Origin of the sequence: Thalassococcus lentus, assembly GCF_028023555.1 — a bacterium.
Classification (GTDB): domain Bacteria; phylum Pseudomonadota; class Alphaproteobacteria; order Rhodobacterales; family Rhodobacteraceae; genus Thalassococcus_A; species Thalassococcus_A lentus.
Window position 1 is genome coordinate 628228 of sequence record NZ_JAQIOY010000002.1, and the last position, 56156, is coordinate 684383.

The window sequence follows — 56156 nt, forward strand, 5'->3', positions numbered from 1 at the left end:
GCGCGTAAAAGACAAAGATCGAGCGCCACCCAAATTGCACATCCAGAAATCCGCCCAGGACGGGCGCCATCATGGGCACAATGGCCATGGCCGAGGATATGGTGGCCAGCTTGGCAGCCGCCATCGGCCCGTCAAACAGATCGCGCACCATGGCAGCCACCAGAATACCGGCCGTCATGGCAACCGCCTGAACCGTGCGCGCCGCCAGAAAAACAACGATATCCTGCGCGAAGACACAGACCAGGGACGACGCCGCATAGATTGACAGAACCGACACGATCACAGGCCTGCGCCCAACCCTGTCGGACAGCGGCCCCAGCAGCAGCTGCAATCCGGCGGCCGCGATCATGTAGGCTGTCACCGACAGGCCGATCGTGGCTTCGTTGACGCCGAATTCGGACTGCATGGCCGGCAGCGCGGGCAGAAACATCGTGGTGCTGATGACCGTCAGCGCCGTCAGCAACACGAAGGTTATCAGATGGGGCGCAGGCTTGGTCATGACCCCGGCTAGCATAGCCCCCGGTCCTCTGCTAGAGCGCGTCCTATGTTGCGCATTGAATCCATAAACTACTCGGTCGAAGGCCGCCCTTTGTTCGAAGAGGCCTCTGCCACCATCCCGGATGGTCACAAGGTCGGGCTCGTCGGGCCCAATGGCGCGGGGAAAACCACGCTGTTCCGTCTGATCAAGGGCGACCTGACACTGGACGGCGGCAGCATCACCCTGCCCTCCCGCGCGAGAATCGGCGGGGTCGCTCAGGAAGTGGCCGCTTCGGACACCTCGCTGATCGATACGGTGCTTGAGGCCGATGTGGAACGCGATGCGCTGATGCGCGAATCCGAAACCGCCACGGGCGAACGCATGGCCGAGGTGCAAACCCGGCTTGCCGATATCGACGCCTGGAGCGCCGAAGCCCGCGCGGCTACGATTCTCAAGGGTTTGGGGTTTGACGACGCCGAACAGCGCATGCCCTGCTCTGCCTTTTCCGGAGGTTGGCGGATGCGCGTGGCGCTGGCCGGGGTGCTTTTTGCTCAGCCTGATCTGCTGCTGCTGGACGAGCCGACCAACTATCTCGATCTCGAAGGCGCGCTCTGGCTGGAAAGCTATCTGGCCAGATACCCGCACACCGTGATCGTGATCAGCCACGACCGCGGCCTGCTCAACCGCGCAGTTGGCAGCATTCTGCATCTCGAGGACCGCAAGCTGACCTACTACGGCGTGCCCTACGACGGCTTTGCCAAACAGCGTGCGGAACGCCGCGCGCAGCTGACCGCCACCGCTCGAAAGCAACAAGAGCGGCGCGCGCACCTGCAAGGCTTTGTCGATCGGTTCCGCGCCAAGGCCAGCAAGGCCAAGCAGGCGCAGGCGCGTCTGAAGATGATCGAACGCATGGATATGGTCACACCTCCGGAAGAGGCGGCCAAACGGGTGTTCAAATTTCCACAACCGGATGAGCTGTCACCGCCCATCATCAATATCGAGGGTGGCTCAACCGGCTATGGCGAAACCGTCATTCTGAACCGGCTTAACCTGCGGATCGATCAGGATGATCGCATCGCGCTGCTTGGCAAGAACGGTCAGGGCAAATCGACTCTGTCCAAGTTGCTCTCGGACCGCCTGCCCCTGATCGAAGGGCGTATGGGGCGCTCTTCGAAACTGCGGATCGGCTATTTCGCACAGCATCAGGTGGATGAGCTTTATCTGGACGAAACGCCTTTGCAGCATCTTCAGCGGGAACGGCCGGACACGCCGCCTGCCAAACTGCGCGCCACATTGGCGGGCTTTGGCCTGCAAGCAGCACAAAGCGACACCGAAGTTGCACGGCTCTCGGGCGGACAAAAAGCGCGTCTTTCCCTGTTGCTCGCTACATTGGACGCGCCGCATCTGCTGATCCTTGACGAGCCGACGAACCACCTCGACATCGAATCCCGCGAAGCACTGGTCGAAGCGCTGACCGCCTATTCCGGCGCTGTGATCCTCGTCAGTCACGACATGCACCTGCTGTCGATGGTGGCTGATCGGCTTTGGCTGGTCTCGGGCGGCACCGTGCGCCCCTACGAAGAAGATCTGGATGCCTATCGCAGTATGCTGCTGACCCCGGACAAGCCGGTGAAACCAGCAAAAGCGGACAAACCCAAACCGGCCCGGCCATCGCGCGATCAGATTCTCGAAATGCGTAGCGAGGTTCGCAAATGCGAGGCGCGCGTGGAAAAGATCGAAGAAATGCGCGACAAACTGGCCAAGAAACTGGCTGACCCTGCTCTTTACGAAGACACGCGCGTGGGTGAGTTGGCAACCTGGAACCGCAAATACGCCGAAGTGATGGAAGGGCTGGGCAAAGCCGAAAGCCTCTGGGAAGCCGCCGTAGAGCGGCTGGAGAAGGCAGAAGGATGATGCATCAGCCCGATCTGGACAGCCGGCATTCGAGTCGATAGCCCTGCCCTATGGACGCAGCATTTTTCATAACGGCCTTTGCAACGCTCTTTGTTGTCATTGACCCCATCGGCCTGACGCCGATGTTCATCGCATTGACGCAAGGCAGTGATGCGGCACACCGGCGTGCGGTTGCCATTCGTGCCTGCGTGATTTCCTTTATCGTCCTGACACTGTTTGCATTTTTCGGCGAGGCCGTTCTCGGCTTTATCGGGATCGGCATGCCTGCGTTCCGGATTGCAGGCGGCATTTTGTTGTTCCTGACCGCGCTCGACATGCTGTTTGAACGGCGCACCAAACGGCGCGAAGACCAAAGTGAAGCCGAAGAATTCCCCGACCCATCCGTATTTCCTATGGCTATCCCGCTGATCGCGGGTCCCGGCGCGATTGCGTCGATCATCCTTTTGGCTGGCGACGCACAGGATATCACACAGCAACTGGGTGTGCTGGCGGTCATGGGCTTTGTTGTGCTGATCGCGCTGTTGCTGTTCCTGACGGCCGGACCCATCGAACGCGGGCTTGGACGAACGGGCATCACCGTGGTCACCCGCCTGCTGGGCATGTTGCTGGCGGCGCTTTCGGTCCAGTTTGTGCTGGACGGTCTGCGCGACTTTGGTCTGTCCGCACTGGGCTGAGCCTTGCACCAAGGGCTGGCAATCGCGCGCCCGGTTCATACATTGAGCACAGGACAACACAGGATCACCCATGGACTCTTTCGAAGTTGGAAACCTGATTTATCTGGTGCTCTTGGCATCGGTGCTGGGGTTTTGGTTCTTTGTTCAGAACCGCGACAGCCTGTCCACCAAAGTCAAACAGGCCGCCGCCTGGGGTTTTATCATTCTGGGAACCATCGCGGTGGTCGGACTGTGGGAGGACATTTCGCGCACCGTCACCCAAAGACAGGTCGCCTTTGTCGAGGATGGGCGGATCGAACTGCCCCGGAACCCGGACGGACATTATTATGCGACCGTCGATCTGAACGGCGCGCCCGTACGCTTTGTGGTCGACACTGGCGCAACCTCGGTGGTTCTGACCCGTCAGGATGCGGAACGGGCCGGTCTGGACGAAGCCAGCTTGGTGTTCTTCTCCGAAGCCATGACAGCCAACGGGATCGTCCGCACCGCGCCGGTGACCCTGAAAGAGGTCGGCTTTGGCCCGTTCACCGATCAGGGCGTTCGCGCCTATGTGAACGAAGGACGCATGGATCAATCGTTGCTCGGGATGTCTTATTTGCAGCGCTTCGACCGGATCGAGATATCCGGCGACCGGTTGGTTCTGGAGCGCTAAGACCGGTTCCGCGTTCTTCCGCTCTTGGCCATGTGTACTCCAAGAACCCAAGAAAAAATGGGCCGACGCTCAGCCGCTGGCTGCATCGGATTCGGCTTTCTTTTCCCATCGTCCGGATTCCTCTGACCAATATTGCGCGGCGCAGCCCGCGGTGGTCAGGGCTTTCCACTGGCCGCGCGCACGATCCAGAGCCTCTGGATCATGACCGTCAAACAGCACACAAACCCGCTCCATCGCGTTGACGTCCTCGGCCGAAATATCGGCACCGTCCACGCTCATCAGGCAGGACGGATCATTGGCCGCGGCCCCTGTTGTCAACAGGATCGGCTGGTCCGCGTCATGCGGACCCCCGGCCAGACCGTGGGGCAAGAACCCATCCTCCGGCGACAGCCACAACTGCTGATCCAGCCATTCCAGTCGTGCAGCTTCCGTGCCGCGCACTGCCACCCGCCACCCTGCCGCCAGCGATTTTTCCAGCAGCAGGGGCAATGTGACTTCGAGCGGTGCTCGCGTCAGGTGGTAGAAATACGCCGCGCCCAAAGGTTATTCGCCCTCGAACTTGTCGCGAACCAAACGATCAAGCGCCATAACCCCCCAGCCGGTGGCGCCCTTGGGCGCCAGATCCGTTGGTTTGGTCACTTGGGCCACGCCGGCAATATCGAGGTGAATCCACGGCATGCCATCCTGAACAAACCGCTGCAGGAACTGCGCAGCGGTAATCGATCCGGCAGGCCGTCCGCCCACATTCTTCATGTCGGCCTTCTGGCTCTTGAGCATATCGTCATAAGCTTTGCCCAATGGCAGGCGCCAGGCGCCTTCGCCTTCGGCATTGGCCGCCTTTAGGAAGTCGCCTGCAAAACCATCGTCATTGGCAAAGACGGCTGCGTTTTCATGGCCCAGCGCGATGATGCAAGCCCCGGTCAGGGTCGCCAGATCGACCATGGCGGCAGGTTTTTCGTTTTCCTGCGCGTGCCACATTACATCGGCCAGAACCAACCGGCCTTCGGCGTCGGTGTTGATCACTTCGATCGTGTCACCCTTCATGGACGTGACGATGTCACCGGGGCGCGTTGCATTGCCCGATGGCATGTTCTCAACGAGACCGACAAGACCCACCACATTGGCCTTGGCCTTGCGCATTGCCAGCGTCTTCATCACGCCAGAGACCACGCCTGCGCCGCCCATATCCATGGTCATGTCTTCCATGCCGCCCGCCGGTTTCAGGCTGATGCCGCCAGTATCAAAGACAACCCCCTTGCCAATCAGAGCCAAAGGCGCGCCCGTACCGCCGTTCCAGCGCATGATCACAACCTTGGACGGGCTGTCGGACCCCTGCCCGACACACAACAGCGACCCCATACCCAGCTTTTCCAGCTCCGGCTCGTCCAGCACTTCGACTTCGACACCCAGATCACGCAGCGCTTCGAGGCGCGTGGCAAATTCGGTGGTGGTCAGCACGTTGGCCGGCTCGGACACCAGATCGCGGGTAAAGAAGACCCCTTCAGCCACCGCGCGCCCGGCGACAAAAGCCTGCGTGGCTTCATCAGGTTTCGCACAAGCAAACAAGGCAGCCCCCGAAGAATCCGCCTGCTTGCTCTTGCGCGCGTCAAATCCATAACCGCGCAGGGCCAGCCCCAGAGCAACTTCGTCGGCGCGTGTGGTATTGCCCTGAGCGATCAGGACTTTGCGCGATCCGGATTGAATCGCAATCGTGGCACCTGCCTTGCGGGCATCCTGAACAGCCGGGCGGCGTTCCAGTTTCACAAGGCAGAGTTTGTCCGCCGCCATACCAACCGGATAGTCCAGCACCACGGCTTCGGACTGGCTCAAATCCTCCCAAGCCTTGGAATCGAGCGCGCGCTGTACTGCCCCCTTGGTCAAACGATTCAGCCTGCGCGCAGCTGGGCTCATGGTTTTTTCGGCGTTGATCGGAATGGCCACGCAGCCTTCGGCTGTCGCCAGTGAATCCAGATCCAATTCGGCAAATGTAATGTCGCGCAGGTCGGTCATGCGTAATCCTCTAAGCTGATCCTTGCCAAGAGTTAGTCCGACCCGCCCCCAATGACCAGAGCCGCCTTTCCCCGCCGGTCGTGATCGGCTAGTGTTCAGGCACAACATCTGGTTCTGGGGGGACCGTCACAGTGCAACGATTCGACAGATATATGCTGTCGCAACTCATGGTATTGTTCGGGTTCTTTGCCCTCGTTCTGGTGTCCGTCTATTGGGTCAACCGGGCTGTGGTGCTGTTTGATCGTTTAATCGCGGATGGCCACACCGCAGGTGTGTTTCTGGAATTCACCGCGCTGTCCCTGCCTTCGGTTATCGCCTTGGTCCTGCCCATGGCCGCCTTTGCCGCAGCGGTCTATGTCACGCACCGGCTGTCAGGCGATTCAGAACTGACCGTGGTGCGATCCGTTGGCTATTCACCCTGGCGTCTGGCGCGACCGATCCTTGCCTTCGGAATATTGATCAGTCTGATGGGCAGCATTCTGGCCCATGTGCTGGTGCCCGCATCGCTGGAACAGCTGCGTCTGCGCGAACAGGAAATCTCCAGCTCGGTCAGTGCCCGGTTGTTGCGCGAAGGCGCGTTCCTACACCCGGCCAAGGGCATTACCTTCTACATCCGGGAAATCACCGAGACCGGCGAATTGCGGGATGTTCTGTTGTCGGACCGGCGGCAGGAAAAGCGCGAGGTCATCTACACCGCCGACCGGGCCTTTCTGCTGCGTGACGATGAAGGCCCGAAACTGGTCATGCTGACCGGAATGGCGCAGACGCTGGAAATCGAATCCCAGCGTTTGTCGACCACGAATTTCTCGGATCTCAGCTACGATATTTCCGCACTGGTGCAGCCTGGCAAACCAAAACGGCGCAAGCTCGAGTATATCCCCACGCTTGAGTTGCTGGGTCAGACAGATGCCATCGCACAGGAGAGCAAGAAAGACCCAGGCGAAGTGCTGCAGGAAGCGCATGAACGGTTCCAGTTGCCTTTGCTCAGCATTGTTGCAGCGCTGATCGGGTTTTCGGCCCTCATCAGCGGCAGCTATTCACGGCTGGGCGCGACCCGGCAGATCGTCGGTGCGATTTTTCTTTTGGTGCTTATCAAACTCGTGGAAAGCGCTGTTTCTGATCCGGTCAGAGGCAACCCGGCGCTTTGGCCGCTGGTTTATCTGCCCAGCGTCGTGGGGCTGTCGATTGTCTGGGTTCTGCTGATGCGGGCGGCCCGGCCTTTCCGCCCGCGCAAGTCCAAGCCGGACCTGTCCGAGCAGGAGGCGCCTGCATGATCCTGCATTTCTATTTTGCGCGCCGGTTCCTTTGGCTCTTTCTGGGGCTCTTTGCCGTCTTTGGCATTTTTCAGGGTCTGCTCGATCTGGTCGAGGAATTGCGCAGCCTGCCCGATGGCGTCAGCTTTGCGCAGGTCCTGCAGCTTGTCGGGTTGAAGCTTCCCGAAGGACTCTATCAGATTTTGCCGCTGGTTATGATCCTGTCCACCATTGCGTTGTTTTTGGGTCTTGCCCGGTCGTCCGAGCTGGTCGTGGCGCGGGCGTCGGGCCGATCAGGGCTGGCGGTGCTTGTGGCCCCTGTGATGGTTGCTGCGTTGATCGGGGCGATGGCAGTGGCCGTGATGAACCCCATCGTGGCCGCAACCTCCAAACGCTATGCTGATCTGCGCGAAAGCTATCGCTCGGGCGAAGCATCGGTCCTGTCCATCGGAGCCGAAGGTCTGTGGCTTAGACAAGGCGGCCCCGAGGGGCAAAGCGTGATCCACGCCCAGCGCGCCAGTACAGACGCGACCGTTCTGTTTGATGTCAGCTTTGTCACCTATGCGCCCAACGGCGGCCCCGCGCAGCGTATCACCGCACGCGAAGCCAGACTGGAAGACGGCGCATGGCTGCTGCACCAAGCCAAAGCCTGGCCATTGGCTGCCGGGTTGAACCCCGAAGTTGGGGCCAAAAACCATGCGTCACTGCGATTGCCCTCGACGCTGACCCAAGACAGCATTCGCGACCGTTTCGGACGTCCCTCGGCGATAGCCATCTGGGATCTGCCGGCCTTTATCAATGAGCTGTCCGACGCCGGCTTTTCCGCCCGGCGCCACGTTGTCTGGTATCAGATGGAGCTGGCGCGTCCGGTCTTTTTGATGGCCATGGTTCTGATTGGTGCGGGTTTCACGATGCGGCCCACCCGGTTGGGCCGAACCGGTCTGGCGGTTTTGTCTGCGGTGCTGCTCGGCTTTGGGCTCTACTATGTGCGGAATTTCGCTCAAATCCTTGGGGAAAACGGGCAATTGGCACCGTTTATCGCCGCTTGGGTCCCGCCGCTTGCATCGGTGCTCTTGGCCTTGGGGCTTGTGCTGCATATGGAGGATGGATGATGTCTGCTGCTGTCCTTTTGCGTTTTTGTGTTTTGGTTCTGACGGCCGCTTTGATTGGCACCGTTTCGGTGCAACCTGCCTTCGCACAGGACAGTACGGCAGAACAAACGCAGGATGATCCCGCGCTGCTTGTGGCCGACGAAGTCTTTGTCGAAAACGAAGAACGCCTCGTGGCCTCGGGCAATGTCGAGGCGCTTCAGGGTGGAATCCGGCTCAGCGCAACGCGCATCATCTATGACCGCAGCACCGACACCCTGATTATCGAAGGTCCGATCCGGATCACGGATGCAGATGGCAATGTCATCCTAGCCGATGAAGCCACGCTGGATCAGGGGTTCCGTAACGGGTTGCTGAAAGGCGCGCGTCTGGTTCTGGATCAGCAGTTGCAGCTGGCGTCGGTCGAGGCGCGCCGCGTCGATGGCCGCTACACCCAACTGAGCCGCGTGGCCGTCACGTCCTGTCAGGTCTGCGGGCACAACGCCACACCGCTGTGGCAGATCCGCGCCAAGCGCGTTGTTCACGATCAGGTGGAACGGCAACTCTATTTTGACGAAGCGCAGTTCCGGGTTCTCGACGTGCCCGTTTTCTACCTGCCCCACCTGCGCCTGCCCGATCCGACGCTCAAGCGCGCACGCGGTTTCCTGATCCCCACGTTCCACAGCTCGACCCTGCTCGGCTTTGGGATCAAGGTGCCCTACTTCATTCCGATTGGCCGCCATCAGGATCTGACGCTGACCCCGCATCTTTCGACCAAGGCGCGGTCCCTCGGCTATCGCTACCGCAGGGCCTTTGCCTATGGTGATCTGGAAATAAACGGCGCGATCAGCAGCGATACGCTGAAACCCGGCGAAGCGCGCGGCTATCTTTTTGCCGAAGGCGCGTTTCGTCTGCCCCGCGATTTCAAGCTGGACTTCGATCTGAAGCTGACCTCCGACGCCTCATATCTGAACGACTACGACATTACCGGCGCTGACCGCCTGAGCAGCACCGTCGATTTGCGGCGTGTGCGCCGCGATGAGCTGATTACCGCAAGCCTGGTGCATTATGAGTCGCTTCGGGATTTTGAAGACAACGACACGCAACCAACCATCATTGGCGATGCCGCGATCGAGCGGCGGTTTTTCCCGGCTGCGCTGGGCGGCGAACTGCGCCTGTCAGCAGCTGTGCATGGGCACTACCGGTATTCCTCTATCCCCTTTGACAGCGCGGATGCTGATCTGGATGTGGACGGCCGCGACGTCGGGCGCATCAGTGCCGAAGCATCATGGCGCAAACGCTGGACATTGGCAGGCGGTATCCGCGCGGGCGTGACCACGAACCTCTGGCTCGACCGGCACATGACCTTTCAGGACAACACCTCGGTGCGCGATGTGGCGCGGGCCACCCACGGCGTGGCTGTAGAACTGCGCTGGCCATGGGAACGCACCGGACCACGCGGCCAGCGCACCGTGATCGAACCGCTGCTGCAACTGGGCTATGTCAGCGGACAGCGTCCGGGCAATCCCAACGACGAAAGCACCCGGGTCGAATTTGACGAAGGCAACTTGCTCAGCCTGTCCCGTTTCCCCGCTGCCGACAGACGCGAACACGGAGGCACCGTTGCTGCTGGCCTGCGCTGGATGCACCAAGCCCCCGACGGCTGGAGCGCCGCATTGACGATCGGACGGATCTGGCGGGAGACGGCCGATACAGAATTCACCCGCTCGTCCGGGCTACAGGGCACGGCGTCTGACTGGCTTGTGGCCGGACGCTTCGCGCATCAGAACGGTCTGACCCTTTCGGCGCGCGGCCTTCTGGACGATCAGGCCCGGTTTTCCAAGGCCGAGGCCCGTGCCGGTTGGTCTAACAATCGCATGGATCTGGGCGCATCCTACGTTCTGCTTGTGACTGATCCGGACGAAGACCGGCTTGAGGCACAGTCGGAATGGTCCTTTGACGGCGAATACCGCATCAGTCAGCATTGGAGCACTTCGACCTCGTGGCGCTACGATCTGGTCGACAGGCGGCTTGACCGCGTAGGCTTGGGCCTGCAATACCAAAACGAATGCGTTCAGGTTGATTTCGGCGCGACCCGCAAGTTTGCGTCGTCCAGCAATCTAGAGCCATCCACCGATTTCGACCTGACTGTCGCATTGAAAGGTTTTTCGACCGGCGGCAGCGCCAAGGAGTTTCGACGCACATGCCAGCATTGAGTTTTTCACCGATCCGCCGGGCGATGGCCCGCATCGCACCATTGGCGGTAGTTGCCATGCTTGGCCTTGCGCAGCCTTTGGCCGCACAGGGGCAATTCTCGCCAGCGATCACTGTGAACGATCTGGTGATCACAGGCTTTGAGATCGAGCAGCGTACGCGGATGCTCGAACTGCTGAAAGCACCGGGCGATCCGGCAAAACTGGCGCGCGAGCAGCTGATCGATGACCGGTTGCGCCTGCAGGCCGCCAAGGATGCCGGTATCCGCCCCAGCCGAGAGGAAGTGCTGGACGGTATGGAAGAATTTGCCGGACGCGCAAATCTCAGCCGCAGTGAATTCGTCAAGGTTCTGGAATCGAACGGTGTCGCCGAACAAACCTTCCGGGACTTTGTGAATGCAGGCATGGCCTGGAGACAGGTGGTGCGCCAGCGTTTCGCCGGTCGGGTCGGTGTCAGCGAAGCCGAAGTAGATCGCGCGCTCAGCAACCGCGGCAGCGGCGGCAGCATCCGGGTTCTGGTGTCTGAGCTCATCATGCCGATGCCACCACGTCAGGAAAGCGCAGTCCGGGCTCGGGCCAATCGTATCTCGCAGCTGACCTCGACCTCGGCCTTTTCGGCCGAAGCACGCCGCTATTCCGCAACGGCTACACGCCGCAATGGTGGCCGCCTGCCCTGGCGTTCCCTGAACGAACTGCCGCCCGTTCTTCAGCCGCTTATGCTGAAACTCAAACCCGGTCAGGTGACAGACCCGATCGAAATCCCCGGTGCGATTGCGCTGTTCCAGCTTCGTGACATCGAAGAAACCGGATACAGCGCCCCCGAAGTCGCCGCTGTTGAATACGCCGCCTACTACATGCCCGGTGGACGGTCTGATGAAACACTGGCCAAGGCCCGTGTTCTCAAGGGGCGCGTTGACCGCTGTGATGACCTTTACGGCGTGGCCAAAGGGCAGCCTGCCGAAGTTCTGGAGCGCGGCACTAAGGCGCCGGGCGAGATTCCGACCGACATCGCATATGAATTGTCCAAGCTGGACGCCGGTGAAGTTTCCACGGCGCTGACACGGGCCAATGGACAGACCTTGGTTTTCCTGATGCTTTGCGGCCGCACCACCAAGGTCAACGAAGACGTGGACCGCGAAGAGTTCACCATCGGTCTTCGGAACCAGCGCATTGCCCAGCTTGCAGACGGGTATCTGGCACAGCTTCGGGCCAGCGCACGGATCATCGAACGCTAAGCGGCCGTGCGACCTGCACCCATTGCCGTCAGCTGTGGCGAGCCTGCTGGTATCGGCCCTGAACTGGCCGAAGCCGCTTGGCAGGCACTTGGCGCGGATTTGCCGTTCTTCTGGATCGGAGATCCGGCGCATTTGCCGGGCACAGTTCCGCACCAGTTGATCGTGGCGCCAGATGAGGCGCCCGGCGTTGCAACCCGAGCCTTGCCGGTTCTGCGAATCGACATGGCAGGCCCGCGCATACCCGGCAAGCCACAGCCCGACCATGCCGCCGGGGTGGTTCAGTCGATTGAACGTGGCGTGGCGCTGTCCCAGTCGGGCAAGGCTTCGGCTCTGTGTACCCTGCCCATCCACAAACAAGCGCTTCAGGATGGGGCCGGATTTGCCTTTCCAGGACATACGGAATTCCTTTGCCACCTGGCCGGGGCCGAAGACGTGGTCATGATGCTGGCCTCCGAGCAGCTGCGCGTTGTTCCGGCCACGATTCATATAGCGCTTGCCGATGTGCCGCAGGCGTTGACCGCGCCCGTGTTGGAGCGGCGTATTCGCATCACGCACGCTGGCTTGATCGAGCAGTTCGGACTGCCTGCGCCGCGGCTGGCCGTGGCCGGTCTCAATCCGCATGCAGGCGAAGGCGGCAAGATGGGCCGCGAAGAAATTGATCTGATCGCACCGGTTCTGGACAGACTGCGCAGCGACGGGATGGACATCGTCGGCCCGCTTTCCGCCGACACCATGTTTCATGCTGCCGCGCGGGCGCGCTATGACGCCGCGATCTGCATGTACCACGATCAGGCACTGATCCCGATCAAGACGCTGGATTTTGATCGCGGAGTGAATGTCACACTGGGCCTGCCATTTGTGCGCACATCGCCGGATCACGGAACGGCTTTCGATATCGCAGGCAAGGGTCTGGCCAATCCCAGTTCGACCATTGAAGCCCTGCGCATGGCCTGGCGTATGGCCGGAGGCGCCGCATGAGGCGCGAGTCCAGTCAGCCGGACAAGAGTGGGGGCCAGCCCCGACACCCCCGGGATATTTTCGGCACAAAGAAACCAGGAGCACGGCTATGAGCCAAATAGATGGTCTGCCGCCCCTGCGCGATGTGATTGCGACACATGGGCTGTCCGCGCGCAAGGCGCTGGGGCAGAACTTTCTGTTGGATCTCAACCTGACGGCCCGCATTGCCCGGATTGCCGGGGACCTGAGCGCCACAGATGTTCTGGAGGTCGGGCCGGGCCCGGGCGGTTTGACACGCGGGCTTCTGGCTGAAGGAGCCCGCCGGGTGCTGGCCGTGGAAAAGGATGCGCGCTGTCTGCCCGCACTGGTCGACATTGCACAGGCCTATCCCGGGCAACTGCAGGTTATTGAGGGAGATGCCCTGGAGGTCGACCCGCTTGCCCACCTGACACCGCCCATCGCTGTTTGTGCCAATCTGCCTTACAACGTGGGCACGGAGCTGTTGATCCGCTGGCTGACCCCGCCACAATGGCCGCCGGTCTGGCGCTCTTTGACACTGATGTTCCAGAAAGAAGTGGCCGAGCGCATCGTGGCGCAGCCCGGATCAAAGGCCTATGGACGGCTTGCCATACTCGCGCAGTGGCGGTGCGATGCGCGGATCGCCCTGACGCTGCCACCCGAGGCTTTCACGCCGCCGCCCAAGGTCAGCTCGGCCGTCGTGCATCTGACCGCCCTGCCCGCGCCGCGCTTCGACGCTCAGCCTGCGGTTCTGGAACGCATTGTGGCCGCTGCCTTCAACCAACGGCGCAAGATGCTGCGCAGTGGTTTGAAAGCGCTGGCGCCAGACATCGAAGACCGGTTGCTTGCTGCCGGTATCAAACCCACCGAGCGCGCCGAGCAGGTTCCGCTGGAGGCGTTCTGCGCGCTGGCCCGTCAGTTCGAGACCTGAGCCAAACACCCCCCGGCCAAAACAAAAAAGCCGCCCCGAAACCTCGGAGCGGCCTTTTGTTTCATGTCCATCACAGCGGGATGCTATTCGGCAGCATCCGGCGTTTCGGCGCTGGCCTCGGGCTCAGGGGCTGGTGCCTCATCCGCACTCTCGGCCGGCTTCTTGCGCGGCTTGCGTGGCGCACGCGGCTTTTTGGGTTTGGCGTCTGCCTTGGGCTGCTCTTCGACACGCGCCTCGGGGGTTTCGACCAGACCGGGCCCATCGTCATCGCCGCTCATGTCCAGCACATCGGGCTGATCCGCTTTGCCCGGATCAGGCTGCGCGTCCGGCTGCGGTTTTTGATCCGGCTGAGCATCGTTGTCGGCGCGGTTCGCATCACGTTCGGCGCGTTCGCGATCGCGTTGCGCCTGACGTTCGCGGTTCTCGCGGTCCTGCTGTTCGCGGCGCGCTTCTTGTTCGCGCTGCGCTGCGGATAGCAGACGCAGGTAATGTTCCGCATGCTGCTGGAAGTTTTCCATGGCAACACGGTCATTGGCCAGCGAGGCATCCCGAGCGAGCTGATTGTACTTGTCGATGATCTGCTGCGGTGTTCCGCGCACCTTGCCTTCCGGCCCGGAGCTGTCGAAGACGCGGTTCACCACATTGCCCAACGAATTGTTATTGCGGTTGCGGTTGTTCTTGTTCCGCGAGCGGGATTTGGAAGATCGCATGAGTTTCGAATTCCAGTCTGTTTTGCGACTGTGGGTGACCTGATTGGCGCGTCTGGCGTCGATCTGCAGTGGTCACATATGTGTGTGCTTGGCATCAGGCGGGACAAGCGGCAGCACATCCGGCGCTCTGATAAGGATGAATATGCACACCGCCTTGCCCCTGACAAGGCAAAAGGCGCATTTTCGACCTATTTCTTAGGATTTACGCCGAAAATCCCACGCCAGTTGGTGGAATCCCGCGGATCAGCCCCGCCTGTTGGCCCGCGTGCCGACGACAACCCGGTCGCGACCGTCCATATCAGGGATCACCTGCACATTGCGCAGCCCGGCCCCGGCAAAGAGTTTGGACACCGCACCGCCCTGGCTGGCGCCGATTTCCACCACCAGACGCCCCCCCGGTTCGAGATACTGGCCAAAGCCTGCCAGAATGGCGTGATAAGCGCTCAGGCCATCGGCTTCGTCGGTCAGGGCAAGACGAGGCTCGTGATCGCGCACTTCGGGCGACAGAAACGGCAATTCATGCAACGCGATGTAAGGCGGATTGGAAACGATGAGGTCGAAGGTTTCCGACTTGCCCTGCAAGGGGGCAAACCAGCTGCCCTCTTCCAGTGTAGCGCGGGTTTCAAGTTTGAGCGCGTTGCGGTTCCAGAATGCGACGTTGAGCGCCGCAGGGCTGATGTCAAAGCCCATCCCAACGGCGGTTTCGCGTTCGGCCAGCAACGTCAGCAGGATGCACCCCGACCCCGTGCCCAGATCGAGTAAAGATGCAAAGGGCTCTGACAGCGCGACTTCGATCAAAGTCTCGGTTTCCGGGCGCGGGTCGAGCACTTCGGGTGTGACCAGAAACTCACGGCCATAGAACAGCCGGCGCCCGGTCAGATGGCTGACCGGCACACGTTCCGCGCGGCGTTCGATCATCACTTTGAACACGACGGCCAGTTCTTCGTCGACCTCTTCAGGCAAAAACAGGGTCAAACGACCGGGCGGCACCTTGAGCACATGGGCCAAGAGCCGCCGTGCATCGCGGCCTGCGTCGGGAATATCGGCGGCGACGAGCGTGCGCGTGCCTTCTGCAACCAAATCTGCGGCGCGCATCAGTTTTGACCCATCTCAGCCAATTGTGCGGCCTGATGTTCTGCGGTCAGGGCATCGATGATTTCATCCAGATCGCCCTGCATGATCTGATCCAGCCTGTAGAGGGTCAGACCGATGCGATGGTCTGTCATGCGCCCCTGCGGGAAATTATAGGTACGGATGCGTTCGGACCGATCGCCGCTGCCAACCTGCGCCTTGCGATCCGCCGAGCGTTCGGCATCCACCGCGCTGCGTTGCGCATCAAACAGACGGGCCCTGAGAACCTGCATGGCGATTTCGCGGTTCCGGTGCTGCGACTTTTCCGAGCTGGTCACGACAATGCCTGTGGGCAGGTGTGTGATCCGCACCGCACTGTCGGTGGTGTTCACGTGCTGACCGCCCGCCCCGGAACTGCGCATGGTATCAATGCGTATATCGCCCGGCTCGATCTGGATATCGACCTCTTGGGCCTCGGGCAGCACAGCGACCGTGGCCGCCGATGTATGGATGCGCCCGCCACTTTCCGTTTCGGGAACACGCTGGACCCGGTGCACGCCGGATTCAAACTTCAGCCGGGCAAAGACACCGCTTCCGGCAACGCGAACGACCAGTTCCCGCAAACCGCCCAGATCGGACATTTGTTCTTCGATCACTTCCCAGGCCCAGCCCTGCGTTTCGGCAAAACGCTGGTACATGCGGGCCAGATCACCGGCAAACAGCGCCGCTTCATCACCGCCGGTGCCCGGTCGGATTTCCAGAACCGCGGGCCGCGCATCCGCCGCGTCACGCGGCAGCAGGGCCAGCTGCACGGCCTGCTCCACTTCGGGCAGGCGTTCACGCAGCGCAGGCAATTCTTCTTCGGCCAGATCCTTCATCTCAGGATCGTTCAGCATTTCCTCGGCTTCGGCGATATCGGCGCGGATTTGTTCCAGCTCTTCGATCTGGGTCACCACCGGGCGCAATTCGGCATATTCGCGGCCAAGGTCAGCAATATCCCCCTCTCCGGCGGACATGCTGGCTTCGACGAACTCAAGTCGTTGCTTGATCTGGATAAGTCGGTCGGTCGGGATCATTCGAACTGCATCGCCCAAGGCAAGGCCGCGGTCAATCCCCCAGCAGCATCAACAGGCGCGCAAACTATTGCAAGCGGGCAGCAAGCTGGGTCAGCCAGCCGTCAACCTTGGCCTTATTGGTCCCCAGATCGGCCTTGCCGAAGCGCAGTCGGGACCAGACCTCAAGATGTGTGCCTGCGTCCTGAACAGTGGCGTAGTCAGGGAAACCCATCCACTGAGACCGGGTCACATAGGTTACGCGGCCCTCTTCGGGGCTGCCTGCCAGCACCTCTGTGCGCGGCGTTTCAAGGATGATGGCATGCAGTGATTTCAACATTTGTTGCGAATCTCCGCCCGCATCCACCCGGCGGCGAACCCCATCGGACAGGTCCTGATCAGAAGTTACCTTGGGATCAACGTGCCAAACGTCCGGATCGGACGGCGCAAAACGCACCCAGGCAAGGCCCGCAATGGCAAGAATGAGAATAGAGTAAAATACCATCCGCACGGTGTCCCCCGGCCTTTTCTGCTCTCCTTTGAGATGCACGTTCGGACGCGATTCTGAAAGGGTTCAATCCGGTCAAATGAATGAGATCGGCCAAAAGGTGCCTTGGGTGCCTCCCTTGGCAGCCTTTTGGGCGTTTTCTCAAACATGCGCGCTGCGTTTGAAATCAGCGCTGCGCCGTTTCCCAGTTTGGGTGGAACCAGGGTTCGGCATTGTCCGGTGGCAGCTGACGCCCCAGCACGTGATCGGCGATTTTTTCACCGACCATGATCGAAGGGGCATTCAGGTTTCCGTTGGGAATTCGCGGAAAGATCGAACTGTCGGCGACACGCAGGCCTTCGACCCCGATGACACGCCCCTGCGGATCAACCACGGCATCGGGATCATCCGCGCGGCCCATCTTGCAGGTGCCGCAGGGATGATAGGCGCTCTCGGCGTGTTCTCGGATCACCGCATCCAGCGCTTCGTCGCTTTGAACATCGTCACCCGGTTGGATTTCCTCTCCGCGGAACGGGTCAAAGGCGGGCTGCGCCAGAATTTCCCGTGTCAGCCGGATACACTGACGGAAATCTCGCCAGTCTTCTTCGGTGCTCATGTAGTTGAACAGGATCTTTGGCGCGTCCTCGGCCCGGTTCGAACGCAAAGAGACAGACCCGCGTGATGGCGACCGCATCGGCCCCACATGCGCCTGATATCCCTCGGATGCGCCTTTGCCGTCGTAGCGAACCGCCAACGGCAAAAAATGGAACTGAACGTCAGGATAGTCCACGCCAGCGCGCGACCGGATAAAGCCGCAGCTTTCGAATTGATTGGTTGCACCGGGACCAGACCGGCCAAACAGCCAGCGGGCACCCACATAGGCCTTCCCCAGCAAGGACCAGTATTTATACAGGCTGACTGGCTTGATCGATGCCTGCTGAACGTAAAGCTCAAGATGATCCTGCAGGTTCTGGCCAACCCCGCGCCGATCCGCAATCACATCAATGCCGTGTTCCTGCAAATGCGCACCGGGACCGATCCCGGACATCAACAGAAGCTTGGGCGCATTGATTGCACCGGCGGCCACGATTACTTCGCGTGCGGCCCGAATGGTCTGAACACCCTTGCCGTTCTCGATTTCGACGGCAACGGCACGGCCCTCTTCGACAACCACGCGCCGGGCCATACCCGACACCACCTGAGCGCCTTTCTTTTGCGCCGGGCGCAGATAGGCCTTGGCGGCGGACCAGCGCTCGCCCTTCCACACGGTCATGTCGAAGGGGCCAAAACCTTCCTGGCGCTGGCCATTGTAGTCGTCAGTCGCGCCATAGCCCGCCTGCACACCGGCCTGCACAAAGGCCTGTACCAGCGGGTTTAGGCGCGCACCGCGCGTGACATGCAGCGGGCCACCCTGCCCGCGCCAATCCGGATCACCGCCATGCCCGCCCGCATGCCAGTCTTCCTGACGTTTGTAATAAGGCAAAACATCAGCATAACCCCAACCGTCGGCCCCGCTGTCGCGCCAATGATCAAAGTCACCAGCGTGTCCGCGCACGTAGATCATGCCGTTGATGCTGGATGATCCGCCAATCACCTTGCCCCTTGGGCAGGCCATGCGGCGCCCGTTCATATGGGGCTCCGGCTCGGTATGGTAGCCCCAGTCATAGCGGCGCATGTTCATGGGATAGGACAATGCCGCGGGCATGTTGATGAACGGGCCCCAATCCGAGCCGCCAAATTCAATTACAATGACACTGTGGCCAGCTTCGGTCAGGCGATACGCCATAGCGCACCCGGCACTGCCCGCCCCCACAACGACGTAGTCAGCCTGCATCAAAATGGCGCCTCCACATCGCCCATCCGCACGTAGACGGATTTGAGCTGGGAATAATGCTCGATCGCAGTCTTGGAGTTTTCGCGTCCCACACCCGAAAGCTTTGATCCACCAAAGGGCAATTCCACAGGGGCGTCATTATACGAGTTGATGAAGCAGGATCCGGCCTGCAACTGGCCAATCACGCGATGCGCGCGTGATATGTCGCGGGTAAAGACACCCGCAGACAGGCCGTATTCCGTATTATTCGCGCGAGCGATAACATCTGCCTCATCTTCGAAATCCAGCACGGCCATAACCGGCCCAAAGATTTCTTCGCGGGCAATCACCATGTCATCGGTAACATCGGCAAAGACGGTCGGTTGGATGTAAAAACCATCCCCCGCAATCACAGAGCCACCACACACAAGGCGCGCGCCTTCGGCCTTGCCCTTGGCGATGTAGTCCAGAACGATGTCACGCTGCGAGGACGAAACCATCGGGCCGAAGTTCACAGTTTCGTCCAGCGGATCGCCAATCTTGGCCGAGCCAAGCCGTTCGGCCAGACGCTTCAGGAAGGCTTCCTTGATGGACTTGTGCACAAACACACGCGTGCCATTGCTGCAAACCTGCCCGGTGCTGTAGAAATTGCCCAGGATTGCGCCGCCCACCGCATTGTCCAGATCCGCATCCTCAAAGACGACCAAGGGGCTTTTGCCGCCCAGCTCCATGGTCACATGCTTCATGCCTTCTGCAGCGCTGGCATAGACCCGTTTCCCGGTCGGCACAGAGCCGGTCAATGACACCTTGTCGACCCGTTCATCCCCCACCAATGCACGGCCCACATCGCCTGCGCCTTGAATGACATTGTAAAGCCCGGCAGGCAGGCCTGCCTCATGCAGGATTTCCGCAACCTTCAACGCACAGAGCGGCGTTGTTTCCGAAGGCTTGAAGATCATCGCATTGCCGCAAGCCAGCGCCGGGGCGCCCTTCCAGCAGGCAATCTGGGTCGGATAGTTCCAAGCCCCCAAACCGACGCAGAGACCAAGGGGTTCACGCACAGTGTATCCCCAGTCACCACCGAGCGGTACATGTTCGCCGGTCAGGCTGCCCGCCAATCCACCGAAATACTCCAAAGCATCCGCCCCCGAGGTTGCATCCACATAGAGCGTTTCCGACATGGGTTTGCCGGTGTCATGCGTTTCCAGAACCGACAGATCATAGTTGCGTTCCCGCATGATATCGGCAGCACGACGCAGGATACGGCCGCGTTCCACACCCATCATCCCGGCCCATTCGGCCTGAGCCCGCCGGCCGCTGGTGATCGCTTTTTCAATGATGGCCGGCGTCGCCTCGTGCAGCCGGGCGATCACGGCACCAGTGGCGGGATAAACCACCTCCATCACGGCCCCGGATGTGTCCTCGATATACTGCCCATCCACGAAGTGACTGGCTTTGGGTTGGGTGTCATAGCCCATGATCGTCTCTCCTGTTCGCCTGCCTGCTTTTCAGACGTGGCGTTGCTTGTTCTCTTGCAATGCAGCACTCACCAGACCGCGCGCGTTGCGCGTCTGGCCGGTTGCAGATCACTCATTCCCCACGCGGGAACCGCTGGTTTTCCTCCAGCACGTTCAGATCCATATGATTGCGCATGTATTGTTCCGAGGCCGCCTGCAGCGGCTGAAAATCCCACGGATAATATCCACCCTGGCGCAGCGCCTCGTAGACCACCCAGCGGCGTGCCTGACTGTGGCGAACGTCGGCGTCAAACTGGCCCAGATCCCAACGCTCAGCCGCCATAGTCCGAAACCGCTCCAAAACCTCGGCATGTTCCGGATTGCTAGCCAGATTGGTCAACTCATGTGGGTCCGTTTCCAGATCGAACAACTGTTCAGGATCAAGCGCGCAGGCGGTGTACTTCCAGCGGTCCTGACGCAGTGCAATCAGGGGCGCGTAGGACGCTTCAGCCGCATATTCCATTGCGACCGGCGTTTTGCGCGCCTCACCCTTCATCAGGGGAACAAGGCTTTCCCCAGTGGTCCAGGGGGCAACCTCTTGCATGGAAACACCCGCCAGATCGCAAAGCGTGGGGCAAAGATCGATCGTGCTGACCGAGTGGGCAACGGAACTGCCCGACCCGTCCGGCAGGGCGATCATCAGCGGCACACGCGCCGATCCCTCAAAGAACGACATCTTGAACCAAAGCCCGCGCTCTCCGAGCATGTCACCGTGATCCGAGACAAATACCACGATCGCCTCTTGCCGTGTGTCATCCAGCACCTGCAACAAACCGGCAATCTTGTCATCCAGATACGAGATGTTGGCAAAATAGGCCTGACGGGCGCGGCAGATGTGATCGTCGGTTATGTCGAAAGACCGCCAGTCATTCGCATCAAAAATCCGTTGGGAATGTGGGTCATGATCATCATAATCCAAAGCTGAAACTTCAGGCTTCAAATATTTGCAATCGTTGTATAAATTCCAATATTTCTTGCGCGCAACATAGGGGTCATGCGGATGTGTAAAGCTGACGGTCAGACACCAGGGCCGCTCGTCTTTGCCGCGCGCCAGATCATAGAGTTTGCGGGTCGCGTGATGGGCAACCTCATCGTCATATTCCATCTGGTTGGAAATCTCAGCGACGCCAGCACCGGTGACACTGCCCATGTTGTGATACCACCAGTCGATACGCTCGCCGGGCTTGCGATAATCCGGCGTCCAGCCGAAATCAGCCGGATAGATGTCAGTGGTCAGACGCTCTTCGAAACCGTGTAGCTGGTCGGGGCCAACAAAGTGCATCTTGCCCGAAAGGCAGGTCTGGTATCCGGCTCGGCGCAAGTGGTGCGCATAGGTTGGTATGCTCGAGGCAAATTCCGCCGCATTGTCATAGACGCCGGTCTTACTGGGCAACTGCCCCGACATGAAGCTGGCCCGCCCCGGTGCGCACAGCGGGCTGGCAGTGTATGCGTTCTGAAACCGCACAGATCGTTCCGCCAGCGCCCGCAGCGCCGGGGTATGCAGCCATTCGGCAGGCCCGTCCGGAAAAAACGTGCCATTCAACTGGTCGACCATCACTATGAGGATATTCGGCTTCACGACGTCTCCATCAGTGCTTTGGCAGCCAGCAATACAGCCTCTTCTGCCCCGTTGATCGACTCGCCCGCCAGTGCCGCCCGCAGGTAGGTTCCATCAATCTGTGCGGCCAGCACCTCGGCAACCTGTTCGGGCGCCGCGCAGCGACCGCGCAGTGCATGCACCAGATTGCTGTGGAGCCGTTTCTGGTAGATCTGCAAAAGCCGGGCCGCGTCCTTGTCGCTTTGGGCAAGAACATAGAAATTCAGCCAGGCCGATACCGTCGCCGGGGCAAAGCAGATCGGCGCAAAGTTCGCCGATATGAGCGCCTCAAGCCGCTTGCCCGGTTCGGCCTGCTGGAGGCAACGACGCACCTCTGCGGCATATTCCGACTGAATGTGACGCATCGCTGCGAGAAATATCTGCGCTTTGCCGCCGAAATAATGATGCGCAAGCGCGCTGGACATGCCTGCCCGTCGGGCAATCTGCCCAACGGTCACATCCAACGTGCCCGCTTCGCCGATCTCTTCGACGGTGGCAGCAACGAGCGCAGCACGGCGCATGGGTTCTTGTCCGATCCTTGGCATACTAAATGCGTGCCTTTAATTGACTGATCAGTCAATAAAAAAATGATCGGATCTTCGGCTACTCTACCCGCGCATAAACCAGCTGATTGCCGCGCAAAGGATTTGTGAAGATCAGGCTGTCCTGCGACACGCGCCCGATCAGCAGGCACCATGGATCGCGTTGCTCCAGTTCAGTGCGCCAGAAGCCCTGCCCAAGCCCCTCGAAGCCTTCGCAGTTGGACTGAAGTTGCATCAATTGCTGGCTCACCAGATCACCGTCGTAAAATTCGTAAACGTCCGAGCCCAGAATGCGCATGTCAGCGCGCGGGTCTTCCTGACTACGCCAAAGCCCCTGCATCATCATGCGTTGCGCGGCAAAGGCATCGCCGCCCGGCTGCTCCAACACCATGGCAAGCGCCACCTCGGCCGTTATGTCGCCGTAGCCGATCAGATCACCGCTGAACTCGACCGCAGTATTGAGGGGCCAGTTCTGCAATTCGTTCAGAATCTCGTCGCCGCTGCCCCCACCGTAGTAGGCGTGATAGCGCCAGCCCTCCGCGATGAAGGAACAAAACTCGAGCCCATCCTCGATCGTGCATCCGTTGAACAGACCGACTTGGCTCAAGGGTTCGCCCAAAGTGCCCCGCTGCAAGGTGCTGAAAGCCTGCAACGGGGCGTCGCTGTAATCAATGTCTTCTTCGGGGTCGCGCGGCCCGAGCAGCGCGCCATTTGCCCCCAGAACCAGCCGATAGCTGCGCGCGCCATCTGTATCGATCTTGGCAAACCGCTCTCTGCGGTATCCCCGCTCGGAACAATCCTTGTCGCCCAGAATCGTAAACGCCTCGCTGGCGGTGCAAAACGCAAAAGGCGCATCAAATGCGCCGCCAGACGTCGTCGCCCGGTAGAAAAAGTCGGGTTTGTCCAAAGCGCGCGACCGCACGGTTTTGCAAGCACCGGGGTCGATCCCCCACCAGCCTTCCGAAGTCCAGACACCGCCCAAGGCTTCGTAGCCGATGGCAAGGCTCTGCCGGTCCGGGCCCTCATTGCAGATCGTCAATTCGGCCGTGGCCGCTGTCCCGCAAAGGGCCAGCAGCAGAGTCAGGCCTGCTTTGGTGTTGAATATGGCCATATGCGTTCTCTCCCGATTTCAGGAAAGATCAGACAACAGCCATACCAGTCTGTCCAGAATCCTTTCGCACAGCACGCGCTTGCCTGGCGCAGGATACGCCCGCGCTCAGTCACCGCGACGCGATGCGATCAGATGCTGAGTGTTCCAAGCACTGTGTTCTGCGGCAGCCGAGCCACCTCAACACCAGTGTCCGTTCTACGAAGGTTGTAGCCATAGCCACGCATCCGGAAACGCCATTCGGCCTCGGACAAAACCTTGCCTCGCTCTGCGCGCAGAAACGCTTCGATTTCTGCCATATCGTAGGTCATTTTGCTCTCAGTAAACATCTTACTCTCCATAAACTTTATCCGCTCACAGATGAGAGACTGGTTAACAAAAGAGGCAGCTTTTTGATCGAAACAGGGAGTTTTCGCGATCTGGGGACAATCCCCGCCACATTCAGGTCTTTGTTTCGGAAACGACCGGCGTTACGGCCTTTTTCAGCACTGCTTCGCGCCAAGTGATGAACACCACGGCACCCAGAATCAGTGTACCCCCGGCGATTACCCACGGGTCGGCAGGCTCTGCAAAGAACATGGCCCCGAGCGCAACAGACCAGACAAGCTGCAAAAACGTGACCGGTTGTGTGACCGTTATGGGCGCTGCGGCAAAGGCCAAGGTCATGGTGTAGTGTCCAGCCGTTGCGAAACAGGCGACCGCAAACAAAATCGCCAGTTCCATCGGCTGCGGCCAAACCCAGACCGCAAGTGCTAATGGCGCCAGACCGATGGTCACGGTCACCGAAAGCATGGAAACAACCACTGCCGCTGACACTTCGCCCGAAAAGATTTTGGCCAGCAAGTAAGACATCGCAAAGCAGAAGGCCGTGGCCAGCATCGCCACGTGACCGGGATCCAGTTCGCGAAAGCCGGGCCTCAGGATCAACAATGCGCCGACAAAAGCGGCCGCGATTGCGAGGATCCGGCGCGCCGCCAGCCGTTCACCCAGAAACAACACGGCCAGAATGGTGACATAGACCGGGTTCAGGTAGTTCATTGCCGTGACTTCTGCGATCGGAATGCGTGTCATCGCGTAGAACCACAGGGCTACGCCGCCAGTGTGAACAAGCCCTCTCAGCCAGAACAGTTTCCATAGCCGCGGTGTCAGTACAGTTTGGCGCATCGCACCCCACATGGGGATCAGGAAGACCAACCCCATCAAATAGCGTAGGAACGCCTGCTCTGCCGCCGGGATTCTGGGACCAAGAAATTTCACCAGTGCCGTGACGGCGACAAAACACAATCCGGTCACGGCCATCCAAAAGATGCCGCGTCCCGGGTTCAGGCCGGGGGTATGGGCTGCGTTTGTCATGGTCCAAGGCTTAGAGGTTTTCAGCGCGGCGACAAGACACAGTACGCCTGCGCGTCCGATTTGTCACGTGCTGGCGGCGCCTGTCAGTAAGGCACGCGCCAGGGCTTGGGCGTGACGGAAACCTGCGCGAGCCCCGATTCATCCAGCAAGCGTGTCACCTCTTCTTCGAGCAACCGTTCATCGGCCTGCCCGCGGACCGGAACCCGGCCCGGTTCAAGGAACAAGGGCGCAGCCAGTGGTGTTACGCGGCCTGTCTCGATGTGATCAATCCGGCCCTGAACCCGTTCGCACATCTCGCGGATTCGCGAAAAATCCACCAAGCCGCGCATCGCCTCTTCGCGGGTGATCTGCATCAGCAGGTGATCGGGATCGTATTTGGCCAGCGTGTCGTACAGGATATCCGACGACATGGTGGCCTGCCTGCCGGTCTTGCGTTGCCCCCCTACCTGACGTTCGATCAGACCCGCGATGGTCGCGCTGGCCCGAAAAGTCCGCTTCATCACTGCGTTCCCCGCCAGCCAGCCATCCAGCCCGGCCTCAAGTGCGTGCAGATCAAACAGCGGTGCCGGGTCCGTCACTGAATCCAGCCCCCAGATCAGGGTCGCGTAGTCCGTCGCCACAAAACCCATGGGGGCAAGCCCCATCTCTTCCATGCGCTTGGTCAGCAACAGGCCCAGCGTCTGCATCGCGTTGCGCCCGGCAAACCCATAGACAACCATCTGCGCGCGTCCATCCCTTGGGAAGGTTTCGACCAGCAACCGGCCCGGTTCAGGCAGGCGGCTGACGCTGCGCTGCAATCGCAGCCAATCGGCTGTATGGCCCGGCAGTTCGGGCCAGTCGTCCTTTTGAAACATGCGCAGGATGCGAGTGCTTAGCTGAGTCGAGGTGGCAAATTTCGTTCCCATGAAGGTCGCGATCTTGGGTTTGCGGCCCGGATCCCGCGTCACTTCGACGGTCAACTCGCGCAGCCCCTCGTAGCGTACGATCTGACCACCGATCAAAAAGGTGTCCCCGGGCGTCAAGGATGCGGCAAAGCCTTCTTCCACTTCGCCCAGCGGCTTGCCCCCCCTGCCACGCCAGCGCACCTTGAGCGTATCGGTATCCTGAATCGTCCCCAGATTTTGCCGGATGCGGGTTGCAGAACGAGGGTCGCGCAACTGCCAAAGTCCGTCAGGTCGCTGCTGAAGACGCTGCCACTGGTCATAGGCGCGCAAGGCGTATCCACCGGTCGCGCAGAAATCGAGGCAGGCATCAAACGCCGCACGGCTGAGCCCGGCATATGCTCCGGCGCTGGTCATCTCGGCAAATAATTCGTCGGCGTCAAAGGGCGCAGCACAGGCCGCGATCAGTATGTGTTGGCACAAGACATCACGCGGCCCGGGGCCACGGCTCTCACCATCCAGATCATGCGCCTTGACCGCGTCCAGTGCAGCGATGCATTCGATCACTTCAAAGCGGTTCGCCGGGACCAGCAGCGCCTTGCTGGGGGCGTTGTATCGGTGATTGGCGCGTCCAATGCGCTGAACCAGCCGCTTGACGTTCTTTGGCGCGCCAACCTGTATCACCAGATCAACATCGCCCCAATCGATCCCCAGATCGAGACTGCCGGTGCACACGATGGCCCGCAACTGCCCGGCCACCATGGCCGCTTCGACCTTTTCGCGTTGCGCCCGGTCCAGACTGCCGTGATGGATGCCGATGGGCAACGCGTCTTCATTCGCCAGCCAGAGTTTATGAAAGAAGATTTCGGCCTGGGCCCGAGTGTTGTGAAAGATCAGTGTCGTGCGGTGCTGGCGCACTTGGTCCAGAACCGCCTCGATCGCATAGCCCGCGCCGCCTCCGGACCACGGTGGCGGCTCATTGGTTTGTAGCATGGCGATGTCCGGCTCAGGGCCAGGATCAGCCAGCAGGATCTGACAGGGGTCCGGAGAGCGCGCCAGCAAGCCGGCAATGGCGCCGGGATCTTCAACCGTGGCCGACAGTCCCACCCGTTTCATGTCCGGACAAAGACGCTGCAGCCGCGCCAGCGCCAGCATCAGCTGATCGCCGCGCTTGCTCTCGGCCAAAGCATGTATTTCATCGACGATCACCCGTTTGAGACCCGCAAACATGCGAGGCGCATCCTCGTATGAGGTCAGCAGCGCCAGACTTTCCGGTGTGGTCAGTAGGATATGGGGCGGATCGGCGCGCTGGCGTTTCTTGCGGCTGGCAGATGTATCGCCTGTGCGGTCCTCGACCCGGATGGGCAAGTCGGCTTCTTCGATCGGGATCAGCAGATTGCGTTTGATATCTGCCGCCAGCGCCTTGAGCGGACTGACATACAATGTGTGCAAACCCCCGGCAGGGTTTTCGGCCAAAGCGCACAAGCTGGGCAGAAATCCGGCCAGCGTCTTGCCGCCCCCGGTCGGCGCCACCAGCAACAAAGCCGGCGCGCCCGCCTGTTCCAGCATCGCCTGCTGATGCGGATGCACCGACCAGCCGCGCGCGTCAAACCATTTTTGCAATCCTGCCGGAAGATCCACCATGCCCCAGAGATAACGCAGCAAGAACAAAAGAAAAACACCCATGCCGCTGCCTTGCGTAAATACCTTGGGACGAATGCCGCGCAATTGCTCTTTTCATCATCGTCGTGATGGGGTCCTATCAAACCATGTTAAATGGCATCCGCATCATCGAATTCGAAGCGTTGGGCCCTGCCCCCTTTGCCGGCATGTTGCTGGCCGATCTTGGCGCCGAGGTCATCGCAGTTCATCGCAAGACTGCCTCGAACACACCGGGCAAAGCCGCGCAAAACCTGCTCGACCGGGGCAAACGGTCAATCGCGCTTGATCTCAAGACGCCCGAGGATCTCGCCGTTGCAAAGGCGCTGATGGCAACGGCCGACGGGGTGACCGAAGGTCTGCGGCCCGGCGTTATGGAACGCCTTGGGCTCGGCCCCGAACAGGCGATGAGCCTGAACCCGGCACTTGTCTACGGGCGCATGACCGGATGGGGCCAGTCCGGTCCGCGTGCGCTGCAGGCGGGGCATGATCTCAACTATCTGGGCTTAACCGGGGCGCTGTTCTATGCTGGCCTGCCCGGCGAAACGCCCGCCGTTCCCCCCACCATGCTGGGCGATATCGGTGCGGGGGCGCTGTACCTCGCTGTTGGCATGCTGAGCGGAATCCTGAACGCGCGATTCACCGGCAAGGGTTGCGTCGTAGACGCCGCGATCGTGGATGGCGCCAGCCACATGATGGCCTTGCTTTTGTCGATGGGGCAGCAATTTTCGACCACGCAGCGAGGCGCGTCGTTGCTGGATGGGCCGCATTGGTCGCGGTGCTACACCTGCGCAGACGGGCGGCACGTGTCGCTGCAATGCCTTGAGCCCAAATTCTATGCACAGTTTCTGGATCGTATGGGTCTGGCAGACGATCCGGGCCTGAAAGACCAGTTCGACCAAAGCCAGTGGCCCGATCAGATTGGCAGGCTCACCCAGATATTCCTGCAAAAACCCCGTGATCACTGGACCGCTCTTTTTCACGAAAGCGATGCCTGCCTCGGTCCGGTGTTGTCGCCCCACGAAGCACAGCATGACCCGCACATCACCGCGCGCAACATCTGGGATCAGGGCGCGCCAATGCCAGCGCCGCGCTTTGACGGACAAATGCACGCGCCCGGGCCGATTCCTGAACGCGACAGCGACGGGCCAGCCATCCGAAAAGAACTTCAGAAAAAAGGCCTTTTATGACGGAACACGCACCCCTTCCCTCCGACGCCGAAGAAACCCTGCGTGCCATCCTGAAAACCCGGTTTTCTTGCCGGGCCTATCAGGATCGCGCCGTCGATCCAGCCTTGATCGAAGCCGCACTGGCCGATGCCCAGCATGTGGCCTCTTGGTGCAATTCCCAGCCTTGGCATGTGGTGGCATGCGGCCATGAAGAAACGCGCCGGTTTGCCGATGCCCTTTTTGAACACACGCTGAGTGCCAGCCACGCCAGCGACATTCCCTTTCCGGCCCGCTACGAGGGCATCTACAAGGAACGCCGCAGCACCTGCGGCTGGCAGCTTTATGATGCAGTCGGCGTGCAAAAGGGCGATCGGGCCGCGTCGGCCCGCCAGATGCGCGAGAATTTCCGGCTCTTTGGTGCGCCGAACTTCCTGCTGATCACGACACCCAAGGCGCTGGGGTCCTATGGCGTGCTCGATTGCGGGGCCTTTGTCACGGGTGTTCTCAGCGCGCTGACTGCACGCGGTCTGGGCAGCATTGCGATGGCGTCGGTTGCAGGGTTCGCACCCTTTGTGCGCGACTGGTTCAGCATTCCGGATGACCGTGATGTGCTGTGCGGCATTGCGTTGGGCTGGCCGGATATGGAACACCCCGCCAATACGTTTCGCACCAACCGCGCACCGCAGGAACAGGTCGTGGAATGGCGATAGGCCAGCGCCGCGTCAGCCCAACAGCAGCTTGAGGGCGATGGCCCACATGGTCAGTCCCACCAACAGATCCAGCCATTGCCAGGCCTTTGGCTTCGCAAACAGTGGCGCAAGCGCACGCGCGCCGAAACCAAGGCTGAAAAAGAAGACAAAAGAAGCGGTCATCGCACCAAGCGCAAAGGCCAGTCGATTGTCATATTGCGCCGAGATCGAGCCAAGCAGCACAACGGTATCCAGATAGACGTGCGGATTCAGCCATGTCAGGGCCAGACAGGTCAGAACTGCGCCCCGCAAGCTTCCGGCCTCTTGGCCCAGTTGCATGCTCTGACCGCCCCGCCATGCCGACAGCAGCGTGCGCGCACCGTACCAGATCAGAAATGCAGCCCCGAACAGCCGCATCGCCTGTTCCAGCCAAGGCACGGAATTGGCAAGCGCGCCGAACCCGGCCACCCCGGCCGCAATCAGCAACGCATCCGAAATGGCACAAACCAGCACCACCGGCAGAACATGGGATCGGCGCAAACCTTGCCGAAGCACAAAAGCGTTCTGCGCGCCAATGGCGAGGATCAATGAAAACCCCAACGTGAAACCTGCAACTGCCGCGATCATGACGCCCTCTCGATTGTCCTTGGACTGACCTCGTAAACGCTCTAATCATGAAAGACGAATTAAAGTTTCTTCACAGACCTAAGGATTTCTAATGCCCTTCGACAGTGCGCAGCTGGCTTCGATCGAAGCGGTTTTGCGGCTCGGTTCTTTCGAGGCCGCAGCGGCGGAACTCAACGTAACGGCATCCGCGATATCGCAGCGCGTGCGCGCGCTGGAAGACACTGTCGGCGCACCCCTTATCATTCGCAGCACGCCCGCCCGTGGCACCGATCAAGGGCTTCGACTTGCACGCCACGCGCAGGAACGCGCCCTGCTCGATGCGCAACTGGATGCCGAACTTGCGCGCGCCCCGGTTCCGGCCCGTCTGCGCATCGCCTTGAATGCAGACAGTCTGGACACATGGGCGATCCCCGCACTTGCCGCGACCAATCTTATTTTCGACATCCTCGTCGAAGACGAAACCGTTTCGCATATGCCCCTGCGCGAAGGTGCGGTCAGCGCGGCCATCACCAGCACAGCGCGCGCCGTTCAGGGCTGCGATTGCATTGCGCTCGGCACCTTGCGCTATGTCGCAACCTGTTCCCCGGCCTTTCGTGACCAACACTTTGGCGCAGGGGTGGATGCCGCCAGTCTGGCAAAAGCACCGATGCTGGATTTCTCAGGCAAAGACCGGCTGCAGCGCCGCTGGCTGGCCCGCATCGCTGGCAAATCATTGTCACCGCCAACCCACCACCTGCCTTCAACACATGGTTTTGTCACGGCCTCCTGCCACGGGCTTGGTTGGTCGCTGAATCCTTGGCCCTTGGTGCAAGCCCCGCTGGAAAACGGGGATCTCATTCCCATGGTACCGGGCGCGGATGAACAGGTGCCGTTGTTCTGGCAGGTGCGCAGTTCGCTACGTGATGCGCTTGGGCCGTTGACCCGTTCGATCCGGCGCAGTGCTGCTGATGCGCTGGAACAGCCCTGACACCCCGGCTGCTTGGCATTCAGGGCTTTGAGCCGCCAAAGAGGTATTCGACCATCACTCCCATGCGAAACGGCAGGCGATCCTTGCGCTCTGCAACCTGCCGGATCGTCAAACGCCGTCGCCGGATCACAGCCCGCGCGACCCGGTAATCCCAGCGCCGCTTTGCATCAAGCCAGCGGCGCGGCAAAAACCACCGGATCCCGCGCCACAGCCACCCAAGTTGAAAGAACGCCAGCGCCTTGAACGCCCATTTGTGCAAACTGGTCCAGATCATCTTGCCAAAGCTGGCCGCCGCCGCAACCACCCAGAGCGGCAGTTGCACCGAAAACAGCACCAACCATAGCCCCAGCGACGTCACGCTAAGCCCCAGCGTCGCAAACAGGATGATGGCCCAGGCCAGAGCTTTTTCCATCGGGCCAAGCCCGCGAAACCATTCCATCATGGACTCGAACCGCCGTGTGACCCCCGACAGATACCCCCGCAGTGCCGCACTGATCCGCCGCAGCACCGTGCGCCCCAGAACCAGCGGCATGGCCGTGCTCATCAGCCATTTCTTGAGCAGTTCAACCCGAAAAAAAGCCGCTGTCTGGGTCTTGAGCCAGAGGATCAGGGCGGGCCATTCGATCATAGCCAGCTTTTTGAACAGCACCTTGATCTGCGTCGCGATCAGCCCCAGTGCGATCAGCACCTCGGCCCCGAAGTACCAAGTCGCGCCAATCGAGAGCCCGATGACCAGCACCAATATGACAACCGCCCGCAGCATTGGCCCGTCCTAGCGCATTGCTGGGATCACTGCCAGCGCCTGCAAGGCCCACCAGCGGCCACAAAGGCGCGCAAGCCGGGTGACATCCGTGCCGGGCTGATCTAGCCTGCCCGCTCAATCAGGCCCCGCCCCCCACCAGAAGGCGCATTGCTTTGCCCCCAATCGACGACGCCTTTGTTCTGGTCTTTGCCGTGTTCCTCTTTGCCGGGGCGGTCAAAGGCACCTTGGGCATCGGGCTGCCGACGATTTCCGTCGGCCTGATGAGCCAGTTCCTGCCCCCGCAAACCGCCATCGCGCTGGTGGTCTTTCCGATCATCCTGTCGAACATCTGGCAGGTCTTCCGTGAAAAGGCAGGCTGGCAGACCGTGCGCAAATACTGGATCCTGATGGCCACGCTGGCCTGTTCGCTCTGGCTGACCACGCAGGTTTCGGCCGGACTATCCAGCGAGGCGCTGCTGGTCGCCATCGGAGTGGCCATCGTCATATTCGCCGCCTCCAGCCTGATTGGCCGGCCACCGCAAATACCGGATCGCCACGACCGGATCGCGCAGACCGCCGCAGGGCTGAGCGCCGGGGTGCTGGGCGGGTTCACCAGCATCTGGTCGCCGCCCTTCGTGACCTATCTGGTGGCGCGGCGCACGGATGCGGATGAATTTGTGCGGGCAACCGGCTGGTTCATCCTGATCGGCGGCGTGCCTCTGGCGATTGGATTTTGGCAAACCGGGCTGCTGAACGGCGCAACCGCGCCGCTGTCGCTGGCCATGGTGGTGCCCAGCCTGATCGGCTTTGCCCTCGGCGAACGCCTGCGCGGCAAACTGAGCCCCGACGGCTTCCGCAAGGCGATCCTGTGGATGTTCCTGATCATGGGTCTGAACCTGATCCGCCGCGCGCTGGTTTAAAGCGTTCCGCCTTTAACCTGAACTATCAAGTGGCACGAATGTCCCGAGAATGCCGAAGGCATGGCAGGGTATTTGTGCCCCAAGTTTAAGGCGGGGCGCTTTAATCGGATGGGTTGGGTGGTTCATCGTCCAAGGGAACGGGTTCAAGCGGAAGCCGCGCGGCACGCGCCTCCCGTTCTGCAAAATCCAATCCATGCTTGACACAAAGCGCCTCGGCCTGCGCGCGCGTATCCTGCCCCTTGCGCACCAGCACCAGCAGGCAGGCGGTGAGCCAAAGGGCGGCAAGTCTTAAATGCGGATGGTTCGGCGCTTCGGCAAAAATCTCAACGCGAATCTCATTAGCTTCCTGCAAAGCCCCCAGCGCCTCGTCCGCCCGCCCCAGCTCCAGCGCCGTGCCGCCATAATTCATGGCATAGGTCGCCAGATCGCCGCGATCCGCCTGCGGCAGGGCGCGCAGGATCTGCAGCGCGCGGCCATAGGCCTGAAATTGCGCCCCCTTGCGCCCCTGCAAGCCGTGCAGATAGCCCAATTCATTCCACCAGTTCGACATCTCGGAGCTGTCTTCGCCAGATAGCTCTGCCCAGATCTCTTGCGCCTTGTCCAAGGCCCCCTCTGCCATGGCCTCGGCCCCTTCAGCCACCTGCCCCCCGGCCTCTATCCGCCGAAACCCAAGGTTTGCCTGCTGCATGTAACGTGTGGCCAAGTGCGCCCGGGCCTTCCCTGTGCGGTATTTCTCATCCAGCGCCACGGCCCGGTCGATATAATCCTGCGCCTCTGCAAATGCGCCGGTATCGGCCAGATTCAGCGCCAGATTGCCAAGGGCCGTTGGGATTTCCCGATCCTCCTCCCCCAGCCGCGCCTCTTTCAGCGTCAGCGATCCGCGCTTCGCGTCAATCGCCGCGGGCAGATCATGTTGGACGGACAGAAAAACCCCAGATTGGCCCAGCAAATAATCCATTGCCGCCCAGCCGGGTTTGCCCCAATCGCCCTGCCACAGCGGTGCCGCCGCGGCCCAAAGCGCCTGCACATGCGGCACCAACACGCGGCAGATGGGCCATGCATCAACCGGGCTGGCCTTTGCCGGAAACTGCGCCGCCAGCAGCGCCGCCGCACCATTCGCTTTGCTGAAACTCGGCTGCCCGTTTGCAGCCCCTTCGGCGCGAATTACCTGCTGGAACACGCGATGCATGCGAAACCATTCTTTGCGATCTGGATCCTCTTCCAGCAGTGCCGATGTCCGCAATTCGGAAAACGCGGCCCGCAGCCGCATTTCGTCCCGCGATACCCTCCAAATTCGTCTAGATATTGTTCGAACAAAGGGATGCTGGAATCTGGATAGCCACGGTAGCCCCACAAGATCACCAAATAGACGCATCTCAATGCGATCCGGTGCCAGCCAAGCCATGACATTCGCCAATGCCCGGGCGTCTTTGCCCAGTCCTTGCAAGGTCAGTTCGACCACTGCTGCGGTGGTGCGATCTTCTTGTGAGCTAACGCCCGGAATTTCCAAGCGCTCTTTTAGATGATCAATTTTTTTCAGGTAATCGCTGGCCGACCTTTGCGGATGCGTACGCAGCCATTCACCTGCGTGGACCAAGGCGAGTGGCAATCGATCCAAATCTTGAACCAGTTTCGGAAAACCAGTGCCGTCACGCCCAGCTTCAGACCGTAGTAGTTCCAAGGCTGCGCTATCACTCAAAACGCCCAGCGGCTTTGCCTCGAACCCGTCAGCCTGCCAATCGGGAAACCTGCTGGTGACGATCATATGCAAATGCCGCGCCCGTATCATCCAATCCAGCATCAGCTGGGGTTTTTCGACATTGTCAAAAATCAAAAGCCATGTGTTGCCTGCCGCACGTTCAGCAATCAAATCACGCGCATGTATCGCCAACGCTTTGGTTCCGGCAGATTCATCCAGTTCAGGTTGCAACCGTTTTGCCAAAGAAGCCAAATCAGCCATCAATTCCTGTTCGCTGGAAGCGCGCAGAAACTCGATGCGATCGTACTCTGCTACGTAGACCTTAGCGTAGTGCTTGGCCAAGGTCGTCTTTCCGACGCCTCCAATACCGGTCTGCACCGGTACGACCGCGCTTTTGCCTGTTTTTACCAATGCGGCACGAAGTTCAGCAACCGCCATGTCCCGGCCAAAAACCTTTCGGCGATTGGCAAGCTCCTCTGGTTTGAAGGCCTCAAGGATCGAACGCGCGCGCCGTTTGTTCAGAACGGCACGACTCCAAAGAAACAATCCGTAACAACCTGCGACAATGGCAATAATGCCCGCTGTCGAAGCGATGGGGGCCTTGGCGAATTCGGACACCAAGCTTTCAAGAAAGGAAAGCTGAGTGCTGAGGTCTGAGTTTACTTCACTTCGTGACGCCACTTTGGATCCAGACACTGATTAACTGACGACCCCACCAAACCACATCAACCCAAAGCTGTACAAACAAAAACCCCGCCACTTGGGCGGGGTCTCAGAGCGGGCTAAAGTGGCCCGGCGTTCATGCTTGGGTCAGGCCTCTTCGAGTTGGGCCATTACCTCGTCCGAGGCCTCAAAGTTGGTGGTCACGCGCTGCACGTCATCGTCGTCTTCCAGCGCATCGACCAGACGCATCAGCGATTGCATTCCGTCCAGATCCAGTTCGGTCGTGGTGGTCGGTTTCCAGATCAACTTGGTGGATTCGCTTTCCCCCAGCTCGGCCTCAAGCGCGGTGGACACCTCGTTCAGGTCGGTGTCCTCGCACAGAATGATATGCCCATCCTCGGTGCTTTCCACGTCCTCGGCGCCCGCCTCGATGGCGGCCATCATGACCGTGTCGGCGTCGCCCACACTCGCCGGATACAGGATCTCTCCCTTGCGCTCGAACATGAAGCCGACCGAGCCCGTCTCGCCAAGATTGCCACCATTCTTGGTGAAGGTGCTGCGCACGGTCGAAGCCGTCCGGTTGCGGTTGTCGGTCATGGCCTCAACGATGACGGCGACCCCATTGGGCCCATAGCCTTCGTAGCGGATTTCTTCGTAGTCTTCGCCCTCACCGCCAACCGCCTTCTTGATGGCGCGTTCGATGTTGTCCTTGGGCATGGACTGCCCCTTGGCTTCCTTAACCGCAAGGCGCAGGCGCGGGTTCTTGTCAGGATCAGGATCGCCCATCTTGGCTGCGATGGTGATTTCTTTGGAAAGCTTGGAAAAGATTTTGGCCCGCAGCTTGTCCTGACGGCCCTTGCGGTGCTGAATGTTTGCCCATTTTGAATGGCCGGCCATGGCGTCTTGCCTCTTGCGTCTGTTGGATTTGTCGCGTGTCGTCATAGCCCATGGCAGGCGGGCTTGCCAAGGCCAGCCGGCATCAGGGCCTTGGCAAACCGCACAGCATTTCATAAGCCCGGCCCATGGCACGCTTTTTATTGCTTCAATTGCGCCCCGAAACCGAGGCCAGCGACGACGAATACCAGGCCTTTCTGGACAAGGGCGGGTTGACGGAGACGCAGGTACATCGCATCCGGCTCGACCGTGAAACCCTGCCGGACGGATTGGACATCCAGACCTATGCCGGTGTCATGGTCGGGGGTGGACCGGGCTGCGTGTCAGACGCGCCCGATGCCAAGAGCCCTATTGAGGCCCGCATTGAAGCGGCGTGTCTGTCCCTCATGCCCGAGATTACGGAACAGGACATTCCATTCATGGGCTGCTGCTATGGCATCGGGATCCTCGGACATCACCTCGGCGCAGATGTGTCCAAGGCACGGTTTTCCGAACCGGTCAGCGCTGTAACCTGCATTAAAACGCAAGACGGCACCGAAGACCCACTGTTGTCGGACCTGCCCGAACAGTTTGATGCCTTTGTCGGCCACAAAGAAGCGCTTCAGCATCTGCCCGATGATACCGTACAGCTGCTGTCATCCGAACGCTGCCCAATGCAGATGATCCGCCACGGCCAAAACGTTTATGCCACGCAATTCCACCCCGAAGCCGACGCCGCCGGCTTCGAAACCCGGATCAACATCTACAAGGATCGCGGGTATTTCGAACCTGGCGAAACCCAAAGCCTGATCGAGATGTGCCGTGCTGCTGACGTGAGATGGCCGGAGAAAATACTGCAGGCCTTTGTGCAGCGCTATAAATAGGCAGCGAGATACAATCCCAGCAGCGCTGCCTTGTTTCTTTGTGCTGAAAATATCCCGGGGGTCTGGGGGCTGGCCCCCAGTCGGTCGGCGTGCCGCACGGCGCGCCGAACACAAAGCGGCTCCACGTTGCCCTCAACACGCATACCGCCCACCAAAAGAAAAACGGCGCCCGAAGCGGACGCCGTTTAAAATCTTTTCGACCTGACGCTTACTGCGCTTCGGTGATGAACTTTACCGCATCGCCAAAAGTCTGGATGGTCTCGGCTGCGTCATCGGGGATTTCGATGCCGAACTCTTCTTCGAAGGCCATGACCAGCTCGACGGTGTCGAGGCTGTCGGCGCCAAGATCGTCGATAAAGGACGCCTCAGGGGCAACCTTTTCTTCTTCGACGCTCAGGTGCTCGACCACAATCTTTTTCACGCGATCTGCGATGTCGCTCATGTCTTTTCCTCACTTTTGGCGGGCCTAGATGCCCAGTTCGCCTTTGCCCTTCCGGGGTGGCATTGCTTGCCCCGGACGGGGCGGCTTTGACCCGGGCGGCCGCCCGGACGTGACCCAGCGGCACTTTCCGCCCGGTCAAATCTGGGGGGCCTATAACACAGGCAGCGGGGATGGCAAATGCTTTCCCACGCCGCTGCGCAGCAAGGCCACGACCCGGATCTACAACATGGCCATGCCGCCGTTGACGTGCAAGGTCGTGCCCGTCAGGTAGCCAGCCTCGGCGCTGGACAGGAACAGGACCGCTGCCGCGATCTCTTCGGGTGTGCCCATACGCCCCGAAGGGATCTGGCCCAAAATTGCACCCTTCTGGTCATCATTCAGCTTGTCGGTCATGGCTGTCTCGATAAAGCCCGGCGCCACGGCATTGACGGTCACGCCCCGGCTGGCCACTTCGTAGGCCAGTGATTTCGACATGCCAACCATACCGGCCTTGGCCGCTGCGTAGTTGCCCTGCCCCGGATTGCCTGTCGCACCAACGACAGAGGAAATGTTGACGATGCGGCCCCAACGCGACTTCATCATCCCGCGCAGCACGCCTTTGCACAGCCGGAACGTCGAGGTCAGATTGACCTCAAGCACCTGAGACCATTCTTCTTCTGACATGCGCATGAACAGGTTATCGCGCGTAATGCCCGCGTTATTCACCAGAATATCGACCCCGCCCATGGCTTCAGCGGCTTGTTTGGGCAGAGCAGTCACCGCCTCGGCATCCGAAAGATTGCACGGGAGAACATGCGCCCGTTCCCCCAGTTCGGCAGCCAACGCTTCGAGCGGCTCAACCCGCGTCCCAGAGAGCCCGACCGTCGCACCAGCGCTATGCAGCGTCTTTGCAATGGCCCCGCCAATACCACCCGAAGCACCTGTGATCAGCGCTGTCTTTCCTGTCAGATCGAACATGACCCTCTCCTTTTTTGATTGTGCCTGCGCCTGCAAATCAGGGGCATGGCAAAAATTCTTGGTGTCGCGGATTACCCGGCGTTCATGGAATCCAGAGCGGCCTGAACGTCACCGGCGGTGCCGATGTTGCGTACCGCGGTTTCCTTGGCGATGCGGCGCACCATGCCGGACAGCGCCTTGCCTGCGCCGATTTCCCAGAATTCCGTGACACCCTGTGCGGCCATCCAGGTAACCGACTCGCGCCAGCGGACCGCGCCACAGATCTGATCGACCAGCAGTCCGCGAATCTCATCAGGATCGCTCACGGCCTCGGCCCGCACGTTTGAGACCACCGGCGCGGCTGGCACGGCAATTGCAACGTCGGCAAGCGCCGTTTTCATGGCTTCTGCGGCAGGTTCCATCAGGGCGCAGTGGAACGGTGCGCTGACAGGCAGCAGCAACGCACGCTTTGCGCCGGCTTCCTTGGCCAGAATCGTGGCGCGTTCGACCGCGGCCTTGTCCCCCGAGATCACGACCTGCGCGGGGTCGTTGTCGTTTGCAGCCTGGCAGACAGCCCCTTCGGCCGCCTGTTGCGCGACGGATCGCACCGCGTCGAGGTCCAGACCGAGGATCGCCGCCATGGCGCCCTGACCAACCGGAACAGCGGATTGCATTGCAAGGCCGCGGGCGCGCAGCAAACGGGCCGCATCACCGACACTGAAGGCGCCAGCGGCGGTCAGGGCCGAGTATTCGCCCAGCGAATGGCCTGCGACATAGGCCGCCTGAGCGATCCCAACACCTTCGGCCTCCAGCGCACGCATCGCGGCCATCGATGTCGCCATGAGCGCAGGCTGTGCGTTTTGTGTCAGGGTCAGGGTTTCAATGTCCCCCTCCCAGATCAAGTCGGACAGTTTTTCACCCAGCGCCTCATCCACCTCGTCAAAGACAGCCTGCGCTGCAGGATAGGCCTGCGCGAGATCGCGCCCCATACCGATGGTCTGGGCGCCCTGCCCGGGAAAAATGAATGCACGCTTCATGCCGATGGCTCCGTCGTCTTGGGTCTTTCGTTGGGCAGAACCCCTACAACCCACAATCGGATCGCGCAACGGTGCACGCAGCCAGACAGCCAACTCATCGCGAAATCAGAGGGCCCCTGGCGATTTGTGTGATAAGGCTGTCAGGCTGGTCGCCGCCTAGAGAGTGCCGCCCTTGCCGAATACAAGACAGCACATTCCGCAGATCAGCATGAACAGGGAAACCCCCATTTTGATCAGAGCGAAATCAGCCGAATTGCCCACTCCCGGCACAAGCCAGAGGCCAAATGCTGCGGACACGAGGGCAAATCCCATCAAAAGGCAAACAATGCGGACAATCACGCCGGCGCCGGACTTGGGGCTTGTGGCCGGGATTCCAGCCCTGCTGAAATCTATGCTGCTGGTTCCGCGCATTGTATTTGCCTCGACTAAAATCTGTTGCCCGCAAACTCACGTGGCAAACAGGCACAAATACGGCGGCATCTGGGAAATGATGCGAAACCTCTTCAAACGCGGCCGCACCCTTGATCCTGCGGCCAAAGCCTGTATAGAGCCGCTACCTTTCGCGCATTTAATCTGAACCGCGCAGTCTCTCGTGGGTGGGAGCGAAAGGGAAAGCCCGCCCTTTGAAATGCGCCTTGATAGAAATGGAGCACACATGCCGCTTTATGAGCATGTCATGATCGCGCGTCAGGATCTTTCCAACGCGCAGGCCGAAGGCCTTGTCGAACACTTCAGCACAGTTCTTGCGGACAACGGCGGTAAGCTGGTTGAATCCGAGTACTGGGGCGTGAAGACCATGGCCTACAAGATCAACAAGAACCGCAAGGGTCACTACGCGTTTCTGAAGACCGATGCGTCGTCCGAAGCTGTTCAGGAAATGGAGCGTCTGATGCGCCTGCATGACGATGTCATGCGCGTTCTGACCATCAAGGTCGACGCCCACGAAGAAGGTCCATCGGTTCAGATGCAAAAGCGTGACGAGCGTGGCGATCGCCGCGAGCGCCGCAACTAATCGCTTTAAGAAGAGGAGTTAAACCATGGCTGCAAAACCGTTTTTCCGCCGCCGCAAGGTCTGCCCCTTCTCGGGCGACAATGCACCCAAGATCGACTACAAAGACACAAAGCTGCTTCAGCGCTACATCTCTGAGCGCGGCAAGATTGTGCCTTCTCGTATCACCGCCGTCTCGGCAAAGAAGCAGCGTGAACTGGCCCGTGCCATCAAACGCGCTCGTTTCCTCGCCCTGCTGCCCTACGCCGTGAAATAAGGAGCCAATGCAATGCAAGTGATCCTTTTGGAACGTGTGGCCAAGCTGGGCCAAATGGGCGACGTCGTTGACGTCAAAGCGGGCTATGCGCGCAACTTCCTGCTGCTGCAGGGCAAAGCGCTGACAGCCAGCAAAGAGAACATCGCCCAGTTCGAAGCGCAGAAAGCTCAGCTTGAAGCGCGCAACCTGGAAACCCGCAAGGAAGCCGAAGCGCTGGGTGAAAAGCTGGATGGCCAGCAGTTCATCGTGATTCGTCAGGCATCCGATGGCGGCAACCTCTACGGTTCGGTCACAACGCGTGACGCCGCCGAAGTTGCAACCGAGGAAGGTTTCTCTCTCGACCGCAAGCAGGTCATCATCCGCGCGCCCATCAAAGAACTGGGCCTGCACGAAGTCGAGGTGCACCTGCACCCCGAAGTCATGGTGACCATCGCGCTGAACGTAGCTCGTTCGCCTGAAGAAGCCGAGCTGCAGGCATCCGGCAAGTCCATTCAGGAACTTGCGGCAGAAGAAGAAGCGCAGGCGGAATTCGAGATTGCCGAACTGTTCGACGATATCGGCTCTGCTGCCATCGACGATGACGACGCCCCTGCCGAGCAGGAAGCGGCGCCCGCCGAGGCCGGAGAAGAAAACGAAGACTAATTTTTTAGTTCTTCAATATGTGCTAGAAACGCGCGACCACACCGGTCGCGCGTTTTTTTTGACTAGCACTCAACCGAAGGTAATGAATTTTTTTTCCTTCAATTCCCATTGCTTAGTTCGAAAAATTCGTGCGATATTAACGTTTGTTGGCGTCAAAAAGTTAATAGGTAAAAAAGACCATGCAAGAGATGGATCAACTGGTCGGCAAACGGATCAAGACACGCAGACAGGCATTGGGAATGACGCAAACGGAACTGGCTACAGCCATCGACGTGCGCTTCCAACAAGTTCAAAAATACGAAAACGGACAAAACAGAGTTGCTGCCTCACGGCTTTGGCAAATCTCTCAGGCGATGAATGTCCCGGTTTCCTACTTCTTCGAAGATAGCCCGGAAACACCGCAACCCTTCGAAAATACCGGAGTTGCGCCGCGCAAGAAACGTGAATTGATCGACTTGTTCACGGCTCTGTCCGCACCCCAGCAAACCGCGGTTTTGTCTTTCTTACGTTCTGTCAGCGACTGAGCGCTCAGGTTTCTATTCTTTTGTTTTCAACGGCTTCAGCCGTCCTATAGCTGTTTTTTTTACAGGGCGCTTCAACACTTGGACACAACCCTATTTGACTAAGCCATGAAAAAAGCCGCCCCTTTCAGGGCGGCTTTGTTTGTTAGATCGACCTGAACGGTCAGACGATTATTCTTCGTCCAGTTCCTCGACCGCCTTCTGCAGCTCGTCCTTGGATACCTCTTTTTCGGTAACCTGAGCGCCTTCGGCGATGTGATCGATAACCTTGTCTTCGAAGATCGGAGCGCGCATCTGCTGCTGCATCTGTGCGTTCTGACGAACAAAATCGAAGAACGCCCGCTCTTGGCCAGGGTACTGACGCGCCTGGTTCATGATGGCCTGCGTCATCTCGGCTTCGGTCACTTCGATTTCAGCTTTCTGACCCAGTTCTGCCAGCAGCAGACCCAGACGAACGCGGCGTTCGGCCAGCTTGGTGTGCTCTTCGGTTGGCTCAACCTCGGGGTGGTCGTGTCCTTCCACCTCTGGGTTTTCCTCGTGCCACAGCTGATGGGCAATCTGCTTGGCTTCGGCGTCAACCAGAGTTGGCGGCAGTTCAAAGCTGACAAGATCGTCAAGGCTGTCCAGAACCGTACGCTTCATCACCGCGCGTGCGGCGCCAGTGTACTCGGACTCGAGACGCTCGCGCAGCTGGCCTTTCAGCGCATCGAGATCTTCGGCGCCGAACTTCTGCGCCATTTCATCGTTGATCTCGGCTGCGACCGGCTCTTTCACGGCTTTGACGGTTACGTCAAATACAGCGTCCTTACCGGCCAGGTTTTCTGCGCCGTACTCTTCTGGGAACTTGACCTCAACGGCCTTTTCCTCGCCCGCTTTCACGCCAACCAGCTGATCTTCGAAGCCTGGGATGAAAGAGTTGGAGCCCAAAGCCAGCGGGTAATCCTCGGCAGAGCCGCCTTCGAATGCTTCGCCGTCAACCTTGCCTACGAAATCGATGACAACCTGATCGCCGTCTTTGGCCTTGGAGCCTTTCTTGCGATCCTTGAAGTCCTGCGCGGTTTCGGCCAGCGACGCCAGCGCTTCGTCGACGGATGCATCGTCTGCTTTGACAACCATCTTTTCGATCTTCAGACCGCTGAGATCCACTTCCGGGATCTCTGGCAGCGCTTCGTAGGACATGTCGACCTGAACGTCGTCACCTTCTTTCCAATCCTCGTTGGTCATCTTGGCCTCGGGCTGGAGCGCCGGACGATCCCCGGACTTTTCAAAGTGCTCGTTCATGGCACCGTCGATGGCTTCCTGCATCGACTCGCCCAGCAGGCGCTGGCCAAACTGCTTTTTAAGGATCGGCATGGGCACCTTGCCCTTGCGGAATCCCTTCATTTCAATTTCAGGCTGCGCTTCGGCCAGCTTTTCGTTGACCTTGGCTTCCAGCTCCGCCGCAGAGACGGTGATAGAGTAGCCGCGCTTGAGACCTTCGTTCAGTGTTTCGGTGACCTGCATGTCGTCCTTATCCATTGCATTAGGGCCGCAGAGGCGTCCGCGGCGGTCAAAATCCAAGGCGTGATACGGGTGCAATAGCCAAGCTGCAAGCAGTATTCGCAGGCGATCCGGTCAAAACTGGATTGTTTTTGATGTCAGGTATGATTCCCGAAGGTCGCGTCAGGCGTTTTCGCTGAGCCGCTGTTCGATTTCCTGCAAAGTCCGATCGACGACATTCGTGACGCGGGCCATGTCCGACGCGCTGACACTGCTTTGCTGGCGCAACTGGACTTCAAGTTCTGCAACCACATCAAAAGTCTGCTCAGCGCCAAATATGCTGCTGGGCCCCTGCGTCCGGTGAATTTGTTCAACCATTGCTGATGGATCGCTACTGTTATGCAATTTGTCCAAGGTTGCCCGTAGCCCCGAGAAATGCTCACGACACTGCGAAAGCAATTCATCGCGACCAAAAAGGTCCTCTGCCATTTCGAAAGTGTCGAGGTCCAAAACTGTCTGTTCGTCGGTCATAGCATTCTCCCAACCCTAACAAAGCATTGTTAGTGCTAATGTAAACTACCCAAAAGCATAGCCCCGATACCCCTTGGTTTTAGCGCTTGGGGCATGCGAATTGTTCCGCCCGTTTCGGGTTCTCATAGCCGTATCCTTTGTGCCAATACATCGGCGGAAGCGTATATATGAAGGCCCCTGATATGCCACGATCTCTAATGCTAATAGACGACCATCACATGGTTCTTGATGGCTTGCGACGATACCTCGCGTCGATTGACGACGTGGATATCCTGGCGGTTTCGAGCGTCGATGAGGCTTTGGATTCGATGCGAGCCAAAGGTCCTTTTGACTTGATTCTGGCTGATCTGCACATGCCTGACGCACATGGTTTTGACTGGCTGGCCCAAATTGCGATGGCAAATCGCCAGAACCCAGTCGCCGTCCTGTCTGGATCGACCTCATACCATGATGTTGTGGTGGCGCAGTCTGTGGGGGCCTGCTGCTTTATCCGCAAGAATACACCGGCCCGCCGGATCGTGGAATTGACTGAAATGCTCTTGGATAACCCCGACCAGATCCCAGACGAAATTAAAATGGAAAACCTCAGTGACATTCCGCCAACGCTGGCTGGACGTCTGTCCGCCGAACAATGCGAGACCCTCGTGATGGTCGCTCAGGGCATGAGCAACGCAGAGATTTCCAACCGGATGGGCGTAACGGTGTCACGGGTCTCGGAGCAACTGCGGTCAATCTACAAGAAGCTGGGCGTCAAAAGCAGAATGCAAGCCAGCGCTCTGTTGATGGAAGCCAGCGTCTAAGAACGCAGTTCAAAAATACCAGAAAACTGCCGGCTCGACCGGCAGTTTTTTATTTCGGCGTTTAAACTGAACTGAAAGTCAGGCCGCCTGTTTCAACGAACGCGGCACACTGTCCGCCCTTACGCCAAAGAACCCAATGCGCCATTTGACTTCGAGTGTGGTCAACTGCGCAAGGTTGGAAACCGTTTCAGCCTTGCGCGCCAAGCCGTCCGTTTGACCAGCCCTGAGCATGAACTCAAGATGTTGGAGATTGGTCATAAGTGCCTTGGCGCCAAAGACGCCACACGGTCCGATACCCCGGTGCAGCTTGGTGGCCCACACTGTGAATGAGGGCGCACAATTCGCCGTTCTCATGCTGTTCAGGTCTTTCTGGATTAATCGGAATGCCGCGCAGCTTTCGCGGCGGACGGCTCTGTGGCCGAACATGGCAACCGAATCCATAAAGACGGCCCAATCCAACAGCTCTGGTTGTCTGATCATCAAATCTGCCTCGATATTTTGTCTTTTTTTTCAGAGCTATCGAGATGCGAATACCGGCTCCACTACACAAATGGATAGGTATTTGGCTTTTCAGGATAGCCCGCGTTTACGCAGTGAATAGGTGCGTTTACTACCTCAAGGTAATTGGGTGTTGGGGCATCGCTGCGATCATGTGAAAAGTGGCGAATCCCGAGGTTTGAAAGGACAGGTCATGTTTCGACGCGTAGTTATCGGTGCTGCCGTGGCGATCTCTTTGCTCGGAAGCGCCGCGCTTTCGTGCGAGCTGAGCTTGGGAGTCGTTCCTCAATTCGAACACCGCCGTATTCTGGCTGCGTGGACCCCGGTCATCGAACGACTGGAAACAGCGACGGGTTGCACCGTCCGGCTCCGTGCCTCTCGCAGCATTCCGGAATTCGAAGACGAATTCCAATCCGGAAGCTTCGACATCGTGTACATGAACCCGTTTCATGCTGTCATGGCGCATGATGAACAGAATTATCTTCCTATCATCCGTTCCGGTGCCCGTAAGTTGCAGGGCATTCTTGTCGTGGCCGCGGACTCAGAGTTTCAGGACGTGAAGGATCTCGATGGTCAGGAGCTGGCCTTCCCTTCACCCAACGCGCTTGGCGCTTCGCTGTTGATGCGTGCGGAACTGACAGAGAGTGTTGGGATCTCTTACACCACTCGCTACGTCGGCACGCATACCTCTGTGTACCTCAACGTCTACAAACAGCTGGTCGCAGCTGGAGGCGGCGTTCAACGGTCGCTCAGCACGCAGGACCCTGCCCTGTCAGAAGGTCTGCGGGTCATATACAGAACACAGCAGGTTCCGGCGCACCCAATCGCGATACACCCAAGGGTCGGATCAGACCATGTGGCCAAGATTACGGCAGAGATTTTGAAGATCGGCGCAGAGAACCCAGAACTGCTTGAGCGTATCCCGCTCAAACAGCCGATTGAAACGAACATTGATGAATACGCTGCCTTGCGCGACATGGGCCTCGAAAAGTTCCGCGAATAATGGATGTCTGAATGATCGGCCTCACGAGCCTTCGCTGCAGAACTCTGATCTTTTTGTTCACGCTGTTCTGCCTGATCTTGGGCGCCACGGCGTTTGTATTTGTGCCCCGAAAAATCGAGAATTCGGTTGCGCAGGCTATGGCCACGGTCGAGCCGGTCATCGAAGTCACGGTCGAAGGACTAGTTCCAATGCTGGTCGGCGGCGAGCTGGCGAATGTCTATGACCAGCTTGATCTGATCAGGGAACGTCTGCCGATCATTCAGGAAATCGTCCTGACGGACGATCTTGGCCGCTCCCTCTATCCGCTGTTCGAACCAGCAGAAATGCCATCCGGCAAGCGCATCGAGATCCAGACCTATCAGATCGGAGGCAAGAATGCTCGACTGGGCACCATTCAACTGGCTCTAGACCTGAACGTGATCGCTGACCCGATTATTCAGGAAGCGACAAATCAGCTCTTGCTGATCTTTGGCGTCATGCTCTTTGTCACGTTCATCACGTACTTTCTGGCGGAACGGGAATTGTTGACGCCGATCCAGCGCCTGACCTCGATGATGGATGCGACGGCCCTGGGGATCGACGACAGCGAAGTGGCCCGGCCCAAAATGCATTCGTATGAGCTCGAGACACTGGCAGACAGTTTTGAACGTGCCCGTTGGGAGCTGAGGGCTTCGGCAGAGCAACTCAAGACCGCAAGGGACGAGGCCGAGAAGGCAAACAAGGCCAAGACCGATTTTCTGGCCAACATGAGTCACGAGTTGCGCACACCCTTGTCCGGCGTGTTGGGCATCACGGAAGTGCTGGTTTCAGAAAACCACGACCCGAGAACGAAGGAACTGCTGAGCTCTGTGCATGGCGCGGGTGAACGATTGCTGCATCACCTCAACCAGATCCTTGACCTGACCCGGATCGAAACTGGTGAAATGCGGTATTTCGGCGAAAGCTTCAGCGTTTCGGGGCTGGTGCATGAGATCACGGGCCTGTTCAAGCAGACGGCCAAGGCAAAGGGCATTTATCTCAAACACGACAGCACGGTCGATGTGGAAACCGTTACCACCGACAAGGAAAAGCTGGCGCAGGTCCTGACAAATCTGGTGAACAACGCCATCAAATTTACAGAAACAGGCGGTGTGACCATCAGCACCGCACTTGAGAGCCGAGACGGGCGAACCGGGTTAATCGTTTCTGTCACCGATACAGGCATCGGCATTTCTGACGATCACCTCGAGACCATCTTTGAAAAGTTCAATCAAGGCGATTCAAGCACCACGAGACGGTACGGAGGCTCGGGCTTGGGGCTGACCATCTGTCAAAGTTTGGTCACGTTTCTGGACGGTGAAATATCCGCCAAGAGCGGCGCACAGGGCGGCACAACTATGTCCGTCTGGCTACCAGTCAAACTGCAGGCAAAGCCAACCAAGACCCGCAAGGACCGTGCCGCGCCAACGCAGTTGGAAGAGGCGTTCAAGCAGCTCAAGATCCTTGTGGTTGACGATGAACCCATCAACCGGCTGCACGCCGAAAAACTGCTGGAAAAGCACGGCCTGACAGACGTCACCTTGGTGGAGGACGGTCATCAGGCGGTCCGCAGAGCCACCGCAGACAAATACGATGTCATTTTGATGGATTGTCACATGCCAAATCTGGACGGGTTGGAGGCAACAGAACTGATCCGCAAGCAGGAACAGACGCTACGCAACACGCCCGCGTATATCATCGGGTTCACTGCGAACATCATGCCTGGCGTGAAGGAAAACTGCCTCGACGTGGGAATGAACGATATGATGACCAAACCACTGTCGATCAAAAAACTGCACGCCGCCCTGACCCGCTTTTCCGATCATCAAAACGTAAAAGCATCCTGACGGGCAGTCGGCGCAACGCCAACGATCGCTGTCAAAGACCGGAAATCAGTGGTGCGGGTGGAGGGACTTGAACCCCCACGCCTTGCGGCGCCAGAACCTAAATCTGGTGCGTCTACCAATTTCGCCACACCCGCACGTCTCCGGACATTCGCAAATCAGTCCGGACAGGAGGCTGATTATCAAAGCTTTTCGGACAGTGCGAGAGGAAAATTATGGTGCAACAGTGTCAGGGTTTTCCTCATTATGGGCGCGACATTCACCTTTTTTTGCCATATTGTGATGCAAAAAAACTGAGGCAGAACATACAAAAGGAAGAACCTGCAATGGAATTCCAGCAGATTTCCCGCGCCGATGGTGCGCGTCGTGTCAACGAAACGACCGCCCAAAATGCTCTTGCAGCCGGAACAGTTGTTCTGACGCTTGATGGCGCACTCCCCGTCGAATTCATCAACGAAGGTGATCGTGTAATCACCCGCGACAGCGGCATGGCCGTTGTGCGCAAGGTACGCCGCACCACGCAGCGTTCAAAGGCGATCGCAATCAAGGCAGGCTCGCTGGGTAACAACCGCCCAGACCGCGATGCCGTTCTGCCCGCAAATCAGGAAATTCTGGTCCGCGACTGGCGCGCCGAAGCTTTGTTCGGTGCCTCTCAGGCGCTGGTATCTGCATCGCGGCTCGTGGATGGCGAATTTGTTCGCGATCTTGGAACGCGCGAAATCGACATGATCGAACTGATCTTTGACACGCCGCATATTCTTTATGCCGACGGCCTGGAGGTCGCATCGGCAACCGCTGAAACAGCATCCTCGGACACACAGGACGCGATCGCAGCATAAAAAACAAACAGTCGCTGAGGCAAATGGACAGGTTCTGTAGGGCGGGGTTTTCCCCGCCCTGTTCATTTTCTAGCAGCGCTTAAACCAAGCTCAGAGACCTATCAGGCGATCCCCATCAATCTTGGGTCAAAGGGATACTTGGTCAGGTTTTCGTAACCGTCCTCGGTAATCAGCACCTGATCTTCCAGCTTGATCGAGAAGTCGCCACCCTCTGGGCTCGCAAGCACTTCGACGCACAATGTCATACCGGGCTCTAACTCGTAGTCGAAGGCGCCTTCGACCATCTTGTCCGGATAGGCCACAAGCGGCCACTCATCGCACAATCCAACCCCATGCATCAGGCAGCCGTATTTGCCCTTTTGGAATTCAGGCCGGAGCACATGTGTGTTGCGTGACAAGTCCTGAATGTTCACACCGGGTTTGAGCATCTCCATATTCGTCATGATGTGTTCATGCGCGTGCTTCATGGTGTCGACCATATCGGGACGCGGCGGTTGATCGCCGATCCACCATGTCCGCGAAATGTCGATGCAAATTCCGTAGCTTGAAACCAGATCGGTATCAAAAGCCACAATCTCGTTGTTCTGAACGATCCGGCCGCCACACTCCTGAAACCACGGATTTGTCCGTGGCCCCGAGGTCAGCAACCGGGTTTCGATCCATTCACCACCCCTGCGAATATTTTCTGCGTGCAACACAGCCCAGATGTCGTCCTCGGATATGCCGCCACCGGGCACCTTGGTGCGGGCATAGTCTTCCATGGCGTAGCATGCCGTCTCGCAGGCATGTGACGCGCAACGCATGGCCTTGATCTCGTCCGGTCCTTTGACGCTTCGCGCCTTTTCCGTCAGTTCTTCGCCTTCCATGATCTCGAAGCCCTGCGCCTCAAGGGCGCGCAGCCCATGCAGCATGATCTTGTCCACGGCCAAACGCTTGTTGCCCGGTGCGTGTTCTTCCAGCAGCACCCGCACTTCGTTTGAAAAGGCGTCGGCAGCAACATCAACCTTGTCCCCGCGATCAAAGTAGAACAGGTCCGCACCTGAACGCGCTTCGCGTACCAAGGGATTGAAACTGCTCAGGAAAGGCGAGTTCTTGTAGTCCCAGATCACCATATAGCCATCGGCGCAAACCAGAACCGCCCGAAATGGATTGTGCGTGTTCCACAGCTGCATGTTGGTGCTGTCAGTGGCGTAGCGAATGTTGAGCGGATCAAAGACCAAAAGCCCCGCATAGTCCCGCGCGACGATATGATCGACAAGCCGTTGCCACCGGTAGCGGCGCATTACCTGAAGATCAGGCAGTTCAAGCCCCGCTGCGGCCCATTCACCATAGGCCAGTTGCGTCGGGCCGATCTCGACCCGGTCGGCATCGTTTGGTGTGTTGTCCCCAAGGGTCGCGCCACGGGTCGGGTCAATCTTGCGGGTGTCACGATAGTGCGTGTTCATGATGCGCCTCATTATTGTGCATTCAGGCTGCGGCGATTGAACATGGGCTGCATGACAAATCGCGACCTGCGATTGACGTTTTCGGATCGTTTTTTCCCGTTCACGTCATTGCGCAGGGCTGCGAATACCCGCAATCATTGCGATATGATTTGCCAGTCGAACCTTCCCTATGACGCAACCCGCCGCCCTGCCCTGCCCGGCGTTGCGCCACTCAAGCCAGAGGAATGGCTGCACGTAGATGATGCCTATGCCGCGCAGATGGCGGAACGGCTGCGCCTGCTGCGGTCTCAGCGTGACAGTGTGCTTTGGATGGACCCCAGCGCACAGCAAGCCGCAGAAGAGCTGTTGTTGATGGCGCTGAAACATTGCCCTGACGGCTTTGCCGTGACGGACGATCAGGTCACATGCCCGGATGGGCGCGTGGTGGCCCTGTCATTGGATGATCCTTTGGGGACCCTTGGGCAGATCTTTCAGGAAGACTTTTGCCTGATGATCAAACAGGGCAACGAGCATGCGCTGATGGGCGCGGTTTTGTGCTTCCCGGCCAGTTGGACGCTGTCGGAAAAGGCGGGCAAAGGCCTGTTTGCCGTGCATGGCCCGGTGGATGTGTATGACGGTTTGCTGGCCCGGCGCGTTCAGAGACTGTTCGACGGGGTGCGCGCAGGAAAACCGCTGTGGCGGTTCAACGCGCTGTGGTACGACGACCCCACGCTTTACCAGCCGCGATCTGCGCTCGCCCCTCGCGAAGCCCCACCAGCACACGAAGGCGGTTATTTCCGAAGCGAGCGCCAGTGCATACTGCGCCTGCCGGACACTGGCGCAGCGGTCTTCTCGATCCACACGTATCAGGTGACCCGGGCATCCTATGATGCGCAATTCGGTGAATCCTGACGCTCTGTGGAACGGCGCTTAGTGCAGGAAGCTGTGGAACAGACGTCCTAGATCGTTTGAGTTATACAGCGCCACGAACAACATGGTCACTGACAGACTTTGTGTTGCGAGTCGGAAATCCATCCCGCGTGCTGCGCCGAACACCGCCAGTGCCGCCGCGACCGGTAAGTTGAACAAAGCAACCACACCCGTCATTGCCCAGCTTGCCGCACCCATGCGGATCTCTTCGGGCGAGTTTTCTGCCAAACGTTCGCGCATGATCGTCACGGCGAGGGATGGCGCGTCTGCAACTCTCGGCTTTTCCGATTCCGGTTCGATTGGTATGCCAATTTCTTCGCGCAACAGTTGCTGTTCTTCGTATTCCGCGGCTTCGACTTCACTCAGTTCATCATCCTGGGAAATGTACTGTGCGTCAGGCTGCAATTGATTGTTTCGCAGCGGAGACACGTAGCTACGCAGACGAATGAAATCTTCGCGCCCGATCAAAACGTCCGGTGAATACCATTCGATGATGTCACAGGATGAATGCTCCAGAACGGCCAGAACTGTATCGGAAAGCAGCTTGGCCAGAATTTCCTCGCTGTCTTCATCCGGGTTACGCGCGATCGCTGTCATCACAATACGCGGACCATAAATACCGTCTTCTTCGGCTCGCATCTTGATGCCGTAGTTGTCGCCAAAGACTGCTGATTTGCGTTCGCTGATACGTGGGGGGCGTTCCGACCAAGGCTCCAGCTCTGCCAGACACCGTGCCGCGCTTACCAGATAGTCATTCAGTTCCAGATCCGTCATATCCGGAAGCACCAAACCGGCATATGGTATTTGATCAACGGTCATTTCTCTAAACCTCGGCACGAATACATACGATCAATCGAGGTTATTTAGACCCAAAAATCTTGGTCAAATTCGGGCAAAAGATCGTTTTTTGGTCACATTGGCTGCCGCAATTTGACCCTAGGGAATAGTGGGCACGTCGAGAGCGCCCACTTATAGTTGTGTTTGTTTTTGTCTCTGTTCAGCACAGAATCTGTCTATTGCGCCCGCGAAGCGGCGTAGACAATCGCTCTGAGGTAGTTACCGCTGTCATTCCATACCTTCAGAACTTCAAAGTTGCGCGTTCCATCACCGTAGGGCTGCCCGGCTTTCCAACCGTTCTTGGCCAGCATATTCGCTGCCGAAGCCAGAGCGTCCACTGCATTGTAAGGATCAGCTCGTCCATCGCCGTTGCCATCCACGCCGTAGCGCAGCCAGTTGCCCGCAAGAAACTGCATGTGCCCCAACTCACCTGATGGGCCGCCCTGCGTGCCGGGGGTAATCAGCCCCTTGTCCACCATCTTGAGCGCGGCGACTGCGTGCGGCTCGAACCTTGGATGGCGGCGGCAGTAGGATGCGAGCGTTACAGCACCATCGACGATCTTGGTTTTTCCCAGATATCCACCCCAGCTGGTTTCGAGCCCCCAGATCGTCGCAAGCAAAGAACCGGGCACGCCATAACGGCGCTCGATCGAACTGAACGTATTCGGGTTTTTCGCAACCTTGCTACGCACGCGTTTGATAAACGCATCGGCGCTGCTGCCAGACCGTTTGGCAAGAAACCGCGCAGGATCCGCTTGCAACGTGCCCTTCTGCGACGACGGAGACGATTCAAAGCGCCAGGTGATCCCGGAGAGGCTTGCAGCGTTCAAGGCCTGCAAACCGCGCTGCCCCACGCCCGAAGACTTCGCATCGCCCGCGAAATGGCTTTTGTAAGCGCTCCAATTGCCTTTTGACGTAATGCAATCCGCGGCAAAGGCTGGCATCGCCGCCATGGCCGACAAACAAAGGGCTGAAAGGGTAAGACGCATGATAAACTCCGGGTAATGATCAATTGCCCGCAGAATATGCAAATAATCGCATAGTGGCCAAGGGGGAATACATGACCCCACCAACCACGCCTTTGCGATCAAACAGACCGATCATCCGGCCCAGAATACAACCGAGTCCATCGCACCGCTGTCAGACAGGGCCAAAAAGAACCCGGCAAGGCCCATACACAGCGATGCAACACGCATATCTTCGCCCTTGGTCAGGTTGTGCGCAAACAACGGAATCGCGATGGGCAAAGCGACGGTCGCGACCGTCAGTGACACGGCCCACGTCGACAGACGCGCCTCAACAGGGATTGTGCTGGCTGGGTCTTCGACCGCCTGCAACTCCTCGGCGGTTGCCTCGCGCAACATCACATCACGCAGGCAGCTCTCCAATTCAGTCCAGTCCGTTTCCAAGACCGCCGCCCGGCCAAGCGGCTGGAGTTGCCGCTCGGCCGCGCAGTCCACATGGTCATTCGGAACAGCCAGAGGGCGCTGTCGCGGTACAGCATTTTGGTTCGCGCTCCTGATCACACGCCGCGGTACAACCGGCCTGTCCAGCGGCCGCCTTGGCGCGTAGCGTCCGGCGAGGTGATCATCCAAGCCCGCGACAAAGGCCTCCTTGGGAATGCGTGATTGCGAGCCTGTCCAAATCACGTGGCTCACAGGCAATCGAGTGACAAGGAAATAGGCGATCACCGCTAGTCGCTTGAGCGTCGTCTTTTCACTAGACCCCGACTTTATCGCCGTCAGGGACAACATTGTCTCGTCCTGCACGAAAGCCAAATCAAGCCGGTATTGCGATCGGCCAGAGCCAAAACTCAATCGGGTCAAACCGGCTTCGGTCGTCTTCAGGATCGAGGGATCACCGATCGCCTCGGCCACCATTTCCGAAACTTTGGGAAGCGACACCAACTGTTCGCGTTGCAGGATCAGTTTGACAGTATATGAGCTCGTGCCTGTCATCTGCGTCTCCTTTGGAAACTGCTTTTTTGTTGCTAGCAGTCTCGAAAGGAATTGTGCGGAGGACGTGCGGTTCACATGGCCAGTTTAGGACCATCACCCCTTCAAAAGTCTCAGTCCGTCAACAATAGGGTTGGTTTGGCGCGTTCATTTACCAAGTTGGCACGGCTGGCTGAGTAACCCTCTTTGGCATTTTGACTGACCGTTTACGCGCAGGTTCGGGCCTAATACGTGTTCAGACCAAATTGTGGAAATCCAGTTGTCAGCCAGCGCAAAACAAAAGGGCGCCCGGTCTGAGCGCCCTTTGCTATGTCTTTTGTCAGAGCGGTTAATGCCCGCTCTGCTGCCGAATTAGCAGCTGTAGTACATGCCGAACTCAACAGGGTGCGGCGTGTGCTCGTAAGTTTCGATCTCTTCCATCTTGAGCTCGATGTAGCCCGCGATCTGGTCTTTGGTGAACACGTCACCGGCCAGCAGGAAGTCGTGATCGTTTTCAAGGCACTCGATTGCTTCACGCAGGGAGCCGCAAACCGTCGGGATGCCGGCCAGTTCTTCTGCAGGCAGATCATAGAGGTTCTTGTCCATCGCCTCGCCGGGATCGATCTTGTTCTTGATACCGTCAAGACCGGCCATGAGCAGAGCGGCGAAGCACAGGTATGGGTTCGCGCTTGGATCAGGGAAACGCGCTTCAACACGCTTGGCCTTGGGGCTTTCGGTCCATGGAATACGGACACAGCCGGAACGGTTACGAGCAGAGTATGCGCGCAGAACAGGTGCTTCGAAGCCCGGGATCAAACGCTTGTAAGAGTTTGTCGAAGGGTTGGTGAAGGCGTTCAGCGTCTTGGCGTGCTTCAGGATGCCGCCGATGAAGTACAGCGCTTCCTGAGACAGGTCAGCGTATTTGTCGCCAGCAAAGAGCGGCTTGCCGTCTTTCCAGATCGACATGTTGCAGTGCATGCCGGTGCCGTTGTCGCCGTAAATCGGCTTGGGCATGAAGGTTGCCGACTTGCCGTAAGCCTGTGCCACGTTGTGGATCACGTACTTGTACTTCTGCAGCTCGTCCGCCTGAGTGGTCAGCGAGCCAAAGATCAGGCCCAGTTCGTGCTGACAGGACGCAACCTCGTGGTGGTGCTTGTCCACTTTCATGCCCATGCGCTTCATGGTCGAAAGCATTTCGGAACGGATATCCTGGCCGTCGTCGATTGGGTTGACCGGGAAGTAACCGCCCTTAACGCCCGGACGGTGGCCGGTGTTGCCCATTTCGTATTCTGTGTCGGTGTTCCACGATGCGTCGATCGCGTCGACTTCGTAGGATACCTTGTTGATCGAGTTGCTGAAGCGCACATCGTCAAACAGGAAGAATTCCGCTTCCGGGCCCCAGTAGGATACGTCACCGATGCCGGAGGACTTCAGGTATGCCTCGGCCTTCTGAGCTGTACCGCGTGGGTCACGCTCGTAGGCTTCGCCTGTGTCTGGCTCAACAACGGAACAGTGAACGCAGATTGTCTTTTCCGCATAGAACGGATCGATATAGGCGCTGTCGCAGTCGGGCATCAGTTTCATGTCCGACGCTTCGATCGACTTCCAGCCCGCGATGGACGAGCCGTCGAACATGAAGCCTTCTTCGAGGAAGTCCTCGTCGACCTGATCTTCCATTACGGTCACGTGCTGCAGCTTGCCACGTGGATCGGTGAAGCGGATGTCGACGTAGGCGACCTCTTCATCCTTGATCATCTTGAGCAGATCTTTTGCGCTCATTTCGCTATTCCCTTGTCTGATAGAAAGTTGGTTCGTGTTCTTGATCGGTCGCCCGTCAGAGCGCCTCGGAGCCGGTTTCACCGGTACGGATGCGCAACGCCTGCTCTACCGGGCTGACAAAAATCTTGCCGTCCCCGATTTTGTCCGTCTTGGCAGCCGAAACGATCGCGTCGATCGCGCCATCTACCTGATCGTCATCCAGAACGACCTCGATTTTGACCTTCGGCAGAAAGTCGACGACATATTCCGCGCCGCGATACAGTTCGGTGTGACCTTTCTGACGGCCGAAACCTTTAACTTCGACAACGCTCAGGCCTTGAATGCCGGCGTCTTGAAGGGCTTCCTTGACCTCGTCGAGTTTGAAAGGCTTGATGATCGCCTCGATCTTTTTCATGGCCGTGCTCCTCACTTTGGTTCCGTAGGTGTGCAGATCATTTCCAGTGCAAGGCCACAATCAGATAGGCCTGCAGGCACAGGGCCCTTAGCCTGTAAAAAAGCGCTCTGCAAATTTATTGATCGTTTTGTCTATTTTTTGTGCAGTTTGAAAACTTGTGGTGGTTCCGGGCTCCTTACCGAGCCCGGATCAGAGGATCAGCCAAGGATATCATCGCTGGTCACGCCGACGGTACCAATCAGATCTATTCGGATTTCCGCGCCACCGATTCCATCAAGATCAACAAACACACGGGTATCGCCACCCACTTCGACGGTGCGGACGCTGGGCGTGCCACCCAGCGAGAAGCCACCGAGAATATTCACCTCGAACACCCCGTCGAAAAGCGGGCGCAAATCCAGATAGTCCTCGCCCACCGTAAAATCTGTCACCACGTCGATCACCGCAAGCGATGGCTGCTGGTCCAAGGTGAATACGAAATGGTCTGCACCGCCGCCACCAGCCAGCGTGTCAGCACCGCCGCCGCCCACCAGTGTGTCTTCGCCGTTTTGGCCAAT

The 56156-nt window shown here is 59.0% G+C and carries 56 protein-coding genes and 1 tRNA gene (2 of these 57 only partly in view); 24 read left to right on the forward strand and 33 right to left on the reverse strand.

The genetic code is table 11. The features are described 5' to 3' along the window. Window positions 1–499: the beginning of a multidrug effflux MFS transporter gene (locus PFY00_RS08130; RefSeq protein ID WP_271432036.1), read on the reverse strand. It extends 683 nt beyond the left edge of the window; the window shows 499 of its 1182 coding nt (coding positions 1–499); its start codon is at window positions 497–499; its stop codon lies beyond the left edge, outside the window. 45 nt (window positions 500–544) lie between these two features. On the opposite strand from PFY00_RS08130, the gene PFY00_RS08135 reads away from it, so the two are divergent. The 3 genes from PFY00_RS08135 to PFY00_RS08145 all read left to right on the forward strand — a co-directional run bounded on the left by PFY00_RS08135 (window position 545) and on the right by PFY00_RS08145 (window position 3718). Further along, window positions 545–2392, forward strand: coding sequence for an ABC-F family ATP-binding cassette domain-containing protein (locus PFY00_RS08135; RefSeq protein WP_271432037.1), 1848 nt, complete (start codon window positions 545–547; stop codon window positions 2390–2392). 50 nt (window positions 2393–2442) lie between these two features. Continuing rightward, complete coding sequence (locus tag PFY00_RS08140; RefSeq protein ID WP_271432038.1) at window positions 2443–3066, forward strand: MarC family protein; 624 nt, start codon at window positions 2443–2445, stop codon at window positions 3064–3066. A 70-nt stretch (window positions 3067–3136) separates the two neighbouring features. After that, on the forward strand, window positions 3137–3718 hold the full coding sequence (locus PFY00_RS08145; RefSeq protein ID WP_271432039.1) for a retropepsin-like aspartic protease family protein: 582 nt from the start codon (window positions 3137–3139) through the stop codon (window positions 3716–3718). 69 nt (window positions 3719–3787) lie between these two features. Here PFY00_RS08145 and PFY00_RS08150 read toward each other — a convergent pair whose 3' ends face one another. After that, window positions 3788–4258, reverse strand: a complete 471-nt coding sequence (locus PFY00_RS08150) for a DNA polymerase III subunit chi (RefSeq protein WP_271432040.1) — start codon at window positions 4256–4258, stop codon at window positions 3788–3790. Window positions 4259–4261: 3 nt separating this feature from the next. Continuing rightward, window positions 4262–5728 (reverse strand): leucyl aminopeptidase, encoded by a 1467-nt coding sequence (locus PFY00_RS08155; RefSeq protein ID WP_271432041.1) that lies wholly within the window; start codon window positions 5726–5728, stop codon window positions 4262–4264. Between the two features lie 131 nt (window positions 5729–5859). Between PFY00_RS08155 and lptF the strand changes: the two genes are divergently transcribed. The 6 genes from lptF to rsmA all read left to right on the forward strand — a co-directional run bounded on the left by lptF (window position 5860) and on the right by rsmA (window position 13423). Next, on the forward strand, window positions 5860–7002 hold the full coding sequence (lptF, locus tag PFY00_RS08160; protein WP_271432042.1) for an LPS export ABC transporter permease LptF: 1143 nt from the start codon (window positions 5860–5862) through the stop codon (window positions 7000–7002). Beyond that, a complete protein-coding gene (gene lptG, locus PFY00_RS08165) occupies window positions 6999–8093 on the forward strand; it encodes an LPS export ABC transporter permease LptG (protein WP_271432043.1) in 1095 nt (364 codons plus the stop codon). Before lptF ends, lptG begins: the two co-directional genes overlap by 4 nt. Then, a complete protein-coding gene (locus PFY00_RS08170; protein WP_271432044.1) occupies window positions 8093–10285 on the forward strand; it encodes an LPS-assembly protein LptD in 2193 nt (730 codons plus the stop codon). Before lptG ends, PFY00_RS08170 begins: the two co-directional genes overlap by 1 nt. Next, window positions 10273–11517 carry a peptidylprolyl isomerase gene (locus tag PFY00_RS08175; protein WP_271432045.1) on the forward strand — a complete coding sequence of 415 codons (1245 nt, stop codon included), beginning with the start codon at window positions 10273–10275 and terminating at the stop codon, window positions 11515–11517. Before PFY00_RS08170 ends, PFY00_RS08175 begins: the two co-directional genes overlap by 13 nt. A 6-nt stretch (window positions 11518–11523) precedes the next feature. Then, window positions 11524–12495: a 4-hydroxythreonine-4-phosphate dehydrogenase PdxA gene (pdxA, locus tag PFY00_RS08180; protein WP_271432046.1), complete on the forward strand. Its 972-nt coding sequence runs from the start codon at window positions 11524–11526 to the stop codon at window positions 12493–12495. An 88-nt stretch (window positions 12496–12583) separates the two neighbouring features. Further along, the gene (gene rsmA, locus PFY00_RS08185) at window positions 12584–13423 is read left to right on the forward strand and encodes a 16S rRNA (adenine(1518)-N(6)/adenine(1519)-N(6))-dimethyltransferase RsmA (RefSeq protein ID WP_271432047.1); all 840 of its coding nucleotides are present in this window, start codon (window positions 12584–12586) and stop codon (window positions 13421–13423) included. An 83-nt stretch (window positions 13424–13506) separates the two neighbouring features. Here the strand turns inward: rsmA and PFY00_RS08190 are convergent, their stop codons facing one another. The 12 genes from PFY00_RS08190 to PFY00_RS08245 all read right to left on the reverse strand — a co-directional run bounded on the left by PFY00_RS08190 (window position 13507) and on the right by PFY00_RS08245 (window position 27198). Then, window positions 13507–14133 carry a DUF4167 domain-containing protein gene (locus tag PFY00_RS08190; protein WP_271432048.1) on the reverse strand — a complete coding sequence of 209 codons (627 nt, stop codon included), beginning with the start codon at window positions 14131–14133 and terminating at the stop codon, window positions 13507–13509. 243 nt (window positions 14134–14376) lie between these two features. Further along, complete coding sequence (gene prmC / locus PFY00_RS08195) at window positions 14377–15228, reverse strand: peptide chain release factor N(5)-glutamine methyltransferase (protein ID WP_271432049.1); 852 nt, start codon at window positions 15226–15228, stop codon at window positions 14377–14379. Further along, the gene (prfA, locus tag PFY00_RS08200) at window positions 15228–16280 is read right to left on the reverse strand and encodes a peptide chain release factor 1 (RefSeq protein WP_271432050.1); all 1053 of its coding nucleotides are present in this window, start codon (window positions 16278–16280) and stop codon (window positions 15228–15230) included. Before prfA ends, prmC begins: the two co-directional genes overlap by 1 nt. 64 nt (window positions 16281–16344) lie before the next feature. Then, the gene (locus PFY00_RS08205; protein ID WP_271432221.1) at window positions 16345–16761 is read right to left on the reverse strand and encodes a DUF1499 domain-containing protein; all 417 of its coding nucleotides are present in this window, start codon (window positions 16759–16761) and stop codon (window positions 16345–16347) included. Between the two features lie 169 nt (window positions 16762–16930). Further along, on the reverse strand, window positions 16931–18577 hold the full coding sequence (betA, locus tag PFY00_RS08210; RefSeq protein ID WP_271432051.1) for a choline dehydrogenase: 1647 nt from the start codon (window positions 18575–18577) through the stop codon (window positions 16931–16933). Further along, on the reverse strand, window positions 18577–20034 hold the full coding sequence (betB, locus tag PFY00_RS08215; RefSeq protein ID WP_271432052.1) for a betaine-aldehyde dehydrogenase: 1458 nt from the start codon (window positions 20032–20034) through the stop codon (window positions 18577–18579). Before betB ends, betA begins: the two co-directional genes overlap by 1 nt. Before the next feature lie 112 nt (window positions 20035–20146). Then, window positions 20147–21652: a choline-sulfatase gene (gene betC / locus PFY00_RS08220; RefSeq protein ID WP_271432053.1), complete on the reverse strand. Its 1506-nt coding sequence runs from the start codon at window positions 21650–21652 to the stop codon at window positions 20147–20149. Further along, window positions 21649–22215 (reverse strand): transcriptional regulator BetI, encoded by a 567-nt coding sequence (gene betI / locus PFY00_RS08225; RefSeq protein ID WP_271432054.1) that lies wholly within the window; start codon window positions 22213–22215, stop codon window positions 21649–21651. Before betI ends, betC begins: the two co-directional genes overlap by 4 nt. 58 nt (window positions 22216–22273) lie before the next feature. Beyond that, complete coding sequence (locus PFY00_RS08230; protein WP_271432055.1) at window positions 22274–23323, reverse strand: DUF1036 domain-containing protein; 1050 nt, start codon at window positions 23321–23323, stop codon at window positions 22274–22276. 128 nt (window positions 23324–23451) lie between these two features. Next, a complete protein-coding gene (locus PFY00_RS08235; protein WP_271432056.1) occupies window positions 23452–23649 on the reverse strand; it encodes a hypothetical protein in 198 nt (65 codons plus the stop codon). 112 nt (window positions 23650–23761) lie between these two features. After that, window positions 23762–24673, reverse strand: coding sequence for a DMT family transporter (locus PFY00_RS08240; protein WP_271432057.1), 912 nt, complete (start codon window positions 24671–24673; stop codon window positions 23762–23764). 83 nt (window positions 24674–24756) lie between these two features. Next, entirely contained in the window at window positions 24757–27198 is a 2442-nt protein-coding gene (locus PFY00_RS08245; RefSeq protein ID WP_271432222.1) for a ligase-associated DNA damage response DEXH box helicase, read from the reverse strand. A gap of 125 nt (window positions 27199–27323) precedes the next feature. Between PFY00_RS08245 and PFY00_RS08250 the strand changes: the two genes are divergently transcribed. Beyond that, complete coding sequence (locus PFY00_RS08250) at window positions 27324–28403, forward strand: CaiB/BaiF CoA transferase family protein (RefSeq protein WP_271432058.1); 1080 nt, start codon at window positions 27324–27326, stop codon at window positions 28401–28403. Further along, complete coding sequence (locus PFY00_RS08255; protein WP_271432059.1) at window positions 28400–29092, forward strand: nitroreductase; 693 nt, start codon at window positions 28400–28402, stop codon at window positions 29090–29092. The genes PFY00_RS08250 and PFY00_RS08255 overlap by 4 nt, the downstream gene beginning before the upstream one ends. 12 nt (window positions 29093–29104) lie before the next feature. On the opposite strand, the gene PFY00_RS08260 is transcribed toward PFY00_RS08255, so the two are convergent. Further along, window positions 29105–29698 carry a LysE/ArgO family amino acid transporter gene (locus PFY00_RS08260; RefSeq protein WP_271432060.1) on the reverse strand — a complete coding sequence of 198 codons (594 nt, stop codon included), beginning with the start codon at window positions 29696–29698 and terminating at the stop codon, window positions 29105–29107. Window positions 29699–29789: 91 nt separating this feature from the next. Here PFY00_RS08260 and PFY00_RS08265 point away from each other — a divergent pair, with 91 nt between their 5' ends. Beyond that, window positions 29790–30665, forward strand: a complete 876-nt coding sequence (locus PFY00_RS08265; protein WP_271432061.1) for a LysR family transcriptional regulator ArgP — start codon at window positions 29790–29792, stop codon at window positions 30663–30665. Window positions 30666–30684: 19 nt separating this feature from the next. Here PFY00_RS08265 and PFY00_RS08270 read toward each other — a convergent pair whose 3' ends face one another. After that, complete coding sequence (locus PFY00_RS08270) at window positions 30685–31428, reverse strand: hypothetical protein (protein WP_271432062.1); 744 nt, start codon at window positions 31426–31428, stop codon at window positions 30685–30687. Window positions 31429–31580: 152 nt separating this feature from the next. Between PFY00_RS08270 and PFY00_RS08275 the strand changes: the two genes are divergently transcribed. Continuing rightward, window positions 31581–32327: a sulfite exporter TauE/SafE family protein gene (locus PFY00_RS08275; protein ID WP_271432063.1), complete on the forward strand. Its 747-nt coding sequence runs from the start codon at window positions 31581–31583 to the stop codon at window positions 32325–32327. 100 nt (window positions 32328–32427) lie between these two features. Here PFY00_RS08275 and PFY00_RS08280 read toward each other — a convergent pair whose 3' ends face one another. Continuing rightward, window positions 32428–34644, reverse strand: coding sequence for a DUF7779 domain-containing protein (locus PFY00_RS08280; RefSeq protein WP_271432064.1), 2217 nt, complete (start codon window positions 34642–34644; stop codon window positions 32428–32430). 192 nt (window positions 34645–34836) lie between these two features. Next, a complete protein-coding gene (locus tag PFY00_RS08285) occupies window positions 34837–35586 on the reverse strand; it encodes a YebC/PmpR family DNA-binding transcriptional regulator (protein ID WP_271432065.1) in 750 nt (249 codons plus the stop codon). Window positions 35587–35711: 125 nt separating this feature from the next. On the opposite strand from PFY00_RS08285, the gene PFY00_RS08290 reads away from it, so the two are divergent. Then, window positions 35712–36446: a glutamine amidotransferase gene (locus PFY00_RS08290; RefSeq protein WP_271432066.1), complete on the forward strand. Its 735-nt coding sequence runs from the start codon at window positions 35712–35714 to the stop codon at window positions 36444–36446. A 208-nt stretch (window positions 36447–36654) separates the two neighbouring features. On the opposite strand, the gene PFY00_RS08295 is transcribed toward PFY00_RS08290, so the two are convergent. From PFY00_RS08295 to fabD, 3 genes are all read right to left on the reverse strand, one after another. Then, window positions 36655–36888 carry an acyl carrier protein gene (locus PFY00_RS08295; protein ID WP_271432067.1) on the reverse strand — a complete coding sequence of 78 codons (234 nt, stop codon included), beginning with the start codon at window positions 36886–36888 and terminating at the stop codon, window positions 36655–36657. A 219-nt stretch (window positions 36889–37107) separates the two neighbouring features. After that, window positions 37108–37845: a 3-oxoacyl-ACP reductase FabG gene (gene fabG / locus PFY00_RS08300; RefSeq protein WP_271432068.1), complete on the reverse strand. Its 738-nt coding sequence runs from the start codon at window positions 37843–37845 to the stop codon at window positions 37108–37110. Between the two features lie 71 nt (window positions 37846–37916). Next, window positions 37917–38861 carry an ACP S-malonyltransferase gene (gene fabD / locus PFY00_RS08305; protein ID WP_271432069.1) on the reverse strand — a complete coding sequence of 315 codons (945 nt, stop codon included), beginning with the start codon at window positions 38859–38861 and terminating at the stop codon, window positions 37917–37919. A 208-nt stretch (window positions 38862–39069) separates the two neighbouring features. Between fabD and PFY00_RS08310 the strand changes: the two genes are divergently transcribed. The 5 genes from PFY00_RS08310 (at window position 39070) to PFY00_RS08330 (ending at window position 41292) form a co-directional block, all read left to right on the forward strand. Beyond that, window positions 39070–39438 carry a hypothetical protein gene (locus PFY00_RS08310; RefSeq protein WP_271432070.1) on the forward strand — a complete coding sequence of 123 codons (369 nt, stop codon included), beginning with the start codon at window positions 39070–39072 and terminating at the stop codon, window positions 39436–39438. Window positions 39439–39516: 78 nt separating this feature from the next. Beyond that, window positions 39517–39873, forward strand: a complete 357-nt coding sequence (rpsF, locus tag PFY00_RS08315; RefSeq protein ID WP_271432071.1) for a 30S ribosomal protein S6 — start codon at window positions 39517–39519, stop codon at window positions 39871–39873. A gap of 25 nt (window positions 39874–39898) precedes the next feature. Continuing rightward, a complete protein-coding gene (rpsR, locus tag PFY00_RS08320; protein ID WP_008328567.1) occupies window positions 39899–40126 on the forward strand; it encodes a 30S ribosomal protein S18 in 228 nt (75 codons plus the stop codon). A gap of 12 nt (window positions 40127–40138) precedes the next feature. Then, complete coding sequence (gene rplI / locus PFY00_RS08325; protein WP_271432072.1) at window positions 40139–40768, forward strand: 50S ribosomal protein L9; 630 nt, start codon at window positions 40139–40141, stop codon at window positions 40766–40768. A 179-nt stretch (window positions 40769–40947) separates the two neighbouring features. After that, entirely contained in the window at window positions 40948–41292 is a 345-nt protein-coding gene (locus PFY00_RS08330; protein ID WP_271432073.1) for a helix-turn-helix domain-containing protein, read from the forward strand. Between the two features lie 168 nt (window positions 41293–41460). Here PFY00_RS08330 and tig read toward each other — a convergent pair whose 3' ends face one another. Then, window positions 41461–42792 carry a trigger factor gene (gene tig, locus PFY00_RS08335; RefSeq protein WP_271432223.1) on the reverse strand — a complete coding sequence of 444 codons (1332 nt, stop codon included), beginning with the start codon at window positions 42790–42792 and terminating at the stop codon, window positions 41461–41463. Window positions 42793–42951: 159 nt separating this feature from the next. Continuing rightward, window positions 42952–43299, reverse strand: coding sequence for an Hpt domain-containing protein (locus PFY00_RS08340; protein WP_271432074.1), 348 nt, complete (start codon window positions 43297–43299; stop codon window positions 42952–42954). 182 nt (window positions 43300–43481) lie between these two features. Between PFY00_RS08340 and PFY00_RS08345 the strand changes: the two genes are divergently transcribed. After that, window positions 43482–44099 carry a response regulator transcription factor gene (locus tag PFY00_RS08345; RefSeq protein WP_271432075.1) on the forward strand — a complete coding sequence of 206 codons (618 nt, stop codon included), beginning with the start codon at window positions 43482–43484 and terminating at the stop codon, window positions 44097–44099. Between the two features lie 78 nt (window positions 44100–44177). Here PFY00_RS08345 and PFY00_RS08350 read toward each other — a convergent pair whose 3' ends face one another. Next, window positions 44178–44357: a hypothetical protein gene (locus PFY00_RS08350; RefSeq protein WP_271432076.1), complete on the reverse strand. Its 180-nt coding sequence runs from the start codon at window positions 44355–44357 to the stop codon at window positions 44178–44180. 433 nt (window positions 44358–44790) lie between these two features. On the opposite strand from PFY00_RS08350, the gene PFY00_RS08355 reads away from it, so the two are divergent. Both PFY00_RS08355 and PFY00_RS08360 read left to right on the forward strand, forming a co-directional pair. Continuing rightward, window positions 44791–45600, forward strand: coding sequence for a phosphate/phosphite/phosphonate ABC transporter substrate-binding protein (locus PFY00_RS08355; RefSeq protein WP_271432077.1), 810 nt, complete (start codon window positions 44791–44793; stop codon window positions 45598–45600). A gap of 11 nt (window positions 45601–45611) precedes the next feature. Then, window positions 45612–47465, forward strand: a complete 1854-nt coding sequence (locus tag PFY00_RS08360; protein WP_271432078.1) for a hybrid sensor histidine kinase/response regulator — start codon at window positions 45612–45614, stop codon at window positions 47463–47465. Window positions 47466–47514: 49 nt separating this feature from the next. On the opposite strand, the gene PFY00_RS08365 is transcribed toward PFY00_RS08360, so the two are convergent. Continuing rightward, a tRNA-Leu gene (locus tag PFY00_RS08365) sits at window positions 47515–47599 on the reverse strand. Between the two features lie 189 nt (window positions 47600–47788). On the opposite strand from PFY00_RS08365, the gene PFY00_RS08370 reads away from it, so the two are divergent. Further along, entirely contained in the window at window positions 47789–48301 is a 513-nt protein-coding gene (locus tag PFY00_RS08370) for a Hint domain-containing protein (protein ID WP_271432079.1), read from the forward strand. Window positions 48302–48402: 101 nt separating this feature from the next. Here PFY00_RS08370 and dddP read toward each other — a convergent pair whose 3' ends face one another. After that, on the reverse strand, window positions 48403–49746 hold the full coding sequence (dddP, locus tag PFY00_RS08375; RefSeq protein WP_271432080.1) for a dimethylsulfonioproprionate lyase DddP: 1344 nt from the start codon (window positions 49744–49746) through the stop codon (window positions 48403–48405). 51 nt (window positions 49747–49797) lie between these two features. Between dddP and PFY00_RS08380 the strand changes: the two genes are divergently transcribed. After that, window positions 49798–50637, forward strand: coding sequence for a heme-dependent oxidative N-demethylase family protein (locus PFY00_RS08380; protein ID WP_333908202.1), 840 nt, complete (start codon window positions 49798–49800; stop codon window positions 50635–50637). Between the two features lie 18 nt (window positions 50638–50655). Here PFY00_RS08380 and PFY00_RS08385 read toward each other — a convergent pair whose 3' ends face one another. From PFY00_RS08385 to PFY00_RS08410, 6 genes are all read right to left on the reverse strand, one after another. Continuing rightward, window positions 50656–51474 carry a hypothetical protein gene (locus tag PFY00_RS08385; protein WP_271432081.1) on the reverse strand — a complete coding sequence of 273 codons (819 nt, stop codon included), beginning with the start codon at window positions 51472–51474 and terminating at the stop codon, window positions 50656–50658. A gap of 194 nt (window positions 51475–51668) precedes the next feature. Next, window positions 51669–52481, reverse strand: a complete 813-nt coding sequence (locus tag PFY00_RS08390; RefSeq protein ID WP_271432082.1) for a lytic murein transglycosylase — start codon at window positions 52479–52481, stop codon at window positions 51669–51671. 111 nt (window positions 52482–52592) lie between these two features. Then, a complete protein-coding gene (locus PFY00_RS08395) occupies window positions 52593–53450 on the reverse strand; it encodes a hypothetical protein (protein WP_271432083.1) in 858 nt (285 codons plus the stop codon). A gap of 348 nt (window positions 53451–53798) precedes the next feature. Continuing rightward, window positions 53799–55205, reverse strand: a complete 1407-nt coding sequence (gene glnA, locus PFY00_RS08400; RefSeq protein ID WP_271432084.1) for a type I glutamate--ammonia ligase — start codon at window positions 55203–55205, stop codon at window positions 53799–53801. A 55-nt stretch (window positions 55206–55260) separates the two neighbouring features. Beyond that, window positions 55261–55599, reverse strand: a complete 339-nt coding sequence (locus tag PFY00_RS08405; RefSeq protein WP_271432085.1) for a P-II family nitrogen regulator — start codon at window positions 55597–55599, stop codon at window positions 55261–55263. 197 nt (window positions 55600–55796) lie between these two features. Beyond that, on the reverse strand, window positions 55797–56156 hold the 3' end of the coding sequence (locus PFY00_RS08410) for a calcium-binding protein (protein ID WP_271432086.1). 1260 nt of this gene lie beyond the right edge of the window; the window shows 360 of its 1620 coding nt (coding positions 1261–1620); its start codon lies beyond the right edge, outside the window — the gene reads right to left on this strand; the stop codon is at window positions 55797–55799.

Excerpts from the sequence above, each read along its gene's own strand:
- PFY00_RS08135 (WP_271432037.1), top strand. The coding sequence starts at position 545 with ATGTTGCGCATTGAATCCATAAACTACTCGGTCGAAGGCCGCCCTTTG.
- PFY00_RS08140 (WP_271432038.1), top strand. The coding sequence starts at position 2,443 with ATGGACGCAGCATTTTTCATAACGGCCTTTGCAACGCTCTTTGTTGTC.
- PFY00_RS08145 (WP_271432039.1), top strand. The coding sequence starts at position 3,137 with ATGGACTCTTTCGAAGTTGGAAACCTGATTTATCTGGTGCTCTTGGCA.
- PFY00_RS08155 (WP_271432041.1), bottom strand. The coding sequence starts at position 5,728 with ATGACCGACCTGCGCGACATTACATTTGCCGAATTGGATCTGGATTCA.
- lptG (WP_271432043.1), top strand. The coding sequence starts at position 6,999 with ATGATCCTGCATTTCTATTTTGCGCGCCGGTTCCTTTGGCTCTTTCTG.
- PFY00_RS08170 (WP_271432044.1), top strand. The coding sequence starts at position 8,093 with ATGTCTGCTGCTGTCCTTTTGCGTTTTTGTGTTTTGGTTCTGACGGCC.
- PFY00_RS08175 (WP_271432045.1), top strand. The coding sequence starts at position 10,273 with ATGCCAGCATTGAGTTTTTCACCGATCCGCCGGGCGATGGCCCGCATC.
- rsmA (WP_271432047.1), top strand. The coding sequence starts at position 12,584 with ATGAGCCAAATAGATGGTCTGCCGCCCCTGCGCGATGTGATTGCGACA.
- PFY00_RS08190 (WP_271432048.1), bottom strand. The coding sequence starts at position 14,133 with ATGCGATCTTCCAAATCCCGCTCGCGGAACAAGAACAACCGCAACCGC.
- prmC (WP_271432049.1), bottom strand. The coding sequence starts at position 15,228 with ATGCGCGCCGCAGATTTGGTTGCAGAAGGCACGCGCACGCTCGTCGCC.
- prfA (WP_271432050.1), bottom strand. The coding sequence starts at position 16,280 with ATGATCCCGACCGACCGACTTATCCAGATCAAGCAACGACTTGAGTTC.
- PFY00_RS08205 (WP_271432221.1), bottom strand. The coding sequence starts at position 16,761 with ATGGTATTTTACTCTATTCTCATTCTTGCCATTGCGGGCCTTGCCTGG.
- betA (WP_271432051.1), bottom strand. The coding sequence starts at position 18,577 with ATGCAGGCTGACTACGTCGTTGTGGGGGCGGGCAGTGCCGGGTGCGCT.
- betB (WP_271432052.1), bottom strand. The coding sequence starts at position 20,034 with ATGGGCTATGACACCCAACCCAAAGCCAGTCACTTCGTGGATGGGCAG.
- betI (WP_271432054.1), bottom strand. The coding sequence starts at position 22,215 with ATGCCAAGGATCGGACAAGAACCCATGCGCCGTGCTGCGCTCGTTGCT.
- PFY00_RS08230 (WP_271432055.1), bottom strand. The coding sequence starts at position 23,323 with ATGGCCATATTCAACACCAAAGCAGGCCTGACTCTGCTGCTGGCCCTT.
- PFY00_RS08235 (WP_271432056.1), bottom strand. The coding sequence starts at position 23,649 with ATGTTTACTGAGAGCAAAATGACCTACGATATGGCAGAAATCGAAGCG.
- PFY00_RS08240 (WP_271432057.1), bottom strand. The coding sequence starts at position 24,673 with ATGACAAACGCAGCCCATACCCCCGGCCTGAACCCGGGACGCGGCATC.
- PFY00_RS08245 (WP_271432222.1), bottom strand. The coding sequence starts at position 27,198 with ATGGTGGATCTTCCGGCAGGATTGCAAAAATGGTTTGACGCGCGCGGC.
- PFY00_RS08250 (WP_271432058.1), top strand. The coding sequence starts at position 27,324 with ATGTTAAATGGCATCCGCATCATCGAATTCGAAGCGTTGGGCCCTGCC.
- PFY00_RS08255 (WP_271432059.1), top strand. The coding sequence starts at position 28,400 with ATGACGGAACACGCACCCCTTCCCTCCGACGCCGAAGAAACCCTGCGT.
- PFY00_RS08260 (WP_271432060.1), bottom strand. The coding sequence starts at position 29,698 with ATGATCGCGGCAGTTGCAGGTTTCACGTTGGGGTTTTCATTGATCCTC.
- PFY00_RS08265 (WP_271432061.1), top strand. The coding sequence starts at position 29,790 with ATGCCCTTCGACAGTGCGCAGCTGGCTTCGATCGAAGCGGTTTTGCGG.
- PFY00_RS08270 (WP_271432062.1), bottom strand. The coding sequence starts at position 31,428 with ATGCTGCGGGCGGTTGTCATATTGGTGCTGGTCATCGGGCTCTCGATT.
- PFY00_RS08285 (WP_271432065.1), bottom strand. The coding sequence starts at position 35,586 with ATGGCCGGCCATTCAAAATGGGCAAACATTCAGCACCGCAAGGGCCGT.
- PFY00_RS08290 (WP_271432066.1), top strand. The coding sequence starts at position 35,712 with ATGGCACGCTTTTTATTGCTTCAATTGCGCCCCGAAACCGAGGCCAGC.
- PFY00_RS08295 (WP_271432067.1), bottom strand. The coding sequence starts at position 36,888 with ATGAGCGACATCGCAGATCGCGTGAAAAAGATTGTGGTCGAGCACCTG.
- fabG (WP_271432068.1), bottom strand. The coding sequence starts at position 37,845 with ATGTTCGATCTGACAGGAAAGACAGCGCTGATCACAGGTGCTTCGGGT.
- fabD (WP_271432069.1), bottom strand. The coding sequence starts at position 38,861 with ATGAAGCGTGCATTCATTTTTCCCGGGCAGGGCGCCCAGACCATCGGT.
- PFY00_RS08310 (WP_271432070.1), top strand. The coding sequence starts at position 39,070 with ATGAACAGGGAAACCCCCATTTTGATCAGAGCGAAATCAGCCGAATTG.
- rpsF (WP_271432071.1), top strand. The coding sequence starts at position 39,517 with ATGCCGCTTTATGAGCATGTCATGATCGCGCGTCAGGATCTTTCCAAC.
- rpsR (WP_008328567.1), top strand. The coding sequence starts at position 39,899 with ATGGCTGCAAAACCGTTTTTCCGCCGCCGCAAGGTCTGCCCCTTCTCG.
- rplI (WP_271432072.1), top strand. The coding sequence starts at position 40,139 with ATGCAAGTGATCCTTTTGGAACGTGTGGCCAAGCTGGGCCAAATGGGC.
- PFY00_RS08330 (WP_271432073.1), top strand. The coding sequence starts at position 40,948 with ATGCAAGAGATGGATCAACTGGTCGGCAAACGGATCAAGACACGCAGA.
- tig (WP_271432223.1), bottom strand. The coding sequence starts at position 42,792 with ATGCAGGTCACCGAAACACTGAACGAAGGTCTCAAGCGCGGCTACTCT.
- PFY00_RS08340 (WP_271432074.1), bottom strand. The coding sequence starts at position 43,299 with ATGACCGACGAACAGACAGTTTTGGACCTCGACACTTTCGAAATGGCA.
- PFY00_RS08345 (WP_271432075.1), top strand. The coding sequence starts at position 43,482 with ATGCCACGATCTCTAATGCTAATAGACGACCATCACATGGTTCTTGAT.
- PFY00_RS08350 (WP_271432076.1), bottom strand. The coding sequence starts at position 44,357 with ATGACCAATCTCCAACATCTTGAGTTCATGCTCAGGGCTGGTCAAACG.
- PFY00_RS08355 (WP_271432077.1), top strand. The coding sequence starts at position 44,791 with ATGTTTCGACGCGTAGTTATCGGTGCTGCCGTGGCGATCTCTTTGCTC.
- PFY00_RS08360 (WP_271432078.1), top strand. The coding sequence starts at position 45,612 with ATGATCGGCCTCACGAGCCTTCGCTGCAGAACTCTGATCTTTTTGTTC.
- PFY00_RS08370 (WP_271432079.1), top strand. The coding sequence starts at position 47,789 with ATGGAATTCCAGCAGATTTCCCGCGCCGATGGTGCGCGTCGTGTCAAC.
- dddP (WP_271432080.1), bottom strand. The coding sequence starts at position 49,746 with ATGAACACGCACTATCGTGACACCCGCAAGATTGACCCGACCCGTGGC.
- PFY00_RS08380 (WP_333908202.1), top strand. The coding sequence starts at position 49,798 with ATGACAAATCGCGACCTGCGATTGACGTTTTCGGATCGTTTTTTCCCG.
- PFY00_RS08385 (WP_271432081.1), bottom strand. The coding sequence starts at position 51,474 with ATGACCGTTGATCAAATACCATATGCCGGTTTGGTGCTTCCGGATATG.
- PFY00_RS08390 (WP_271432082.1), bottom strand. The coding sequence starts at position 52,481 with ATGCGTCTTACCCTTTCAGCCCTTTGTTTGTCGGCCATGGCGGCGATG.
- PFY00_RS08395 (WP_271432083.1), bottom strand. The coding sequence starts at position 53,450 with ATGACAGGCACGAGCTCATATACTGTCAAACTGATCCTGCAACGCGAA.
- glnA (WP_271432084.1), bottom strand. The coding sequence starts at position 55,205 with ATGAGCGCAAAAGATCTGCTCAAGATGATCAAGGATGAAGAGGTCGCC.
- PFY00_RS08405 (WP_271432085.1), bottom strand. The coding sequence starts at position 55,599 with ATGAAAAAGATCGAGGCGATCATCAAGCCTTTCAAACTCGACGAGGTC.